This is a genomic window from Rhodoferax sp. GW821-FHT07F03 (assembly GCF_059418745.1).
Genome location: NZ_JBWKQM010000003.1, coordinates 338,917 through 393,582 on the forward strand (window position 1 = coordinate 338,917; position 54,666 = coordinate 393,582).

Annotated in this window: 55 protein-coding genes (2 of these 55 cut by a window edge); 17 read left to right on the forward strand and 38 right to left on the reverse strand. The window is 64.2% G+C overall.

All coding sequences use genetic code 11. The annotated features are described in order from the left end of the window. From AC07R0_RS06155 to AC07R0_RS06180, 6 genes are all read right to left on the reverse strand, one after another. Positions 1–59 carry the beginning of a heavy metal sensor histidine kinase gene (locus AC07R0_RS06155; protein ID WP_495104193.1) on the reverse strand. 1,324 nt of this gene lie to the left of the window's left edge, so only the first 59 of its 1,383 coding nucleotides appear in the window; its start codon is at positions 57–59; its stop codon lies off the left edge, out of view. After that, positions 56–766, reverse strand: a complete 711-nt coding sequence (locus AC07R0_RS06160) for a heavy metal response regulator transcription factor (RefSeq protein WP_495098037.1) — start codon at positions 764–766, stop codon at positions 56–58. The genes AC07R0_RS06155 and AC07R0_RS06160 overlap by 4 nt, the downstream gene beginning before the upstream one ends. A gap of 13 nt (positions 767–779) precedes the next feature. Beyond that, a complete protein-coding gene (locus tag AC07R0_RS06165; RefSeq protein ID WP_495104194.1) occupies positions 780–3,956 on the reverse strand; it encodes an efflux RND transporter permease subunit in 3,177 nt (1,058 codons plus the stop codon). Between the two features lie 2 nt (positions 3,957–3,958). Continuing rightward, entirely contained in the window at positions 3,959–5,164 is a 1,206-nt protein-coding gene (locus AC07R0_RS06170) for an efflux RND transporter periplasmic adaptor subunit (RefSeq protein ID WP_495104195.1), read from the reverse strand. Between the two features lie 4 nt (positions 5,165–5,168). Further along, complete coding sequence (locus AC07R0_RS06175; RefSeq protein WP_495104196.1) at positions 5,169–6,680, reverse strand: efflux transporter outer membrane subunit; 1,512 nt, start codon at positions 6,678–6,680, stop codon at positions 5,169–5,171. A 157-nt stretch (positions 6,681–6,837) separates the two neighbouring features. After that, the gene (locus AC07R0_RS06180) at positions 6,838–7,878 is read right to left on the reverse strand and encodes a LacI family DNA-binding transcriptional regulator (RefSeq protein WP_495104197.1); all 1,041 of its coding nucleotides are present in this window, start codon (positions 7,876–7,878) and stop codon (positions 6,838–6,840) included. Between the two features lie 162 nt (positions 7,879–8,040). Here AC07R0_RS06180 and AC07R0_RS06185 point away from each other — a divergent pair, with 162 nt between their 5' ends. Further along, on the forward strand, positions 8,041–9,129 hold the full coding sequence (locus tag AC07R0_RS06185; protein WP_495104198.1) for a fatty acid desaturase family protein: 1,089 nt from the start codon (positions 8,041–8,043) through the stop codon (positions 9,127–9,129). Between the two features lie 22 nt (positions 9,130–9,151). Beyond that, entirely contained in the window at positions 9,152–9,460 is a 309-nt protein-coding gene (locus tag AC07R0_RS06190; protein ID WP_495104199.1) for a MocE family 2Fe-2S type ferredoxin, read from the forward strand. Positions 9,461–9,480: 20 nt separating this feature from the next. Here AC07R0_RS06190 and AC07R0_RS06195 read toward each other — a convergent pair whose 3' ends face one another. Beyond that, positions 9,481–10,521, reverse strand: coding sequence for a LacI family DNA-binding transcriptional regulator (locus AC07R0_RS06195; RefSeq protein WP_495104200.1), 1,041 nt, complete (start codon positions 10,519–10,521; stop codon positions 9,481–9,483). A 146-nt stretch (positions 10,522–10,667) separates the two neighbouring features. Here AC07R0_RS06195 and AC07R0_RS06200 point away from each other — a divergent pair, with 146 nt between their 5' ends. Both AC07R0_RS06200 and AC07R0_RS06205 read left to right on the forward strand, forming a co-directional pair. Continuing rightward, positions 10,668–11,723 carry a fatty acid desaturase gene (locus AC07R0_RS06200; RefSeq protein WP_495104201.1) on the forward strand — a complete coding sequence of 352 codons (1,056 nt, stop codon included), beginning with the start codon at positions 10,668–10,670 and terminating at the stop codon, positions 11,721–11,723. Between the two features lie 36 nt (positions 11,724–11,759). Then, a complete protein-coding gene (locus tag AC07R0_RS06205) occupies positions 11,760–12,068 on the forward strand; it encodes a MocE family 2Fe-2S type ferredoxin (protein ID WP_495098046.1) in 309 nt (102 codons plus the stop codon). A 195-nt stretch (positions 12,069–12,263) separates the two neighbouring features. Here the strand turns inward: AC07R0_RS06205 and AC07R0_RS06210 are convergent, their stop codons facing one another. Beyond that, positions 12,264–12,842 carry a TetR/AcrR family transcriptional regulator gene (locus tag AC07R0_RS06210; protein WP_495104202.1) on the reverse strand — a complete coding sequence of 193 codons (579 nt, stop codon included), beginning with the start codon at positions 12,840–12,842 and terminating at the stop codon, positions 12,264–12,266. A gap of 144 nt (positions 12,843–12,986) precedes the next feature. On the opposite strand from AC07R0_RS06210, the gene AC07R0_RS06215 reads away from it, so the two are divergent. Together AC07R0_RS06215 and AC07R0_RS06220 are read left to right on the forward strand one after the other, a co-directional pair. Continuing rightward, positions 12,987–13,400 (forward strand): 4-oxalocrotonate tautomerase, encoded by a 414-nt coding sequence (locus AC07R0_RS06215; protein ID WP_495104203.1) that lies wholly within the window; start codon positions 12,987–12,989, stop codon positions 13,398–13,400. A gap of 26 nt (positions 13,401–13,426) precedes the next feature. Continuing rightward, the gene (locus tag AC07R0_RS06220; protein ID WP_495104204.1) at positions 13,427–13,822 is read left to right on the forward strand and encodes a VOC family protein; all 396 of its coding nucleotides are present in this window, start codon (positions 13,427–13,429) and stop codon (positions 13,820–13,822) included. 289 nt (positions 13,823–14,111) lie between these two features. On the opposite strand, the gene AC07R0_RS06225 is transcribed toward AC07R0_RS06220, so the two are convergent. Together AC07R0_RS06225 and AC07R0_RS06230 are read right to left on the reverse strand one after the other, a co-directional pair. Further along, on the reverse strand, positions 14,112–15,095 hold the full coding sequence (locus AC07R0_RS06225) for a xylose isomerase (protein WP_495104205.1): 984 nt from the start codon (positions 15,093–15,095) through the stop codon (positions 14,112–14,114). Further along, the gene (locus tag AC07R0_RS06230) at positions 15,095–16,333 is read right to left on the reverse strand and encodes an NAD(P)/FAD-dependent oxidoreductase (RefSeq protein WP_495104206.1); all 1,239 of its coding nucleotides are present in this window, start codon (positions 16,331–16,333) and stop codon (positions 15,095–15,097) included. The genes AC07R0_RS06225 and AC07R0_RS06230 overlap by 1 nt, the downstream gene beginning before the upstream one ends. A gap of 406 nt (positions 16,334–16,739) precedes the next feature. Between AC07R0_RS06230 and AC07R0_RS06235 the strand changes: the two genes are divergently transcribed. Continuing rightward, positions 16,740–17,615 carry a MurR/RpiR family transcriptional regulator gene (locus AC07R0_RS06235; RefSeq protein ID WP_495077187.1) on the forward strand — a complete coding sequence of 292 codons (876 nt, stop codon included), beginning with the start codon at positions 16,740–16,742 and terminating at the stop codon, positions 17,613–17,615. A gap of 41 nt (positions 17,616–17,656) precedes the next feature. Here AC07R0_RS06235 and AC07R0_RS06240 read toward each other — a convergent pair whose 3' ends face one another. Next, complete coding sequence (locus AC07R0_RS06240; protein WP_495104207.1) at positions 17,657–18,763, reverse strand: LacI family DNA-binding transcriptional regulator; 1,107 nt, start codon at positions 18,761–18,763, stop codon at positions 17,657–17,659. Positions 18,764–18,780: 17 nt separating this feature from the next. Beyond that, on the reverse strand, positions 18,781–19,632 hold the full coding sequence (locus AC07R0_RS06245; RefSeq protein WP_495104208.1) for a TIM barrel protein: 852 nt from the start codon (positions 19,630–19,632) through the stop codon (positions 18,781–18,783). A 264-nt stretch (positions 19,633–19,896) separates the two neighbouring features. Here AC07R0_RS06245 and iolG point away from each other — a divergent pair, with 264 nt between their 5' ends. From iolG to AC07R0_RS06260, 3 genes are all read left to right on the forward strand, one after another. Then, positions 19,897–20,892: an inositol 2-dehydrogenase gene (gene iolG, locus AC07R0_RS06250; RefSeq protein ID WP_495098054.1), complete on the forward strand. Its 996-nt coding sequence runs from the start codon at positions 19,897–19,899 to the stop codon at positions 20,890–20,892. 3 nt (positions 20,893–20,895) lie between these two features. Continuing rightward, complete coding sequence (locus AC07R0_RS06255) at positions 20,896–21,921, forward strand: Gfo/Idh/MocA family oxidoreductase (protein WP_495098055.1); 1,026 nt, start codon at positions 20,896–20,898, stop codon at positions 21,919–21,921. Between the two features lie 113 nt (positions 21,922–22,034). Next, positions 22,035–23,984 carry a methyl-accepting chemotaxis protein gene (locus tag AC07R0_RS06260; RefSeq protein WP_495098056.1) on the forward strand — a complete coding sequence of 650 codons (1,950 nt, stop codon included), beginning with the start codon at positions 22,035–22,037 and terminating at the stop codon, positions 23,982–23,984. Here the strand turns inward: AC07R0_RS06260 and AC07R0_RS06265 are convergent. Continuing rightward, positions 23,981–24,901, reverse strand: a complete 921-nt coding sequence (locus tag AC07R0_RS06265) for an inositol monophosphatase family protein (RefSeq protein ID WP_495104209.1) — start codon at positions 24,899–24,901, stop codon at positions 23,981–23,983. The two genes, AC07R0_RS06260 and AC07R0_RS06265, sit on opposite strands and share 4 nt — an antisense overlap. A gap of 95 nt (positions 24,902–24,996) precedes the next feature. On the opposite strand from AC07R0_RS06265, the gene AC07R0_RS06270 reads away from it, so the two are divergent. Together AC07R0_RS06270 and cysE are read left to right on the forward strand one after the other, a co-directional pair. Then, positions 24,997–25,788, forward strand: coding sequence for an RNA methyltransferase (locus tag AC07R0_RS06270; RefSeq protein ID WP_495104210.1), 792 nt, complete (start codon positions 24,997–24,999; stop codon positions 25,786–25,788). A gap of 9 nt (positions 25,789–25,797) precedes the next feature. Continuing rightward, positions 25,798–26,571, forward strand: a complete 774-nt coding sequence (gene cysE, locus AC07R0_RS06275; RefSeq protein ID WP_495104211.1) for a serine O-acetyltransferase — start codon at positions 25,798–25,800, stop codon at positions 26,569–26,571. Here the strand turns inward: cysE and creD are convergent. The 6 genes from creD to yjgA form a co-directional block, all read right to left on the reverse strand. After that, complete coding sequence (gene creD, locus AC07R0_RS06280; protein WP_495104212.1) at positions 26,549–27,955, reverse strand: cell envelope integrity protein CreD; 1,407 nt, start codon at positions 27,953–27,955, stop codon at positions 26,549–26,551. The two genes, cysE and creD, sit on opposite strands and share 23 nt — an antisense overlap. 100 nt (positions 27,956–28,055) lie before the next feature. Next, the gene (creC, locus tag AC07R0_RS06285; RefSeq protein ID WP_495104213.1) at positions 28,056–29,459 is read right to left on the reverse strand and encodes a two-component system sensor histidine kinase CreC; all 1,404 of its coding nucleotides are present in this window, start codon (positions 29,457–29,459) and stop codon (positions 28,056–28,058) included. 1 nt (position 29,460) lies between these two features. Continuing rightward, complete coding sequence (creB, locus tag AC07R0_RS06290; protein WP_495104214.1) at positions 29,461–30,156, reverse strand: two-component system response regulator CreB; 696 nt, start codon at positions 30,154–30,156, stop codon at positions 29,461–29,463. A 112-nt stretch (positions 30,157–30,268) separates the two neighbouring features. Continuing rightward, the gene (locus tag AC07R0_RS06295; RefSeq protein WP_495104215.1) at positions 30,269–31,099 is read right to left on the reverse strand and encodes a PhzF family phenazine biosynthesis protein; all 831 of its coding nucleotides are present in this window, start codon (positions 31,097–31,099) and stop codon (positions 30,269–30,271) included. A gap of 74 nt (positions 31,100–31,173) precedes the next feature. After that, the gene (gene mog, locus AC07R0_RS06300; protein WP_495104216.1) at positions 31,174–31,761 is read right to left on the reverse strand and encodes a molybdopterin adenylyltransferase; all 588 of its coding nucleotides are present in this window, start codon (positions 31,759–31,761) and stop codon (positions 31,174–31,176) included. Further along, positions 31,758–32,393, reverse strand: a complete 636-nt coding sequence (gene yjgA / locus AC07R0_RS06305) for a ribosome biogenesis factor YjgA (RefSeq protein WP_495104217.1) — start codon at positions 32,391–32,393, stop codon at positions 31,758–31,760. Before yjgA ends, mog begins: the two co-directional genes overlap by 4 nt. A gap of 87 nt (positions 32,394–32,480) precedes the next feature. Between yjgA and pmbA the strand changes: the two genes are divergently transcribed. Continuing rightward, on the forward strand, positions 32,481–33,860 hold the full coding sequence (gene pmbA / locus AC07R0_RS06310) for a metalloprotease PmbA (protein WP_495098066.1): 1,380 nt from the start codon (positions 32,481–32,483) through the stop codon (positions 33,858–33,860). Between the two features lie 83 nt (positions 33,861–33,943). On the opposite strand, the gene AC07R0_RS06315 is transcribed toward pmbA, so the two are convergent. From AC07R0_RS06315 to AC07R0_RS06330, 4 genes are read right to left on the reverse strand one after another with little or no spacing between them, the layout of a single operon-like run. Then, positions 33,944–34,963, reverse strand: coding sequence for a TRAP transporter substrate-binding protein (locus tag AC07R0_RS06315; protein ID WP_495098067.1), 1,020 nt, complete (start codon positions 34,961–34,963; stop codon positions 33,944–33,946). A 48-nt stretch (positions 34,964–35,011) separates the two neighbouring features. Continuing rightward, complete coding sequence (locus AC07R0_RS06320) at positions 35,012–36,304, reverse strand: TRAP transporter large permease (RefSeq protein ID WP_495104218.1); 1,293 nt, start codon at positions 36,302–36,304, stop codon at positions 35,012–35,014. 5 nt (positions 36,305–36,309) lie between these two features. Further along, the gene (locus AC07R0_RS06325; protein WP_495104219.1) at positions 36,310–36,819 is read right to left on the reverse strand and encodes a TRAP transporter small permease subunit; all 510 of its coding nucleotides are present in this window, start codon (positions 36,817–36,819) and stop codon (positions 36,310–36,312) included. Further along, on the reverse strand, positions 36,806–37,297 hold the full coding sequence (locus AC07R0_RS06330; protein WP_495098070.1) for a gluconokinase: 492 nt from the start codon (positions 37,295–37,297) through the stop codon (positions 36,806–36,808). The genes AC07R0_RS06325 and AC07R0_RS06330 overlap by 14 nt, the downstream gene beginning before the upstream one ends. Positions 37,298–37,525: 228 nt before the next feature. On the opposite strand from AC07R0_RS06330, the gene gntR reads away from it, so the two are divergent. Then, positions 37,526–38,572 carry an HTH-type transcriptional regulator GntR gene (gntR, locus tag AC07R0_RS06335; RefSeq protein WP_495104220.1) on the forward strand — a complete coding sequence of 349 codons (1,047 nt, stop codon included), beginning with the start codon at positions 37,526–37,528 and terminating at the stop codon, positions 38,570–38,572. A gap of 84 nt (positions 38,573–38,656) precedes the next feature. On the opposite strand, the gene AC07R0_RS06340 is transcribed toward gntR, so the two are convergent. The 9 genes from AC07R0_RS06340 to AC07R0_RS06380 all read right to left on the reverse strand — a co-directional run bounded on the left by AC07R0_RS06340 (position 38,657) and on the right by AC07R0_RS06380 (position 46,769). Next, on the reverse strand, positions 38,657–40,225 hold the full coding sequence (locus AC07R0_RS06340; RefSeq protein ID WP_495104221.1) for a DUF6600 domain-containing protein: 1,569 nt from the start codon (positions 40,223–40,225) through the stop codon (positions 38,657–38,659). Between the two features lie 80 nt (positions 40,226–40,305). Beyond that, complete coding sequence (locus AC07R0_RS06345) at positions 40,306–40,767, reverse strand: GatB/YqeY domain-containing protein (protein WP_495104222.1); 462 nt, start codon at positions 40,765–40,767, stop codon at positions 40,306–40,308. A gap of 89 nt (positions 40,768–40,856) precedes the next feature. Next, on the reverse strand, positions 40,857–41,069 hold the full coding sequence (gene rpsU / locus AC07R0_RS06350; RefSeq protein ID WP_092756237.1) for a 30S ribosomal protein S21: 213 nt from the start codon (positions 41,067–41,069) through the stop codon (positions 40,857–40,859). Positions 41,070–41,245: 176 nt separating this feature from the next. Continuing rightward, a complete protein-coding gene (locus AC07R0_RS06355) occupies positions 41,246–42,040 on the reverse strand; it encodes a phosphate/phosphite/phosphonate ABC transporter substrate-binding protein (RefSeq protein WP_495104223.1) in 795 nt (264 codons plus the stop codon). A 5-nt stretch (positions 42,041–42,045) separates the two neighbouring features. Continuing rightward, a complete protein-coding gene (locus tag AC07R0_RS06360) occupies positions 42,046–42,795 on the reverse strand; it encodes an ABC transporter permease (RefSeq protein ID WP_495104224.1) in 750 nt (249 codons plus the stop codon). Next, the gene (locus tag AC07R0_RS06365; RefSeq protein ID WP_495104225.1) at positions 42,792–43,724 is read right to left on the reverse strand and encodes an ABC transporter ATP-binding protein; all 933 of its coding nucleotides are present in this window, start codon (positions 43,722–43,724) and stop codon (positions 42,792–42,794) included. Before AC07R0_RS06365 ends, AC07R0_RS06360 begins: the two co-directional genes overlap by 4 nt. Continuing rightward, the gene (locus AC07R0_RS06370) at positions 43,721–44,863 is read right to left on the reverse strand and encodes an ABC transporter permease (RefSeq protein ID WP_495104226.1); all 1,143 of its coding nucleotides are present in this window, start codon (positions 44,861–44,863) and stop codon (positions 43,721–43,723) included. Before AC07R0_RS06370 ends, AC07R0_RS06365 begins: the two co-directional genes overlap by 4 nt. 4 nt (positions 44,864–44,867) lie before the next feature. Beyond that, positions 44,868–45,791 (reverse strand): glycine betaine ABC transporter substrate-binding protein OsmF, encoded by a 924-nt coding sequence (gene osmF / locus AC07R0_RS06375; protein ID WP_495104227.1) that lies wholly within the window; start codon positions 45,789–45,791, stop codon positions 44,868–44,870. Between the two features lie 39 nt (positions 45,792–45,830). Then, a complete protein-coding gene (locus AC07R0_RS06380) occupies positions 45,831–46,769 on the reverse strand; it encodes a fatty acid desaturase (protein WP_495104228.1) in 939 nt (312 codons plus the stop codon). Between the two features lie 215 nt (positions 46,770–46,984). On the opposite strand from AC07R0_RS06380, the gene AC07R0_RS06385 reads away from it, so the two are divergent. After that, positions 46,985–48,202: a serine hydrolase domain-containing protein gene (locus AC07R0_RS06385; RefSeq protein WP_495104229.1), complete on the forward strand. Its 1,218-nt coding sequence runs from the start codon at positions 46,985–46,987 to the stop codon at positions 48,200–48,202. Between the two features lie 18 nt (positions 48,203–48,220). Beyond that, positions 48,221–48,691 carry a GNAT family N-acetyltransferase gene (locus AC07R0_RS06390; RefSeq protein WP_495104230.1) on the forward strand — a complete coding sequence of 157 codons (471 nt, stop codon included), beginning with the start codon at positions 48,221–48,223 and terminating at the stop codon, positions 48,689–48,691. Between the two features lie 32 nt (positions 48,692–48,723). On the opposite strand, the gene cfa is transcribed toward AC07R0_RS06390, so the two are convergent. The 6 genes from cfa to hemH form a co-directional block, all read right to left on the reverse strand. Continuing rightward, positions 48,724–49,863, reverse strand: a complete 1,140-nt coding sequence (gene cfa / locus AC07R0_RS06395) for a cyclopropane fatty acyl phospholipid synthase (protein WP_495099983.1) — start codon at positions 49,861–49,863, stop codon at positions 48,724–48,726. Positions 49,864–50,074: 211 nt separating this feature from the next. Next, entirely contained in the window at positions 50,075–50,701 is a 627-nt protein-coding gene (locus tag AC07R0_RS06400) for a pyridoxamine 5'-phosphate oxidase family protein (protein ID WP_495104231.1), read from the reverse strand. Between the two features lie 49 nt (positions 50,702–50,750). After that, the gene (locus AC07R0_RS06405; RefSeq protein WP_495104232.1) at positions 50,751–51,368 is read right to left on the reverse strand and encodes a hypothetical protein; all 618 of its coding nucleotides are present in this window, start codon (positions 51,366–51,368) and stop codon (positions 50,751–50,753) included. A 251-nt stretch (positions 51,369–51,619) separates the two neighbouring features. Then, the gene (locus tag AC07R0_RS06410) at positions 51,620–52,165 is read right to left on the reverse strand and encodes a tetratricopeptide repeat protein (RefSeq protein WP_495104233.1); all 546 of its coding nucleotides are present in this window, start codon (positions 52,163–52,165) and stop codon (positions 51,620–51,622) included. Continuing rightward, entirely contained in the window at positions 52,162–53,385 is a 1,224-nt protein-coding gene (locus tag AC07R0_RS06415) for a BaiN/RdsA family NAD(P)/FAD-dependent oxidoreductase (RefSeq protein WP_495104234.1), read from the reverse strand. The genes AC07R0_RS06410 and AC07R0_RS06415 overlap by 4 nt, the downstream gene beginning before the upstream one ends. Positions 53,386–53,433: 48 nt before the next feature. Then, positions 53,434–54,549 (reverse strand): ferrochelatase, encoded by a 1,116-nt coding sequence (gene hemH / locus AC07R0_RS06420; RefSeq protein ID WP_495104235.1) that lies wholly within the window; start codon positions 54,547–54,549, stop codon positions 53,434–53,436. Positions 54,550–54,569: 20 nt separating this feature from the next. Here hemH and AC07R0_RS06425 point away from each other — a divergent pair, with 20 nt between their 5' ends. After that, a protein-coding gene (locus tag AC07R0_RS06425; protein ID WP_495104236.1) for an HAD family hydrolase crosses the window boundary here: on the forward strand, positions 54,570–54,666 show its beginning. 617 nt of this gene lie beyond the right edge of the window; 97 of the gene's 714 nt are visible here — the first part of the coding sequence; it begins with the start codon at positions 54,570–54,572; its stop codon lies off the right edge, out of view.

Sequence of the window (54,666 nt, forward strand, 5' to 3'; positions counted from 1 at the left end):
GTCAGCAGCGCTGCTGCGGCGAACATGGTGACCAGTCGCGCCGTGATGGAGCGCTTCACGGCGCGGCGCCCCGGTCGGCTTCCGCCTCGGCGCGTACTTCCATCACATAGCCCATGCCGCGTATGGTGTGCAGCAGCTTGGGCGCGGCAGCCGCAAAGGGCACATCGATCTTGTCGCGCAGCCGCTTGATGGCGACTTCGACCACATTCGTGTTGCTGTCAAAGTTCATGTCCCATACCAGCTCGGCAATAGCGGTCTTCGACAAAATCTCACCCTGGCGCCGCGCCAGTACCGCCAGCAGGGCGAACTCCTTGGCGGTCAGGTCGATGCGCACGCCGCCGCGGAAGGCTTTGCGCTTGAGCAGGTCGATCTGCAGATTGGCAATATTCAGCTGCATGGGCTCCTGGCTGCGGCCGCGCCGGTTCAGCGCCTGCAGCCGGGCCAGCAGTTCGATAAAGGAAAAGGGCTTGACGAGGTAGTCATCCGCGCCGTCGTGCAGCCCTTTGACGCGGTCCTCGATCCGGTCACGGGCGGTGAGCATGATTACCGGCGTCTGCTTCACTGTGCGCAGCGAACGCAGCACCGAGAAGCCGTCCAGGCCGGGCAGCATGGCGTCGAGCACGATCACGTCGTAGTCGTGCTGCATCGCCAGGTGCTGGCCGTCGAGTCCGTTGTCGGCGACATCCACCGCGCAGCCTTGCTCGGTCAAGCCCTTGTGCAGGTACTCGGCTGTCTTGGCTTCGTCTTCGACAATCAGGATTTTCATCTCACTCCAAAATCTAAGCCTGGGCCTGCGGCTGTGGCAATGCTTCTGCGCCAGCTTTAGCGGCCTTTTTCGCGGCCCGGGCGTCCTTGCGTGCCTGGTACCAATAGTGTGCCCGATCGAGGTAGAGGTAGACCACCGGGGTGGTGAACAGCGTCAGCATCTGCGACAGGATCAGGCCGCCCACCATGGCGTAGCCCAGGGGCCGGCGCAGCTCTGAGCCCGAGCCATGGCCCAGCATCAGCGGCAGGCCGGAGAGCAGGGCGCACATGGTGGTCATCATGATGGGCCTAAAGCGCAGCAGGCAGGCTTGGTAGATGGCCTCTTGCGGCTCCATGCCGTGCTCGCGCTCGGCTTTCAGCGCGAAGTCGATCATCATGATGCCGTTCTTCTTCACGATGCCGATCAGCAGGATGATGCCGATCAGCGCGATCACGCTCAGGTCGTAGCCACCGGCCATCAGGATCAGCAGCGCACCCACGCCGGCCGAGGGCAGGGTGGACAGAATCGTCAGCGGATGGATGTAGCTCTCATACAGCAGGCCCAGCACGATGTACACCGCCACCAGCGCCGCGGCGATCAGGTAGGGCTGCGAGGCCAGCGAGTCCTGGAAGGCCTGCGCCGTACCCTGGAACGCGCCCGACAGCGACTGCGGCAAGCCCATCTCGGCCTGCGCCTGGTTGATGGCATTCACTGCCTCGCCCAGGGCATGGCCCGGCGCCAGGTTGAAGGAGATCGTCACCGCCGGGAACTGGCCCTGGTGGTTGATCGCCAGGTAGGCGGTCTTGCTGGTGTCTACCTTCACAAAGGTCGACAGCGGCACCTGTTGGCCGGTCAGCGGCGAGTTCAGGTACAGCTTGCTGAACAGCGCCGGGTCTTGCTGCATGGCCGGCGTGACTTCCAGCACCACGTGGTAGCTGTTGAGCTGGGTGAAGTACTGGGCCACCTGGCGTTGGCCGATGGCGTCGTACAGCGTGGCGTCGATGGTTGTCGGCGTGATGCCGAAGCTGGCAGCGCGGTCGCGGTCAATGGTCAGCACGGCGGACGCTGCGGCGTTCTGCTGGTCAGAGGCCAGGTCGGTCAGCTCGGGCAGCTGGCGCAGGCGCTGCAGCAGCTTGGGCGCCCAGGTGTTGAGCTCGTCCAGGTTCGCATCGGTCACGGTGTACTGGTACTGCGTGCGCGACGAGCGGCCGCCCACGCGGATGTCCTGCCCTGCCTGCAGGAACAGGTTTACGCCCTGTATCTTGGCCAGCTGCGGACGCAACCGGGCGATGATCTGGTCGGCACTGGTCTCCCGACCGGCTTCCTTGGATTTGAGCCCGATGTAGAAGTTGCCGGTGTTGTAGGTGGACGAGCTGCCGTTCATGCCGAAGCCGGCGACATCCGGGTCGCGTCGCACCACGTCGGCCAGCTCGACCATGCGGGCGTTCATGGACTGAAACGATGCGTCTTGTGCGGATTCCGCAAAGCCCGAGATAAAGCCGGTGTCCTGCTGCGGGAAGAAGCCCTTGGGAATGATGAAGAACAGAAAGCCGGTGGCCACCACGGTGGCGATGAAGCCGCACAGGGTGAGGAACTGGTGCCTGAGCACCAGGTGCAGGCCGCGCTTGTAGCCGTTCAGCAGCGCGTCAAAGCCGCGTTCAAACAACATATACAGACGGCCATGCTTGCTGGCATGTTCGTTCTTCAAAAAGCGCGAGCACAGCATGGGGGTGAGCGTGAGTGACACCACCACCGACACCAAGATGGTCAGCGTTACCGTGACAGCGAATTCGCGGAACAGCCGCCCGACGATGCCGCCCATCAGCAGCAGCGGGATGAACACAGCGATCAGCGACACCGAGATGGAGATGATGGTGAAGCCGATTTCGCCCGCGCCCTTGTAGGCGGCCTCCATCGGCGTCATGCCTTCTTCGATGTAGCGGTAGATGTTCTCCATCATCACGATGGCATCGTCCACCACAAAGCCCACCGCAATGGTCAGCGCCATCAGCGACAGGTTGTCCAGGCTATAGCCCAGCAGGTACATCACACCCACGGTGCCCATCAGCGCCAGCGGCACGGTCACGCTGGGGATCAGCGTGGCCGGCACATTGCGCAGGAACACGAAGATCACCAGCACCACCAGAGCAATCGTCAGCAGCAGGGTGAATTCCACGTCTTTCACCGAGGCCCGGATGGTCTCGGTGCGGTCGATGATGGCGTTGACCTCTACCGTGGGGGGGATGGAAGCCTTGAGTTTGGGCAGGGCCGCGTTGATGCGGTCTACTGTCTCGATCACGTTGGCGCCGGGCTGCTTGGTAATGGCCAGCACGATGGAGCGGCCGTTTTGCACGGTGTTGCCCACCGGTGCGGCAGCACCTGCATAGGCCCAGCCGGCGATCTTGGCGTTCTCGGGGCCGTCCACTGCCACGCCCAGGTCGCGCACGCGGATGGGGGCGCCGTTGCGGTAGGCCAGGATCACGTCGTTCCAGGGGCCGGACTTCAGAATCTGGTCGTTGGTATAGACGGTAAAGCTCTGGTTCGGCCCGTCTATCGTGCCCTTGGGCTGGTTGGCCGTGGCCGATGCCAGCACCGTGCGCACGTCCTCCAGGCCCAGGCCCAGCGCGGCCAGCTTGGCCGGGTCCAGCTGCACCCGCACGGCCGGCTTTTGTACGCCACCGATGTTGACCAGGCCCACGCCGGAGATCTGCGAGATTTGCTGCGCCAGGATGTTGTCGGCATAGTCATTCACCTCGGTCAGCGGCAAGGTTTTGGACTGCACAGCCAGGATCAGGATCGGCGAGTCCGCCGGGTTCACCTTGCGGAATGTCGGCGGGCTTGGCAGCGTCGCCGGCAATTGCCCGCTGGACGCATTGATGGCCGCCTGCACGTCCAGCGCCGCGGCGTCGATGCTGCGGTCCAGGTCAAACTGCAGCGTGATCTGGGTCGAGCCCAGGCCGCTGGTGGAGGTCATTTGCGACAGGCCGGCGATCAGCGAGAACTGCCGCTCCAGCGGCTGCGCCACGTTGGACGCCATGGTCTCCGGGCTGGCGCCCGGCAAGCTGGCGGATACCTGGATGGTGGGAAAGTCCACCTGCGGCAGGGGAGCCACCGGCAGCAATGGGAACACCGCCGCACCGATGAGCAGCAGGGCAATCGCCAGCAGCGTGGTGCCGATGGGGCGTTTGATGAAGGCAGCAGAAATGCTCAATTTCAGCTCCCTGCCACCGTGGTGGATGGCTTGGCCGCAGCCTTGGTCGGCTCGATGATGCCCACGCCCACTTTCAGCTTGTACTGGCCATCGACCACCACGCGCTGGCCGGCACTTAGGCCCTTGTCGACCACGGCCACGCCGTCGGCAATCTGCGCCACGTGCACGGGGGTGTTGGCCACGGTGCTGTCATCGCCCACAGTCCACACATAGGTGCCGTCCTGGCTGCGCTGCACAGCGGCGGCGGGCACGGTCAGCGCATTCTGGCGTTGCCCCAGCTGCAGCCGTACGTTGACGAACTGGCCCGGCCACAGGCTGTATGTGGGGTTGGCGAAGCTGCCCTTGAGCTGCACCGTGCCGGTGGTGGTGTCGATCTGGTTGTTCATCAGGATCAGCTTGCCGCTGCCCAGCATATTGCTGCCGCTGCGGTCATAGGCCACCACACCCAGCGGCTGCTTGCTGGCGTTCTGCGCGCGGTTGATGTCCTGCACGGCTTCTTCCGGCAGGGTGAACTGCACCGCGATCGGGTCGATCTGGTTGATGACGACCAGGCCGGTGGCGTCCGCCGCGTGCACGATGTTGCCCGGGTCCACCAGGCGCGCACCCACGCGCCCGCTGATAGGCGAGGTGATGCGGGTGAAGCTCAGCTGCACCTCGGCGTACTGCACGGCGGCGTTGTCGGTCTGCACCGCGGCCTCAAGTTGCGCGACCAGCGCCTTCTGCGTGTCCAGCTGCTGCTGGGTGGCGGCGTCTTGTGCGATCAAGGTGGCGTAGCGTGCCAGGTCGGTGCGGGCATTCGCCAGCTGGGCCTGGTCCTTGGCGCGGGTGGCCTGGGCCTGGGCCAACTGGGCTTGCAAGGTGCGCGGGTCCAGCTGCGCCAGCAACTGGCCGGCCTTCACGTCCTGGCCTTCGCTGAAGCCCACCTTGTCGAGCTGGCCGTCGATGCGGGCTTTGACGGTAACCGTCGCCATCGAGCTGACGGAGCCTATGCCGGCACGGTAGACCTGCACGTCCTGCTGCTGCACGCGGGCGGTGGTTACCTGCACCGGCGGCGTCTTCACGGCGGTATCCAGCTTGGCGGCAAACGCCGTGTGGTGCAGGGACCAGGCGGTGCCCGCGCCCAGGATCAGAACGGCAGTGGCCGCAATCCAGATCGGACGGCGTTGGAAGCGTTGAGCGTGTTGAGAGGGGGGAGTGGTAGTCGTCATGGCGTCAGCTTCCTGAACCAGCTGTGGGGTTCGATGCGGTGGTGGATGGGGTGGACAGGTCGGCGGTGCTCCAGCCGCCGCCGGTGGCGGCGATCAGCGCCACGCTGGCGACCAACTGGCGGCCGAGCAGCTGGGCGGCAGTGCGCTGGTTGCTCAGCGACAGGGTTTGCGCTGTCACCACGCTGAGGTAGGTGGCCGTGCCGGCACGGTACTGGTCCAGGGCCAGGCGCTCGGACAGCTGTGCGGCCTCGACGGCTTTGGCCTGGAGTGCGGCCTCCTGCTCCAGCAGGCGCAGGGTGGCAAGGTTGTCCTCGACCTGCTGAAAGCCGCTGAGCACGGTCTGTTTGTACTGCGCCACGCTGGCGTCAAAGCTGGCAATCGCCTGGTCGCTGTGCGCGCGGCGCAAACCGCCGTCGAACACCGTCTGGGCCAGGGCCGCCCCCAGAGAGAAGACCCGGCTGGGCGTGTCGAACAGCGCGCCGATGGTGGCGCTGCTGAAGCCGCCGCTGGCGCTGAGCGTGATCTGCGGATAGAAGGCGGCCTGGGCCACACCGATGTTGGCATTGGCCTGGCGCATGCGGCGCTCGGCACCGGCAATGTCGGGGCGGCGCTCCAGCAATGTGGACGGCAGGCCGGGCGGTACCACCGGTATGGCCAGGTGCACGCCCTCGCGGGTGTCGATGGGCGCCAGGGTAAAGCTGGAGGGCGTCTGCCCGGTCAGCACCGCAATCGCATGTTCCAGCTGCGTGCGCTGGGCGTCCAGGTCCACACCCTGGGCCTGCGCCTGGGCCAGCTGGCTTTGCGCCAGCGCCACGTCGGAGCGCAGCACCACGCCGGCCGCATACTGGTGTTGGGTCAGCTCCAGCGATTTGGCATAGGCCTCGGTGGTGGCGGCGTAGAGCTTGCGTTGCAGGTCGATGGCGCGCACCTGCATGTAGTCCTGTGCCAGGGTGGACTGGATGCTCAGGCGCGCGCCGGCCAGGTCGGCGGCGCTGGCCTGGGTGCCGGCATCGCCGGCCTCGACGCTGCGCCGCACCGAACCCCATACATCCGGCTCCCAGCTGGCGGCCAGCCCCAGGCTGTAGTCATCGCCCAGCTTGACGCTGCCGCTGCTATTGGTCTGCGCGCGGGTGGCGCCGGCGTTGGCGCCCAGGGTAGGGAAGAAGCTGGAGCGGGCTGCGGCCGCAACGGCCCGCGCTTCGCGGTACACAGCCTCCGACTGCAGGATGTTCTGGTTGGCGCGGTTCGCCTGGGCCATCAGCGCGCTTAGCGTGCTGTCGTGGTACAGCTCCCACCAGGGCTGGTTGGCATCGATCACCTGGGGGCTCGCCGGCTTCCAGCCGCTGTCTTCCTTGTATTCTTTGCTGTTGCTGCCCAGGTCCAGCGGGGGCCGTACATAGTCGGGGCCGACGGCGCAGCCGGCGAGTAGCGCGGCCACGGCGGCGGCGCTGAGCCAAGGCGTGGGGCGGAAAGTGCGCGACCGGTAGGGGCGCGGATGTGCGTTGGGTAGGTTCATGGCACATCCCACTATAGGCAGCGCCTCCGACCGTACGCTGTCGGCTATATGACGGTTTTGTCAGTTTCGCGCAGCGCCTGCCTTCGCCCGAACTTATGAATGAAATAGGCCGATAGCGCAATGGATACCTGCGCAAGCAGCTACTTTTTATATAGCACTAGCCCATGTTCTCCGGCGTGAACAGGTCCATGGCCAGCAGCTTCTGCTGTGGCCCGGTGTAGCTGGCGCCGGGCAGGGTGGCGGCCAGCATCTGGGCCACGGCGGTCTGGGCCAGGCGCTCTTGCGGGGTGTGGATCACCAGGTCCACCACACCGTCGATCAGCGCGGCGCGGGTGGTGGCATTCAGCTCGTTGCAGACCACCACCAGTTTGCGGCCAGCGGCTTCTTCGCGCAGCGCCCGGATCACGCCGAAGCCGCCGCCACCGGCCAGGTGCAGGCCCACCAGATCCGGGTGCTTGGCCAGCAGTTCCAGCGTGGCTTCATAGGCCAACTGCGGGTCTTCCAGGTTCACCAGCGTGTCCAGCACCTTGAAGCCGGGTGCGTTCTCGCGCAGGTACGAGCGAAAGCTGATTTCCGATAGCTCGTGCCCCAGGTAGCGGTGGCTGCCAACAAACACCGCGACCTCGCCCGTGGCCTGGCGGTTCAGCCGGCTGATGGCCCAGGCCGCGGTACGGCCACGCTGGCGGTTGTCCAGGCCGATGTAGCCAGCGCGGTGCGGCGCGCTGATGTCGCTGAGCAGCGCGAAGCAGGGCTTGCCTTGCCCATACAGCGTCTCCACCGCGGCGGTGACATGCGGGTGGTCCACTGCGACCATGGCCAGCGCGTCCACCTTGCTGCCCAACGCCAGCAGTTGTTCGGCAATCGCTGCGGGTTCCAGCGCGTCCATGAACGTGATGTGCGCCACACAGGGTTCCGGCTGGTTCTGGGCCACGGCCTGTTGCAGCGCAGCGGCCAGGGTTTGGTAGAAATGGTCGTTGCGCTTTTGCAGGCAAAAGCCCAGGTGCCGCACCGGCACGCGCTCTTTCAGCCTCTCACGCATCAGGCCGACGGCGTGGTAGCCCAGCTTTTCGGCGGCGCCTATGACTTTCAGCGCCGTGCCTTCGCGTACCGGCAGGCGGCTGTTCAGCACGCGGTCCACGGTGGCGGTGCTGACGCCGGCCGCAGCGGCCACATCGGTCAAGGTGATTTTGGTCTTCATGGGCCTGCATCATCCCATTCCTTGCCATAAATGCAAGTTTTCTACATATGTGGCTGATGGATTTTGATATGAAATGATGTTTTTTGAGGTTTTACATCACACGGCCAGGGGCCTTTGGTTTTAGCATCCGCCATCGCTTCCGCATAACGAGAGACAATCCCCATGCCCACTGCCGAAACCCCCAGCTACGCAGGCCCGAACTGGGCCCGTACGCAAGACGACTACCACCTGATTTCCGGCGCCGGCGAGCGTGCCCAGGCCGCCGGCCTGGTCAACGCCAACTGGTACAAATGTCCGGTGCCGCGTCCGCGCATGAAGCAGTTGATGGTGCGTGAAGACGCGCGGGCCATCCGCGACACGGTGCTGTGGTACGCGTTGATCATTGCCGCCGGTGCGGCGCTGGTCGCCACCTGGGGTACCGCCTGGGCCTGGCTGGCGTTCTTTGTCTACGCCACGCTCTACACCGGCCCGGCCGATTCGCGCTGGCACGAGGCTGGCCACGGCACGGCCTTCAAGACCCGCTGGATGAACGAGGTGCTGTACCAGGCGGCCTGCTTTCAGGTGCTGCGCCGCCCCAGCGTGTGGAAGTGGAGCCATGCGCGCCACCATACCGACACCCTGGTGACAGGCCGCGACCCCGAGGTCGCCGTGCCGCTGCCCACCGATTTTGTTGGCTTGTTGCTCAACCTGTTTTCCATCAAGTCCGGCCCACGCGAACTGTGGCGCGTGCTGCGCAATGCCTGCGGCATTCTGGGCGAGGAAGAAAAGACTTTTGTACCCGAAATGGAATGGCCCAAGATGGTCAAGGAAGCCCGCGCTTGGGTGGCCATTTACGCCGTGTTGATCGCCAGCGCCGTGTACTTCGCCAGCTGGTTGCCCTTGGCCTTGTTCGGCCTGCTGCCGGTGATGGGCGGCACCTGGCTCTACACCTTTTTCGGCCTGACCCAGCATGCGGGCTTGCCCGAAAACGTGCTGGACCACCGCAAGAACTGCCGCACCGTTTACATGAACCCGGTGTTCCGCTTTCTGTACTGGAACATGAACTACCACGTGGAGCACCACATGTTCCCCATGGTGCCGTTCCATGCGCTGCCGCAGCTGCACGAAACCATCAAGGACGACTGCCCGCCGACCTACCAGAGTACGGTAGAGGCCTACCGCGAGATCATCCCCGCGCTGTTCAAGCAGGCCAAGGACCCGCACTACTACGTGGTGCGCCCGCTGCCCGCCGCTCCTCTATCTGCACCCTGAAAAACCATAAGGAGACAAACCCATGACTACCTGGACCGAAGTTTGCGCGCTGGAAGATATTGATGACGAAGACGTCATCCGCTTTGACCATAACGGCCACAGCTATGCCGTGTACCGCTATGAGGACAAGGTCTACGCCACCGATGGCCTGTGCACGCACGAGAAGGTGCACCTGTGTGACGGCCTGGTGATGGAACACGTGATCGAGTGCCCCAAGCACAACGGCCGCTTCGACATCCGCGACGGCCGCGCCCTGGGTGCGCCGGTGTGCGTGAACCTGAAGACCTACCCGGCCAAGGTCGACGGCGGCACGGTTTTCATCCAGGCCTGAGTTTGCAGGCTGTCGCCGGGCTACACGCTTTGCTGCACCTGGATGTCCATGGGCACCATCAGCTGTCGCAGCCCGGTACTAGGCTGGCTCAGCGCCTCGGCCATCTGCGCCACCAGTTGCGTGCACAGCAGCGGCAGCGGGTGCGACAGCACGGCATGCAGATGCCCGCTCAGCAAGGCGCTGCGCGTGACGGCCGTCAGGTCGTTGGCCACACCGATCAGGCGCTGCGCGCCAGCGTGGCTGCGTAGCGCCCGCAGCACGCCTTCAATGCCGCCGCCCCCCACGTAAAAGCCGCACAGGTCGGGCCGGCGCTGCAGCAAGTCCAGCGTGCGTTCTTCGCTGTAGTCGTCGCTCTCCAGCGTGGGGATGGTTTCCAGTAGCTCAAATTCCGGCGCGTGTTCACGGACGTACGAGCGGAAGCTGATCTCGCTCAGCTCCTGGCATTGGAAGCGGTGGCTACCCACAAAAATCGCCACCGGCCCCGGGGCTTTGGCCAGCTGGGTCACCATCCAGGCTGCCGTGCGCCCCAGGCGCCGGTTGTCCAGGCCGGCGTAGCCAGCGCGTTGGGCTGCACTCAGGTCGGAGATCAGCGCAAACACCGGCACACCGCTGGCGTGCAACTGCTCAATGGCTTCGCTGACCAACGGGTGGTCGGCCGTCACGACGGCGACGGCATCCACCTGTTTGCCTAGGGCCAGCAGGTGCGCGGCTACATCTTCGGGAGATTGCTTCTTCAGGTACTCGACCACCGCCGTGCCCTGGATTAGCGGGCAAGCCGACGTGGCCTGGGTCAGGCTTTGTGCCAGGTCTTTGTAGAAGGCGGTGGCCGGTTGCTGCAGCAGAAAGCCCAGCCGGCGCCGGGGCTTGACCTCGCGCACCCGCTCTCGGATCACCTCGACCGCGTAATAGCCCAGCGCCTCTGCCGCCTGCTGGATGTGCTGTGCCGTGTCGGCGCGCACGGTGGTGCGGCCATTCAAAACCCTGTCCACGGTGGACAGGCTGTGGCCAGAGGCCTTGGCCACGTCTTGCATGGTCGGGCGGGTGGATTTTTGTCTTGACATATATATGTCAAACCTGCTTTTGTGGTGACGTGTTTTGAAACATTGTGATTTCATCATATGTCAAAAAACAGGGCCGCGCACTACCATCGCTGCACCTGCGGACGGACCTTGGATCCGCCCCATTTCCACAAGATCAGGAGACAACCATGTCCAGCCCACATCCTCACGCCCGCTACGCCTTGCGCGGCGAAGCCACTGCCCAGAGCGATCTGCAGAACCAGCAATTCGACACCCAGGTCAGCGACCTGTGGTTCACCCCCAAGGTGGACCGCAAGCTGCTCAAGTCGCTAATGAAACGCAGCGACGGCCCCGCGCTGTGGAACTACGGCCTGTGGCTGGGCCTGATGCTGGTCAGTGGCATCGGTGGCTACCTCACCTGGGGGACTGTGTGGGCCATACCGTTTTTTGCGGTGTACGGCACGCTGTACGCCACCAGCGACCACCGCGCGCATGAGCTATCGCACGGCACGCCGTTCAAGACCCGCTGGATCAACGAAATCTTCTATCACCTGGCTGGCTTCATGACCCTGCATGAGGGGCACTACTGGCGCTGGAGCCATACCCGCCACCACACCCACACCGTAGTGGTCGGCAAGGACCCGGAGATCGCCGTGCCGCGCCCGGCGAACCGCCTGCACATCCTGCTGGACTTCTTCTTTCTGCGCTCCGGCTTGGTCCAGATCCGCAACATCTGCTGCCATGCCGCGGGCCATATCACCGAAGCCGGCTCGCACTTCATCCCGGATGCGGAACGCCGCAAGGTCATCAACTCTTCGCGCGTCTTCGTGCTGATCTTTGCGCTGGTGATTGCCGCCTGTGTCTGGACGCAGAGCATTCTGCCGGCCATGTTCATCGTGCTGCCGCGCTTCTACGGTGGTGTGCTGCCCCAGATTTTCAACGTGACCCAGCATGCCGGTCTGGCCGAAGACGTGCACGACCACCGCCTGAATACCCGCAGCTTCGCCACCAACCCGGTGTTCCAGTGGCTGTACGCGAATATGAACTTCCACGTAGAGCACCACATGTTCCCCATGGTGCCCTACCACCGCCTGCCCGAGCTGCATGAGGCCGTGAAAGACCAGTTCCCCACGCCATGCCCTAGCGTGTGGGCGGCCTGGGCCGAGTTCTGGCCCGTGCTGTCGCGCCAGTCGCAAGACCCCAGCCACCATTTGGTGCGGCCCCTACCGGTTGCCAGCAACTAAAACCCAAGCCTATTCCCAACATCAGGAGACAAAAGCATGAGCACCTGGACCGAAGTTTGCGCACTCGACGACATCGACGACGAAGACGTCATCCGCTTTGACCACAAGGGCCACAGCTACGCCGTGTACCGCGTTGACGCCAAGGTTTACGCCACCGACGGCCTGTGCACGCACGAGAAGGTGCACCTGTGTGATGGCCTGGTGATGGAACATGTGATCGAGTGCCCCAAGCACAACGGCCGCTTCGACATCCGCGACGGCCGCGCCCTGGGTGCGCCGGTGTGCGTGAACCTGAAGACCTACCCAGCCAAGATCGAAGGCGGCACTATCTTTCTGCAGGTTTGAGCCACATCCGGTGCTGCCGCCTCAGGTGGGCTGCGCCGTTGCCGGAGACCTTCTTTCAATTGGATGATGTGGCTTGGATGCTATGTAAAACATAGCTCTCAGCGCAGGTTCTATATGCGCTAGCGGCTTGTTTTGCATAAATTCTGCAGGGGCGGATGCGGGCTGTGCATCATGGCGACGGGCCCCAGGTAGGGGTCACTTTCCGTCTGGCGTGCCGAGCAAGGCCTGTTCCGTTCCTGTCGCAATCTGGTCCGCGAAGGCGCCATTCCCAACGGCACGCGCGAGTGTGACGGCACCTGCCAGCGACGAGAGGGCGGCGCAAGCGGCGCCAATGTCCCGCGGTACACCGGGTGAGGCAGGACCATCGACGATCGCCTGGGCAACATCGCGCAAAGCCCCCTCAAAGGTTGTACGCGAGGCTTCGTCCGATCGTGACACTTCCGACGGCATCGTTTGCAGCGTGCAACTCTCTGACAAGTCACAGGTGCGCTTGGCGCTGAGGTAGAAGCGCACAAACTCCGGCCACCAAGCGTGGCCGTGTTTTTCTTGGAAGTACAGCAGGCCTCCTTTCAGTTCGGCCATGCCCTGGGCGACCGATTCTCGGAATGCGTGGGCCTTGGAGTCGAAATGGACGTAGAAGGCGCCCGATGTCAGGCCCGCTTCCTTCGCCAGGCCGTCCACCCCGATACCGCCGAATCCAGCCTTGCGAAACCCGCGACCTGCACCCTCCAGGATGCGCTGCCGCGTCTGTAGCTTTTGTTCGGACCTTGACACGAGGGGCTCCTTCGCCATGTGAAGCTAACGATTGTAGTTGTTCAAAACACGATCGTTATGTATTATTGGATAACGATCGTTACTTGAAATGCGCTGCAGATCGCAGCGCATGGGTCGACGCCGTTCTTTCTATTTGGAGTACCTATGCCACTTACGCTCACCCTTACCGAGGGCGTTCTCCCCAAAGGCCAGGAAAAAGTCGCCTTCAGCCGCCTGTCCGATGCCATGCTCAAGTGGCACGGCCTGGCTGGAAACAAGGCGATGACGCCCAACATCGTTGGCTCGATCCACGTCTTGCCGAAGGAGCACACGTATTCCGGGTCCAAGGAGGCCTCTGTGGCCTTCGTTGAATGGAAGGTCCCATCCTTTGTGTTCGCCAGCCGGGAGGTGCAAGTCGGCTACATCGAAGAGGCCACAAACATCATCCATGAGCTGTCTGGCGCTCAGCACCCAAAGGAGCGCATATGGGTCAACGTGGTACATGCGGTGGACGGGGCCTGGGGCATTGCCGGGTTGGCCCTCACCAATGCGCAACTCGGTCAAGGGGCGGCGTCGTAACCACGCTCACATCCAGGTAAACGATCATGCAACTTTCGAACTATTTGTTCTTCACCACCTGCTGTGACCAGGCTTTGGCGTTCTATACGCAGTGCGGTCTTGGCCGTGTCGTCGAGGTGCTGCGCTACGGAGTCGATGGCATGCCTGTGAAGAACGAGGCCATGCGCGGCAAGGTCATGCACGCCAAGTTCGAAGGGCCCGGTCTGCTCTTCTACGCCTCGGATAACGATGACGCCGAGCCGATGCGGGGCTCCGCACACTTGCTGGCGATGGACGACCGAGACTCCACGAACCGGCTATTCCAGGCCCTGGGTGCGGGCGGGACCATCACAACCCCCTTAGGCATCCAGGCCTGGGGTGGCTACTACGGCAAATTGACCGATCGTTTCGGTGTCCAGTGGATGCTGAACTGCGCTGAGTGATTCCATTTCCAGATCAATACGAGATTAGGCGCGAAGCTGCAGACGGTGGTTTGCCGCGGCAAGGCGAAGCAACGACATATTCGGATTGATCTGGAAGTGGAATGAGATTGCTGGCAGCGCGCCTGTGGAGCAGGGTTTTCTTCGCAACAAGCCAAAGGCCGGCAGCAGGCACCAAGCGGCTATCCAGCACCTTTCAGAAGATCGATGGCCAATTACTCCTCTGGCTGGTGAGCTTTATTGTGCTATGGTAAATATAGCTGCCAGCGCTGGTAGTACCGGCGCTGGCGGCCTATTTAGCTTGAAGTTTCGCCCATTCCTCGCGCAGCCAGTTGGCGCAGGCGATGTTGTTGTCCCAGATCGAATAGCGTCCACCACCGCCGTAGTCGGGGAAGGGGATGAACTCGCAGCTGATGCGTTGCGGCGCACGGTCTGGGTGGGCGTGCATCCAGGCCAGCAGCTCGCGCACGGCTTGTTTCCACGGCTCCAGTTCTTCGGCGCGCCAGGCGCTGTGGAAAGTACCGGGCGGCGGCTGGATGAACGGGTACTGCACGGCGCGGCCAGGCAGGCCGGGCGCGCGTTCCATTGCTTTGTTATGCGGCACGCAGGTGGCGACGCTGCGGGTGTGGGCATGCACCACCCAGCCGGATTCCAGCCACAGCTTGTACAGGGCCAGCACCTCTTTGTGGCCACCGTCGGCTGCGTTGCTCAGGCCGCTGAGGGCCAGCTCCTGCGGGTTGTTGATCTTGAAGATCTGGTGCGAATGGTCCAGCGTGATGCGCAGCGGCACGTGGCGGCGCGCCAGCAGCTCGGCCACACGTTCCACGCGGTGGAACTGTTCGTTCCACATGTCGATGTGCACTTCCAGGCTGGGCAGGCAATGGGCCGGCGCGCCATGTTCCATGGCGTCCAGAAAGAAGTCGGCCACCTGTTGGTCGCTCAAGGTGCTGCCGTCGGCATGGCGCGAGAACAGCTGCATATTGCACAGCTTGGCGCCCAGCTTGCCGCCGGTGGCCAGGCACCAGCGCATGCGTTCCTCGTCGCGCCCGGCGCAGAAGATGCCGCCGAACACGCCAATCGGCACACCGTATTCGGCCACCAGGTCGAAGTAGGGTGCGAAGTCTTCGGCGGGGTTGTGGTTCTTCTCGATGTAATCAAAAGCGCCGCTGTCGCGTATCCAGGCAAAGCGTGTCGCGGCGTCGGGCGTGGGCAGGCCGTCGTGGACCAGCACACCATCGATATTGATGCCGATGGGCAAGAGGGTGTTAGCTGGCATTATTTGAGCAAGGCTTTTAATTTGGTGGCGGGGTCGGCAAGTGCTTCGGCGGAGGCGCTGACGCCTTTCTCCACCAGGGTGCGGGCCAGCTTCAATTCCTTGGCGACGCGGCTGGTTTCGCCCCAGCCGCAGGCACCGACGATGCGCTGCGTGGCGTCCAGGTAGAAGATCACCAGGCCATCGTCTTCCAGTGCGCGCGTAGCCGACGTGGCGGCCAGGGCCGGCTCGCCCACCACCTGCAGCTGGTAGTGGTACTGGTCGGACCAGAACCAGGGCAGGCTGGTGTAGCTGGTATTGCCGCCCAGCATGTTCTGCGCGGCAATGCCAGCCTGTGTTTCGGCGTTGTGCCAGGTCTCCTGGCGTATCAGCTGGTTGGACAGCGCGCTGGGGAATTCGGCCACGTCACCGGCCGCAAAGATGCCGGGCGCGCTGGTGTGCAGCTGCGCATCCACCTGGATGCCGCGCCCCACCGCCAGGCCGGCCGCTTTGGCCAGACCCAGGTGCGGCTCGATGCCGATGCCGGCCAATACCGTGTCGGCATCCAGCTGCGTGCCGTCGGCCAGCAGCATGCGTACGCCATCGGCCGTGCGTTCAATACTTTGCGGGCTGGCGCCCAGCAGCACACGCACGCCCTGGGTGCGGTGCAGGGCCAGGGCGCGTTCGGCCACGGGCTCGGGCACGGCGCGGCCCATCAGGCGCGGCGCGCCTTCGACCACGGTGACTTCGCAGCCCAGCTTGCGTGCCGAGGCCGCCACTTCCAGTCCGATGAAGCCACCGCCCACCACCAGCAGGCGCTTGCCCGGCTGCAAGCGTTGCGCCAGTGCGGCGGCATCGCCCAGATTGCGCAGGGTCAGCACCTCGGGCAGATCGCCCCCAGGGATGGTCAGTGTGCGCACCTTGCCGCCGTGGGCCAGCAGCAGCGACTGGTAGCCCAGCACTTCGCCGTTGCTCAGCGTGATGCAATGGTCTGCGGGGTGGATGGCCGTCACCTGCGCGACATGGCGCGTTATTTGTAAATTCGCCCAGTCTTCGTCGGAATGCAGGGCGCAAGCAGTCGCCGTTTTGTCGCCGGTCAGCAGGTCTTTGGAGAGGGGCGGGCGTTCATAGGGTGCGTGCGGTTCATCGCCCACCAGATGGATGGTGCCGGCCCAGCCAGCGCTGCGCAGCGCCTGGGCGGTGCGGCCACCGCAATGGCCTGCGCCGACGATGACCATGGACGTACGATCAAGGGTTTGCATGGAGAGCTGTCTCGTTATATTCAGAACGTGTCTGCGATTTATTTGGGGCCGCGCAACTGCCTTTTCGGGAGGGGCTGGTAGGCGCGGCTCGCCGCCAATAGCCCGGCTATTGGCAAGAGTCGCAACGCCCCAGACTGCCCGAAAAGGCAGCTGCCCTGCGGGTTGGGGAGAAATCGGGCGATTTGTCCGCCATCACCCTTGCATGGGCAGGGAGCCCATGCTGCAGGCGCTGACAGCCAACTCATCCCGATTGCTCCCCAACGCGGCCCCAAATAAATCGCAGACACGTTCTCAGGCTGAATTATAGGAAGCATGCGTGTGAAAAAGGTAAAAATTTTCTATTTCTAATTTTTTATGAAAATTAATTCTTTGGTTAAGATGGACTCTTTCACAAGCGCACACCACCATGGCCGTTGACACCGTTCCCAAGCTCAGCGTTGACCAGCTGATCAAGCGCATCACCGGCGAGTACGACGCCCTGAGCAAGCAGCTCAAGGTGATCGCGCGCCACGTCGAACAGAACCGCCACCACATCGGGCTGGACGGCATCCAGCAGGTGGCGCAGCAGTGCAGCGTGCAGCCCTCGGCGGTGGTGCGCTTTGCCAAGCACTTTGGCTTCTCGGGCTTTTCGGAAATGCAGGCCATCTTCCGTGAAGGCCTGTCGCGCCAGTTGGCGCCAGCACGCAACTACAAGACGCGCATCCGCGACGCCATCGAGTCGGGCGCGGGCAGCCTGTCCAGCATTGAGATTGCCAATGAATTTTTAGCCGGCAGCATCGCCGGCATGCAGGAGCTGCAGGCCAGCCTGCACGGCCCCACTTTCAAGAAGGCGGTGGACCTGCTGGTGGAGAGCGACTGCATCTGGATCGCAGCGTCGCGCCGCTCGTTTCCGGTGGCGGTGTACCTGGACTACGCCTTGCAGCACACCGACAAGCGGGTAGGCCTGGTGTCGGGCCTGGGCAGCATGCACCTGGGCCAGATGCGCTCGGTGCGCAAGGGCGATGTGATGCTGGCGATCTCGTTCTCTCCCTATGCCGAAGAAACCATAGGCGTGGCCAAAATGGCGGTGGAGCGCGGTGCGCGCCTGATCGCCATCACCGACAGCCGCATGAGCCCGCTGGCCAAACTGGCACAGGCCTCGCTGGTGGTGCAGGACAACTCCACCTTCGGCTTCCGCTCGCTCAACAGCACCATGGGCCTGGCGCAAAGCCTGTTCATTGCCCTGGCCTACACGCTGGAGCTTCCCTACCAGGCCACCACACCCAACGGCCAGGTGGCTTAAAGAAAAACCGCCTCTAGCGCAGGTACTACCTGCGCGGGTAGCTATTTATTTGGTAGCAATCCGCTGCTGGGCAGGTAGGGCTGGCTGGGCAGGTTTTCGGCGCAGAACAGGCGGAACTCGTTGGGGCCAACGGGCGGTTTCTGGTCCAGCCATTTGTTTTCAAACAGCAGGTGCTGCATGCCCGACATCACCTGGCCGTCGGGGTCCTGGTCGATCACCAGGTCCATCACGCCGAGCTTGAGCCAGCGGCGGTGCTCGTCCGACAGCTCATGCCCAATCCACACGACCTGGCCCGTGCAGCCGTGGCGCTGCAGCGCCTGGTAGATGCCGGCCGAGCCGGCGCCGCTATGGTAAATGCCGGCCAGGCCGCCTTGCTTCAGCGCCGCGTCTACCGCCTGGAACACCTGGTCGGTGTCATCAAAACAAGGGGTGACGGGCAGGCAGGTGAGGGCGGGGAATTTCTCTTGCAGCGCATCCAGAAAGCCGGCCGTGCGGTCGCGGTGGGCGCGGAAGTGCAGGTCGTTGGTCAGTACCAGCAGGCGCCCGCCGGTGCCTTCTTTTGTGGCGGCGAGCCGGCCCATGAAGTGCCCGGCAGTGCGGCCGGCGTGCAGATTGTCTATGCCCGCATAGTGCAGGCGCAGGGCGTTGTGGCTGCCGCTGGGGTCGCTGATGTCGCTCATCAGGGTGACCACCGGCACACCCTTCTGGCTCACCTGCTGCACCGCGGCGCGCAGCACTGGCGTGTCGTGCACGGCCAGCAGCAGACCGTGGCGCGGGTGGGGCGGGCGGCGGATGAAATCGGCGGTGCGCTCGTCGTCACCGGGTGCGAAGCTGTGTCGGTGCACCACGATGCGCCGGTCCAGCAGCTGCACGAAGCGGGTCAGCGCCAGCTCCATGCGCTGGAAGAACGGCGTCTGGCTGCGCGCCAGCACCACGTCGATGCGGGTCAGGCCGCGGTGTACCTCGGGCATCAGGCGCGGCACGGCCAGTTGCTGGGCCGCGCGTACCACTTTTTCGCGCGTGGCCAACGACACGCTGCCGCGGTCGTTCAGCACCCGGTTGACGGTGGCGATGCTGACCTGGGCCTGCGCCGCGATGTCGATGAAGCGGGCGCTGCTTTTCTTGCGCGGAGGTACGGTGTCTGCCATGCCCCCACTGTAGATGATCAAGCTGCTACGGCGGCCTTTTGCTTCTCAGCGGCCACGGCCTGGGTCAGGTAGGCCATGCTGCTGGCCAGTTGCTGCTCGATGTCTGTGGCGGCGGCGATTTCTTCGGCAAAGGGCTCGAACGACACATAGCCCTGGTAGCCCGCGTCCAGCAGGGTGTTGAGCTGGGTGGCATTGCCCAGGCGGTCAGCGGCACCGACCAGTACACGGTGGCTGTCGCGCATTTGCGCAGGCGTGAGGGCCGTGTCTTCTACGCCGGAGATATGCACCAAACCTGTCAGCTCGGGGAAGAACAGGCCTTCGCCGGCCAGGTGGTGGTGGAAGGTGTCGTGCACCAGCTTGAAGGTGTCCTCGCCACCGATTTCGCGGATGGCGCGCACGGCCTGCGACTTGCGGCGCACAGCGCATTCTTCAAAGCCCAGCGGCTCGACCAGGCCGATCAGGCCAGCGGCCTCGAGCAGGGGTTTGAGCTGCTTCAGGGCGTGGACCAGGTCCAGGTGGCGCTGGTCTGCCGAGCGTTTGTCGCGCAGGTCGTTGGTGGGGCAGAGCACCAGGGCTTCGGCGCCGCAGGCCACGGCGTAGGCAATCATGTCCGTGGCTTCGTGCAGGCGCTTGGCGTCGAACTGTTCGAAGCGCTGCAGCGCGTTGATGGAGCGGATCACCAGGCCCTGCGCCCGGGCGGCGGCGCCTATGTCTTTGGCCGCTGCGCCGTCGACCATTTCGGCGTCGGGCAGGTCATTGCGGATCTCGATGGCGCCCACGCCCAGGCGCTTGGCCAAGGCGGCGAAAGCGGTGAAGGGAATGCGTGGAGCGCTGATGCGGTTGATCGAGAAGGGGATGGTCTTGGACATGGGGCAGGTCTCCGTATGGGGTTGGTTGGCGTCGCGAATCAAGCCGCCACTCTAGAGAAACTGGGTCGCCCTGGCATCCGGTTTTTTGATCATTTTTGATCATTTACTAGGGTTTACCTTGAAACAAAATTCGACTTTTAAATTTTTTAGAAAAATATTTTCGAAAGTGAAAATTCCCCGTATAGTTCGGCCTGTCGTCACCCGGTTTGCGGGTTTTCTCGTCGATTTGCCGCCCCTTATCTCGACTATTTATCTGGACTATTTATGAAGAACGTTGCTGTTTTCGGTGCCGGCCGCATTGGCCGTATCCACTCCTCCAACCTGGCTGCGTTGCCCGGCGTCAAGCTGAAGTACGTGTGCGATCCCGTGCCTGCGGCCGCCAGTGATCTGGCGCAGAAGTACGGCGCCGAGGTGTCGTCCATCGAAGCCGTGTTGGCCGACAAGAGCGTGGATGCCATCGCCATCTGTTCGTCCACCGACACCCACAGCGACTTGATCATGCGCGGCGCCGCCGCAGGCAAGCACATCTTCTGCGAAAAACCGGTGGACCTGTCCGTGCCCCGCGCCCAGGCCTGCGCCGATGCGGTCAAGGCCGCTGGTGTGGCCTGCATGATCGGCTTCCAACGCCGCTTTGACCCTACCTTCAACGATGCCAGCCGCCGTCTGCTGGCCGGCGAAATCGGCAAGCCCGAGATGCTGATCATCACCAGCCGCGATCCAGGTGCGCCTCCGGCCGAATACATCAAGGCTTCCGGCGGCATCTTCCGCGACATGCTGATCCATGACCTGGACGTGTTCCGCTGGATTCTGTGCGCCGACGGCGACGAAGCCGTGTGGCTGAGCGCCACCGGTTCGGTGCTGACCGACCCCGCCATTGCCGCCACCGGCGACGTGGACAGCACCGCTGTCAGCATCCGTACCAAGTCCGGCCGCCTGTGCCAGATCAACACCAGCCGTCGCGCCGCCTATGGCTACGACCAGCGCTTTGAAGTGCTGGGCTCCACCGGCCTGCTGCAATGCGGCAACCACACGCCCACAGAGGTGGTGCAGTGGGATGCCAACGGCATCCGCGCAGACAAGCCCGAGGCCTTCTTCCTGCAGCGCTATGCCGCCGCCTATCGCCTGGAAATTGCACACTTCTTCGAGTGCCTGCAGTCCGGTGCGGCCTTCAAGACCACGGTGGCCGATGGCGTTGCAGCACAAAAGCTGGCCGACGCTGCCACCGAAAGCTACAAGTCCGGCCTGCCCGTTACGTTCTAAGCCATGGCTACCAAACCTAATTTGCGGATCGGTATTGCCGGTCTGGGCCGTCTCGGCCAACGCCATGCCGAAGCCCTGGCTTTCAGCACCCGCCATTGCACCCTGGTGGCGGCCTGCAGCCCGGTGGCCAGCGAGCGCGCCTATGCGGGCGAGCAGCTGGGCATCGCGCGGCTGTACGAAGATTTCGACGCCATGCTGGCCGACTCCGAGATCGATGCGGTGGTGCTGGTGACACCCACTTCATTGCACGCAAACCAGACCATTGCGGCACTGGAGGCGGGCAAGCATGTGTTCGTGGAAAAACCGCTGGCGTTGAACGTGGAAGATTGCGAACGCGTGCTGGCCGTGGCCGAGCGCCGCCCCGACCAGGTGGCCATGGTGGGCTTTGTGCGCCGCTTTGACCCCAGCTATGTCAGCGCCCAGGCGGCGGTGGCATCGGGCGAGATTGGCCAGCCTTTCCTGGTGCGTTCGCAAACCTGCGACCAGAATGACCCCGAAGGCTTCTTCGTGCGCTTTGCACCCACCTCCGGCGGCATCTTCATGGACTGCAGCGTGCACGACATCGATCTGGCGCGTTGGATGCTGGGTCGTCCCAAGGCGTTGCGCGCCTTCGCTACCGGCACGAATGCGCTGCACCCGGCGCTGGCCGAATTTGGCGATGTGGACAACGGCCTGGCGGTGGTCGAGTTCGAAGGCGGCGCCCGTGCCGTGCTGTACGCATCGCGCACCATGGCCCATGGACACGAGACCAGCACCGAAGTGATCGGCACGGCCGGCAAGCTGACCGTGGGCGAGCACGCCGCGCGCGACCGCGTGGTGCGCAGCGACGGCCATGGCGTGCGCCATGCGGTGGTGAAGGATTTCTACGAGCGTTTCGAAGCCGCGTTCGCGGCCGAGATGGCAGCCTTTGTCGCGGCTTGCCGTGGTGAAAAGCCTTTGACGCTGACCTTGGCCGACGCGCTGGAAGCGACCCGTATTGGCCTGGCCATTACCCGCTCGCTGCGTAGCGGGCAAGCCGAATCGGTGTAGCGCCTGCTACCCGTCTTACCGCATCGGCCTGTCTGCGGTGCGGTAAGCCAGCCCTGAGGGGCTAACGACAAACGTCCTGCCCAGGCGGGTCGATAAAAAAAGAGGCGGAGACAATGTTCAAATTCAAGCTTCCCAAAAAGACAGTCGCGCGCCAGTTGGCGCTTTTGTCGTTTGCCGGGCTGGTGCTGGTCTTGCTTGGGGCCAGTGTGGCGATAGGCGTGCTGGAGCACCGCAGCACGCATGCGCTGATGGTTTCATCGGTGGCCGAGCGGGTACAGGGCATCGTGGCCTCTACCGACGCGTCCGACCAGGTCAACCGGGGCTTGGTGGTGAATGCGTTTGGCGCCTTGCGGCGCAACTTCGACCGGACTGTGGTGCTCGACCCCGCGTCCGGCGAACTCATGAGCGGCGGCAATGCCATCAACGATGACTTCCAGGTGGTGGACAAGTACGCGCGCGACACCGGTGGCGTGGTGTCGGTGTATGCCAAGCAGGGTGATGACTTTGTGTCCATCACCTCGTCGCTGCGCAAGGGGGATGGCGCACGTGATATCGGCACGGTGCTGAACAAGCAGTCGCCAGCCTACAAGCTGGTCATGGCGGGCGAGGGCTATTCCGGCGTCGCCAACCTGTACGGCAAGCCGTATATGACGCATTACGAGGCCATGAAAGATGCTTCGGGTGCGATCGTGGGGGTGCTGTTTTCAGGGACCGACGTGTCCTTTCAGCAGTTCGTGATGGGCAAGCAGATTGCCGACACGCATTTTTTTGAAACCGGCGGTGTGTACTACATCGACGCCAGCGGCGCTGTATCGGACGCCCGATTCCTGGTGCACCCCGAGGCCAAGGGCAAGAAGGTGCTGGATGCCTACCCGAACGCCGGCAAGTTCCTGGACGCTCTGGCCGCTGCGCCAGACGGCTATGTGCGCAATGCCTTTCCGTTTCTGGGCGAGCCCGACGAGGACCGCTGGGCCGTGATGCGCAAGACCAAGGAGGGCAATGGTTGGATCGTCGCCGAAGTGTCGGAGCGGGAGTCGATGGCGCCGTACTGGGCGAATATGCGCATGGTCTGGGGCATGCTGGGCGTGACCGCGTTGCTGCTGGCGGCAGGGCTGTTCTTGCTGGTGCGCCGCATGGTCAGCCAACCGTTGGGAGAACTGACTACCGCCATCAACCAGGTGACGCAGGGTGATCTGACCCAGGCCCTGCTTTCCCAGCGCAACGATGAAATCGGCGACCTGGTAAACCAGGTGGACGCTATGCGGCAACGCTATAGCCAGACCTTGTTGAAAGTGCGCGGCTCGGTGGACAGCATAGGCACGGCCAGCTCCGAGATTGCCAGCGGCAGCCAGGATTTGAGTGTGCGCACAGAGCGCGCCGCCACCAATTTGCAGACTGCTGCCACGAATATGGAGCAGCTGACCAGCGCTGTGAAAAGCTCGGCCGATGCCGCGCGCCAGGCCAATCTGCTGGCGGCAACCGCTGCCGAGGTGGCGGCCCGAGGCGGCGCGGCGGTGGGTGATGTGGTGTCCACCATGGACGAGATCAACCGCAGCTCGAAGAAGATATCCGACATCATCGGCGTGATCGACGGCATTGCGTTCCAGACGAATATTCTGGCCTTGAACGCTGCAGTGGAGGCTGCCCGGGCCGGAGAGCAAGGGCGGGGCTTTGCCGTGGTCGCCAGCGAGGTGCGTAGCCTGGCCGGGCGCAGTGCCGATGCGGCGAAGGAAATCAAGCTGCTGATTGGTGCCTCGGTGCAGACCGTGGTAAACGGCTCCCGGCTGGTGCGCAATGCCGGTGACACCATGAATGAGATTGTGGGTTCGGTGCAGCGCGTCAGCGCCATCATCGGCGAGATTACCGCCGCTGCGGGCGAGCAATCAGACGGTATTGCCCAGGTGAACCACTCGGTGGGCGAGCTGGACCAGATGACGCAGCAAAACGCGGCCCTGGTCGAACAATCCGCGGCGGCGGCCGAGAGCCTGCGCGATCAGGCCCAGCTGCTGGCCCAGGCGGTGGAGGTGTTCAAGCTCGCGCCCGGACACCTCGCCTTGCCTTAAAACGGCGCGTCTTCGCTCTTGCTGTTTTCGGCCGCGTCTTCTACGGGCGCGGCTTCAGCGGTTTCGCTTGCTGCAGCCTGGCGCAGCGTGGCTTTTTCGCCGGCGCTGGCGAACTTGCTGTACTTGCCCAGGATGGACACCAGCTGGCCGTAGACGCGCGGGTTGCCGGCCATGCATTCCTTCTGGTCCAGGAAGTCGGCTTCGCCGGTGAAGTTGCCCACCAGGCCACCGGCTTCGGTGATCAGCAGCGAGCCGGCCGCCATGTCCCATGGGTTCAGGCCGGTTTCAAAGAATCCGTCGGTGAAGCCCGCGGCCACATAGGCCATGTCCAGCGCTGCAGCACCCGGGCGGCGCATGCCGGCCAGCTTGGGCATCAGGTCGGACATCATGCCCAGGTAGTTCTTGAAGTTGTCGCCTGGGCGGAACGGGAAGCCGGTGGAGATCAGGCATTCGTTCAAGCGCACGCGCTTGGACACGCGGATGCGGCGCTCGTTCATGTACGCGCCGCGGCCCTTGGTGGCGGTGAACAGGTCGTTGCGGGTGGGGTCGTACACCACGGCTTGTTCGATCTTGCCCTGCACGGCCAGCGCGATGCTGACGCAGTAGAACGGAAAGCCGTGGATGAAATTGGTGGTGCCGTCGAGTGGATCGATGATCCACACGTACTCAGAATCTTTGGCGCCGTGTTCCGAACCCGATTCCTCTGCCAGGATGCCGTGGCCAGGATAGGCCGCCAGCAGCGTCTCGATGATCACGGCCTCGGCGGCTTGATCGACTTCGGTGACGAAGTCATTGATCTGCTTCTGCGAGATACGCACCGCTTCGACATCGAGTGCCGCGCGGTTGATGAGGTTGCCTGCGGCACGGGCGGCCTTGACGGCCACGTTAAGCATCGGGTGTAGGTTGGGGAGCGCCATAAATTGTAGGTAAGAGCAAAAGAAGAGCGGCCAGGCGATGCGGGCAGCGACAATCGGGGGATTTTACCTCTTCATAAGTTTTTGCCGATTTCGCCATGCAAAGCCGTTTTATTCTGATCCAACCCAGCCATGCTGGCAATGTGGGTGCCACCGCCCGCGCGATGAAAGTCATGGGCTTTGACGACCTGGTGCTGGTCAACCCGCGCTGGCCGAATGTGCTGCGCCGCCAGGAGACCATACAGCGCGCCAGCGGCGCCCTGGACGTGTTGGACAAGGCCCGCATCGTCGCCTCCCTGGACGAAGCGCTGGACGGCATGGACCACCTGTGCGCCACAGCCATGACGCCACGCGACTTCGGCCCGCCCACCCGCGCGCCGCGCGAGCATTTCGAGATGCTATTGAAACAGGAGCTGCCCGCGCAGGTGGAATCTGCGCCAGAGGTCAATTTACCTTCAAGCCTGCCGGAGGGCGTGGCGTTTCTGTTTGGTTGCGAACGCTTCGGCATGGCAAACGAAGACGTGTACCGCAGCCATGTCGCTTTGAGCATTCCCACCAACCCGAAATTCGGCTCGCTGAACCTGGCCGCAGCCGTGCAGCTGATCGCCTACGAATGGCGCATGGCCCTGGGCGGTTTTGCGGTGGAAAGCAGCACGCCGCCGCCGGTGCGGGCCGATGCGCGCCAGGTGGCCGGCATGCTGGCGCACTGGGAGCAAGCGCTGACCGAGCTGGGCTTCCTGGACCCGGCCGCACCCAAGAAGCTGATGCCGCGGCTGAACCAGTTGTTCAACCGTGCCCAGCCGCTGCAGGAAGAAATCCACATCCTGCGCGGCATCGCCAAAGCCATCTCGCAGATGGCGGATAAAGCGCAATCCCTAGCAAACGACTAGACTATTCCGATGTTTTCCCGCATCCGCTCCGACATCCGCTGCATTCTCGACCGTGACCCCGCTGCCCGCAGCACCTGGGAGGTGCTCACGTGCTATCCCGGCCTGCACGCCGTGGTGCTGCACCGTCCGGCCCACTGGTGCTGGAACCATGGTTTCAAATGGTTGGGGCGCTTCATTTCGCATTGCACGCGTTGGCTGACCGGCATCGAGATCCACCCCGGCGCCAAGCTGGGTGAACGGGTGTTTTTCGACCACGCCATGGGCGTGGTGGTCGGCGAGACCGCTGAAATTGGCGACGGCTGCACCATCTACCAGGGCGTGACCCTGGGCGGCACCTCGCTGTACAAGGGCGCCAAGCGCCATCCGACCCTGGGCCGCGACGTGGTGGTCAGCGCGGGCGCCAAGGTGCTGGGCGGCTTTACCGTGGGCGACGGCGCCAAGATCGGCTCCAACGCCGTGGTCATCAAGCCGGTGCCGGCCGGTGCTACGGCCGTGGGCATTCCGGCCCGCATCATCCTGCCGAAAGACGGCCAGGTGGGCGACGCCGCCATGGCCACACCACGCTTCAGCGCCTACGGCATTACCCCCGATGGCGACCCCATCGGCGAAGCCATGCGCGGCCTGATCGACAACGCCTCCAACCAGGACCACCAGATCGCCATGCTGTGGCAAGCCATCGAAAAGCTGTCTGCCAGCCAGACCACACCCGATTGCGTGCCCTGCGACGCGGCACGTACCGAGTGCTTTGAGGCAGAGAAGCTCACGCAGTTGGTGGGGAAATAGCGCCGCTGGACGCGACTTTGAGCCGCGCATACCAGTCCACCTTGCGGGTTAACAGCATCACGCTGGCCAGCACGGCGAAGAGCGCAATCGCTCCGACGACCATCGCCGTCTGCTCCAGCTGCAGCAGTACAAACAGCAGCCCGTAGAGCGCGGCAATGCCGGCGGCAAATGGCAAGCCACGCTTCCAGCTGTGCAGCATATGGCTGGCGTAGTAGCCCAGCAACAATACACAGGCACTGGCACCGATGCCGTAGGCAATATCGAACGGCAGGTGCTCGGACAGGCTGACCAGCAGTAGAAAGAAGATGCTGATCGCCGCTCCCACCAGAAAGTACTGGATGGGGTGCACCCGCAGCCCGCGCATGAATTCAAACAGGCCCACGGCCACAAACGTCAGCGCGATGAACAGCAGGCCGTATTTGGTGGCCCGGTCAGACAGCGAATAGGTGTTGATCGGGTCGATAAAGCTGACGCCGAGGGTTTCGACGCAGGCAGTGTTGGCGGCCACAGCTTCGTCTGATGTTGCGCGTGGCGAGGCGTAGCTTGGACTGCCGGCACTGCTGCTGCAAAGCCGGCCGCCGTTCAGCACGGCCTGCTGGGCCGAGCTGGCCAGGGCGGAGACACGCCAGCTGGCTTCGAAGCCTTTGTCGCCGACCTTGCGCTCCGAGGGCAAAAACTGTCCGTAAAAGCTGGGGTGTGGCCAGTTGGAGCTGAGGCTGATTTGGTTGGCACTGCCCAGTGGCACGATGTTCAGGCCTTCTGTGCCCAGCAATTCCAGCGCGATTTCGGCGCTCAGTGGCACGTTGAAATTGGTGCCGGCGGGCAAACTGGCCTGCACGCCGCGCGGGTAGGCGGTGTGCCCGGTGCCGGCACGCACCACCAGCGCTGCGCCGTTGGCCTGCACATCGGCCTGGCGAATACCCCGGGCATCGGATACCGCCAGCATCAATACAGGTGGACCGCATTGCAGTTTGGAATCCGCATGCTGGCGTCCGCCTTCCAAGGTTTTGAGGTCTGCCCACTGCGCAGTAATGCGCGACTTGAAGCTAAATACCTGGGTGGCATGCAGGCCGCGCGCCCGCGCCTCCACCTGGCTGGTGCCCGCTGCGTTCAGGCTTGTGGGGGCTGCAACGCGGATGAACTCGCGGCGTTGGGCGACCGGGCCGTTTTCCCCGGGTGTGTTCCATTCCTCGGTGCAGTTCACCTGCACCAAGGGCCCCAACAGCGTCTGGCTGCCCGCCAGGCTTTGCGCCACGCTGTTTACGGCGTTCTGGTGTTGCAACTGCCGTTCGTGGACCAGATCCGTGATCTGTGCCAGGCCGATCAACAGCAAGATTGCCACCAGCAACAGACCGCCGAGTTTTCCAAAAATAATAGACTTCATTTCCCCTCCTTGTTGAACAAGCCACGAGCTTGATCAGCCCGGGTGAGGGCAGAGTGAAGTGTGTGAAGTGAAAGTGAAGTCCGGCGTTTTAAGGACGTGTTCAAGGCGGAAAATGCAGCTCCACCCGCAGCCCCGGCTGGGTGTTTTTCACCTGCATATGCCCGCCATGCAGCGCCATGATCTGCTGCACGATGGCCAGGCCCAGGCCCGAGCCTTTGGTGACACCGTCGGGCCGCACGGTGGAGAAGAACTTCTGCCCCAGCTTGGGCAGCGCATAGCCAGGCACGCCGGGGCCGCTGTCCTGCACCACGATGGCCTGGCCTTCGACGCCCAGGCGGATGCGGCTGCCCGGCGGGGCAAAGGCGGCGGCGTTGTCCAGCAGATTGCCCAGGGCCAGGGCCAGCAAGTCGGCTTCGATGTGGGCCGTGGCCGGGCTGTCGCTTGCTATCAAGTCGATAGCTATATGCGCACGGTCTACCTGCGCCAGGGCCATAAATGATGCTAAATATTCGCTCAGACGCAGGCGCTGGGGCTGCAGCAGTTCCTGGCGCTGTTCCAGCTTGCTGAGCTCCAGCAGGCGGTCCACCAGGCTCTGCAGCCGCCGGGTCTGGGCCAGCACGTCGGCGGCGAATTCCTGCCGGTCGGGCTCGGGCAATGGCTCCTGCAGCAGCTCGCCAGCGCCGCGGATGGCGGCCAGCGGGCTCTTCAGCTCGTGGGTCAGGGCGCGCACATAGCCTTCGATGTAGTCGCGGCCCTCGACCCGCTGGCGCATCGCCTGCATGGCCCGCGCCAGCTCGCCCAGCTCGCCGGGAATGCGCGGCAGCGGCAGCTTCTTGCCGGCCTCCATGGCGTTGGCGTAGCGGCGCAGCTGGCGGATGCTGTAGACCACCCACAGCGTCACCGCCACCCCCACCGCTGCCGACAGGGCCAGCAGCCAGAAGCCGCTGACCAGAATCTTGCGCTCGGCCCGGTCGATGAAGGCCTGCACCGTGGCCACCGGCTTGGCCACCGTCAGCACGCCGATGACCTGGCCGCCGTAGTTGACGGGCGCGGCCACGTACAGCACCGAGCTGCGGTCGTCCTCGTAGACCTGGCGCGTGGCCCGGGCGCCGTACTCGCCGCGCAGCGTGCGGGCCACGTCGCGCCATTGCGAATAGTCTTGCCCCACCGCCACCCGGGCCGAGTCGAACATGACCGTGCCCTTGGCATCGGTCACGTAGACGCGGAAGTCCAGCGACTGTTTGTCCAGGCCCCAGATGCGCGCGTCTATGGGCCGGCGCGCGTAGGCGCCGACCTGGGTGGCGAACCGGCCCTGCGCCATGTTGCCGGCGCGCAGATCGTCGACGGCCAGCTCGGCCAGGATGTTGGCGGTGTCGACCATCATGTCTTCCATCACCTCGCGCACGCTGGGCTTGACCTCGGCCACAAAGATGCGCAGCACGAACAGGCCAGCCAGCCCGGTGATCAGGAAAAAGCCGAACAGGATGCGGATGCCCAGATGCATCTCAGGTTTGCGGCGCGATGGAATAGCCCAGGCCGCGGTGCGTGGCGATCGGGTCGAGCGTGGGCGTGATCTGCTGCAGCTTGGCGCGCAGGGTCTTGATGTGCGTGTCCACCGTGCGGTCGGTGCTTTCCGAGTCGTTGCCCCATACCGCGCTCAGCAGGGCGTCGCGGCTGCGGATGCGCCCGGGCTGGCGCAGCAGCTCGGCCAACAGGCCCAGCTCGCGCCGGGTCAGCGGCAAGGCCTGGCCCTGCCAGGTGGCGCGCTGGCCGTCCAGGTCCAGCGTGAAGCCGGTGGGGGCGGGCGGCGCCGGGTTGGCCGGGGCCGAGGCGCGTCGCAGCAGGCCGCGTACCCGCGCCACCAGCTCGCGCGGGCTGAAGGGCTTGGTCACATAGTCGTCGGCGCCCAGCTCCAGGCCGACGACGCGGTCGATCTCTTCGCCCTGCGCGCTGAGTACCAGCAGCGGCAGGTGGCGCTGGGTGGCGTTGGCGCGTACCTGGCGGCATACGTCCAGGCCTGAGCCATCGGGCAGGCCGATGTCGAGCACCAGCAGATCGGGCGGTGCGATCTCCAACTGGCGCAGCGCATCCGCCACCAGCAGGCAGTGCGTCACCCGCAGTCCCACGCGCTCGAAGGTGTAGACCACGGTTTTGGCGATGGCCGGGTCGTCTTCCAGCAGCAGGATGTGGGGGAGGTGCATGGTTCGGCTGGACAGATGGCCTGGGTGGGCGCTGTTATTCGTGTGAAGTTCAAGTCTTTTAGGTCGCCAGCGCATATTCCACCTGCGCTGGATGCTCCTATTTGGATAGCAATCAGGCCATCAACCGGGCTGTGCCAGATACGCGTACCGAGCTGCCTGGCTGGCTGCTGAACTCGGCGCGCAGCAGGGAGCGCATGCCCATGTCTTCGCCTTGCACCACGTCGATGGCACCACCGTGCGGCCAGTCCAGGTCGCGCAGGTAGCCGGCCAGGGCGGCGGTGGCGGCGCCGGTGGCGGGGTCTTCCAGCACACCGCCAGATGCGAAGGCGTTACGGGTGTGGAAGCGCTGCGCTGACTCGGCAAAAGCCAGCAGGATGGTCACCAGGCCGGCGCGCAGCATCAGGCTGCGGCCTGTGGCCAGGTCGTAGTGCATGGTGGCCAGGGCGCTGCGGGTCTTCAGTGCCAGCACCAGGTGGTCGGCACCGCCGTGTATCAGGGCCGGCGGGATGCGCGGGTCCAGGTCGTGGGCGGTGTAGCCCAGCAGGGCCAGAGCCTCGGCCACCAGTTCGGCAGGCGCGGGCTGGCTGCGTGTGGGCGGCGACTGCAGTGCTGCAGTGAACAGTGTGCCGGCGCTGCGGCCTTCCACGGTGATCTGGGCGTGGTTCAGCGTCAGCGGGTAGACGCCGTCGCCGTGCTGCTGCGCCAGGACCGCACCCAGCGCGATGGTGGCGTGTCCGCAGAACGCTACCTCGGTCTCGGGTGAGAAATAGCGCACCCGCCAGGCGCTGCCCATGGGCGCGGCGAAAGCGGTTTCAGAAAAACCGACGGCTGCAGCGGTGCGCTGCATTTCGGCGTCGCTGGGCAGAACATCGGCGATGACGACGCCTGCGGGGTTGCCGCCGCTGGAGCCGTCGGAGAAGGCGGCGAGTTTCAGGACTTGCATGGTGTCTCCTTGCAGAAATGAGAAGGGCTGAAAGTCATTTTCAGCCGGGGCGTGAAGCCCTGCCGCCGTCGTGCTTACTGGGCAGCCGGTGGACGGATGGCCGATTTGGGCCGGAAGGCCTTGCACACCGTCTCGACGGTTTCCAGATAAGGGCCGCCGATCAGGTCGATGCAGTAGGGCACGGCGGCAAAGATGCCGGGCGTGCCCAGGGCGGGCAGGCCTTCCAGCGTCTCGGCTATCGCCTTGGGCTGGCCGGGCAGGTTGATGACCAGGCTTTTGTCGCGGACCACGGCGGTCTGGCGCGACAGGATGGCGGTGGGCACGAACTTCAGGCTGATTTGGCGCATCTGCTCGCCAAAGCCGGGCATTTCCTTGTGGGCAATGGCCAGCGTGGCCTCGGGCGTGACGTCGCGCAGTGCAGGGCCGGTGCCACCGGTGGTCAACACCAGGCTGCAGCCGGCGTCGACCAACTCGACCAGGGTGGCGCTGATGACGGCTTGTTCGTCGGGGATCAGGCGGGGCACGAATTCGATGGGGTTTTTCAGCGCCCGCGTCAGCCAGTCCTGCAGCGCGGGCAGGCCTTTGTCTTCGTAGACGCCGGTGCTGGCGCGGTCGCTGACCGAGACGATGCCGATCTTCACGGGGTCGAAGGAGGCGCTCATTCTTCTACCGTGCCGTCGTTCAGCGGGCCGTCGGTTTCCGCCAGGTGCTCGCGCACCAGCTGGAAGATGTCGCGGTAGGCGCGGCCGTGGCGGGGCAGGGCGCCGGGCGTTGCAGGCACCAGGTCTTTGCGGGCCTGGCGCACCAGGGCACGCAGCTGCTGGGAGTCGGTTTGCGGGAAGGCGGCGATCCATTCGCCCACGGCGGCATCGTCGGCGATCAGGCGGTCGCGCCAGGTTTCGGCCTTGTGCAGGGCCAGGTTTTCCTGGGCCGAGCCAAACTGTTGCACCTTCAATGCGGCGCGTATGGCTTCCAGCATCTCGGGTTCTTGCTTGCGCATGAGCTTGCCGATGTACTGCATTTGCCGGCGCTTGCCTTCGAAGTTGGTGATGCGCTTGGCTTCGACCACCGCGTCGTGCAGCTTTTCGCCCAGTTGAAGCTTGGTGAACAGGTCGGTGCGCAGGGTCAGCAGGTCTTCACCCAGCTTTTGCAATTCGTCGCTTTCGCGTTTCATGTCGGTGCGGCTGGCGGAGTCGGTGCCCTTGAGTTCGGCTTTGAGCTGGATGTCCAGTTCGCTGCCTTCGGCGACGAAGGTGCCTTGGACGTAATAGCCTTTGGTGGGTTTGCGTGACATGGTATTTCTGGGTGGGGTGGCGCTGTGCGCGGGTATCCGATGGGGCGCGGCCTAGGTGCCGGCGTGGCAAGTATCATAGCCGCCAACATGAAAAACCCAGATTCCACAGTTTCCCGCCCCGACAGTGGCTTTGCCTACAGCCGGCCTTTCTTTGAAGAACTGGTAGACAGCGCCCTGGCGCACGCCAAAAAACTTGGTGCGACTGACGCCGGTGCCGAGGCCTCCGAGGGCTGCGGCCTGAGCGTATCGGTGCGCAAGGGCGCGCTGGAAACCGTGGAGCGCAACCGCGACAAGTCGCTGGGCATCACGGTTTACATCGGCAAACGCCGTGGCAACGCCAGCACCTCCGATTTCTCCAAGGCAGCCATCCAGCAGACCGTGCAAGCGGCCTACGATATTGCCCGCTTCACCGCCGAAGATCCGGCCGCCGGCCTGCCCAGTTCCAAGGACATTGCCAAGCGCCAGGTGGACCTGGACCTGTTCCACCCCTGGGCCATCACCAGCGAAGACGCGGCCCAGATCGCCATGGAATGCGAGGCCGCGGCCCTGCAGACCAGCAAGCACATCACCAACAGCGAAGGCGCGGGCGTGTCGGCCCAGCAGTCGCATTTCTTCAGCGCACACACCAATGGTTTCCGGGGCGGCTACGCCAGCTCGCGGCATTCTTTGTCGGTAGCGCCGATTGCTGGCAAGGGTAGCGGCATGCAGCGCGACTCCTGGTACAGCTCCATGCGCGACGCGGCCGAGCTGGCTTCGCCGCAGGACGTGGGCCGTTACGCCGCCCAGCGCGCCCTGAGTCGCCTGAAGGCGCGCAAGATACCCACCGTGGAATGCCCGGTGTTGTTCGAGTCGCCGCTGGCCGCCGGCCTGCTGGGTGGCTTTGTGCAGGCCGTCAGCGGCGGTGCGCTGTACCGCAAGAGCACATTTCTGCTGGACTCCATGGGCAAGCAGATCTTCCCCAAGCACATCGATCTGATGGAAGACCCGTTCGTGAAGCGCGGCAAGGGCAGCTCGCCGTTCGACGAAGAGGGCGTGCGCGTCAAGGCGCGCAAGGTGGTGGACGCGGGTGTGGTCGAAGGTTACTTCCTCAGTAGCTACTCGGCGCGCAAGCTGGGCATGAAGACCACCGGCAACGCTGGCGGTTCGCACAATCTGACGCTCACCTCTCGCCGCACCCGTGCGGGCGACGACCTGGACGCGATGCTGAAAAAGTTGGGCACCGGCCTGTTCGTGATCGAGCTGATGGGCCAGGGCGTGAACTACGTGACCGGCGACTACTCGCGTGGCGCCAGCGGCTTCTGGGTGGAAAACGGCGAGATCGCCTTCCCCGTGGAAGAGATCACCATCGCCGGCAACCTGAAGGACATGTTCAAGGGCATCCAGGCGATTGGCGCAGATACCTACAACTACGGCGCGAAAACCGTGGGCTCGATCCTGGTCAACAAGATGAAGGTGGCCGGGAGCTGATCTAAGCTTTTTAGGCCTCAGGCGCTTATTCCACCTGTGCCACCAGCTATCAATATAGTAGCTGATGGCGTTTTGCTTGGCGTTTACTTACCGCGCTGCTTGGCTAGTGCGGCCTGGGTTTCCTGCCATAGGTCCATGCCCACATTGGCGGCGACCAGGGCGTTGACCTTGGTGAGTTTGTCGCGCATGCGGGCGGCTTCTGTGGGGGCTAGTTGGTTGATCTGCATGCCCTTGGTCTTCAGGTCGGCCAGGGCTTTGGCGGCTTCGTCGCGCGTGTCCTTGCGTTCGAAGTCGCGGCTCTGGATGGCCGCGTCCAGCAGCACTTTTTGCTCGTCCTTGCTTAGGCCGTCCCACCACTTCTTGCTGGCCAGCACGATCCAGGGGCTGTAGACGTGGTTGGTCACGCTCAGGTACTTTTGCACCTCGTAGAACTTGCTGGAGACGATGGTGTTGAAAGGGTTTTCCTGGCCGTCCACGGTGTTGGTTTCCAGCGCGCTGAAGAGCTCGCTGAAGGGCAGGGGGATGGCGTTGGCGCCCAGGGTCTTGAAGCTGCTCAGGAAGACTTCGTTTTGCATCACGCGCAGCTTGATGCCGTCCATGTCTTCCAGCTTGGTGACCGGGCGTTTGTTATTGGTCAGGTTGCGAAAGCCGTTCTCCCAGTAGACCAGACCCACCAGGCCTTTTTCCTGCAGCTTGGCCATGACTTTCTGGCCGATGGGGCCGTCCAGGATGGCGTCGGCTTCCTGCACGTTGTTGAACAGAAAGGGCGTGTCCCACAGTGCCATTTCCTTGGTGATGCCAACCAGGGTGGCGGTGGAGCCGACCATCATCTCCTGCGCACCGCCCACCAGGGCTTGCTGCATCTGGGTGTCGGGGCCGAGGGCGGCAGCGCCGATGGCGCGCATCTTCATCTTGCCACCAGAGGCTTTTTCGATCGCACTGACCAGCACTTTGGCGGCGCGGCCCTGGTTGCTTTGCTCGTTCAGGCCGTAGCCAAAGCGGATGATGCGCGGCTTGATGTCCTGGGCGAAGGCTGCGCTGGCGGCGCCCAGGGCGAGTGCGGCCACGGTGGCCAGGGCGGTGCGGCGAAGGAAGGTGTGCATGGTATTTGTCCTTGGTTGTAAGTTGTAGCTTGTAAGAAAGCGGGCGGTTTAGCGCATCCACGCCACGGGGGCGATGACGAGCTGCGGGAAGATCACGAACAGGATCAGGATCAGCGTGTAGGTGATGAGGAAGGGGTTCACGCCCTTGATGACGGTGTGCATGGGCAGGCGGCCCACGCCGGTAATCACGTTCAATACCGTGCCCACTGGCGGGGTGATCAGGCCGATGGCGCCGTTCAGCACGAACATCAGGCCGAAGTACACCGGGTCGATGCCGGCCTTGACGGCGATGGGCAGCATCACCGGGGCGAAGATCAGAATGGTGGGTGTCAGGTCCAGCGCGGTGCCTATCAACACCAGCACGACCATCATCACCGCCATCAGGACGCGCGGGCTTTCCACCAACGGGCCGAGCCAGTTCGACAGCGTGCTGGGCAGGTCGGCCAGGGTGATCATGTAGCTGGCCACGGCAGCGCCGGCGCATAGGAACATCACCACGGCGGTGGTTTTGGCGGCGCGTACCAGCACCGTGTACAGCTCGGGCAGCTTCATTTCACGGTGCACGAACAGGGCTACGACCAGCGCGTAGAACGCTGCCACCACGGCGGCCTCGGTGGGGGTGAACAGGCCGCTCTTCATGCCGCCGATGATGATGATGGGCATCAGCATCGCCCAGAAGGCTTTCAGCGTGGCCTGCAGGCGTTCCTTCATGGGCAGGGGCTGGCCCACCGGCAGCTCGGTCTTGCGTAGCACAAACTTCCAGGCCACGATCAAACCAGCACCCATGAACAGGCCGGGCACGATGCCCGAGACGAACAGTGCCGAGATCGAGGTGTTGGTGGTCACACCGTAAATCACAAACGGCATCGACGGCGGGATGATGGGCGCGATGATGCCGCCCGAGGCCAGCAAGCCGGCCGACACCGGCAGCGGGTAGCCGTGCTGGCGCATCATGGGCAGCAGGATGGTGGCCAGCGCCGCGGTGTCGGCCAGAGCCGAGCCGCTCATGCTGGCCATCAGCACCGCAGCGCCAATTGCCACATAGCCCAGGCCACCCCGGATGTGGCCGACCCAGGCCTGGGCCATGGCGATGATGCGCCGGCTGATGCCGCCCGAGTTCATCAGCTCGCCGGCCAGGATGAAGAAGGGCACGGCCAGCAGCGGAAAGCTGTCCACCCCGGCCACCAGGTTCTGGGCCAGCAGCTGGGTGTCCCAGAAATCCAGAACCCAGGCCATGCCTGCCCCGGTAAGTACCAATGCCAGCGCCATGTTCATGCCAATGCCCATCAGCACCAGCATGCCCAGCGAAAAAACGACGAATGCTTGACCTTCTGAGGACATATGACTTACTCCACTTCCGCGCCGTGACCGAGGTCCAGGGCTTTGTTACGTACCAGCTCCCACAACGCCATTACAGCGATCAACAGGGAGCACAAAAACGCCGGCAAGGGCAGCAGCGCGCTGGAGTAGCCCAGCACCACCGAGTGGCTGCCCAGGCCCACGACCACCTGCTGCCAAGCGCCCCAGGCCAGGAAGCTGCAGCCCAGCACCACCAGCACGCGGATCAGTGCCGCCATGGCCGCCAATGCAGCAGGCCTGTCGCGTAGCGCCAGCAGCAGGCTGGTGAAAGCCATGTGTTCGCCCATGGGGTAGGCGGCAGCGGCGCCGATGAACACCATCCAGACGAACAGCAGGCGCGACAGCTCTTCGCTGGCGGCCACGCCGCTGCCAAAGCCATAGCGCAGCACCACGTTGATGAAGACCGAGGTGGCCATGACGGCCAGGCACAAGGCCATGGCCGCATGGGCCAGGCGCACCACGCGGGGCACGGGGATAGGTGTTTCAGGGGTTTGCATATGGGGTCTCCTGCAGCCAGTGGATGACGTGTTGGGTAAGGGGTGCCAGGGCCAGGGTGGCATCGACCACCAGCACACCGGCTTCGCCCTCGGGGCTTTCCAGCGCTTCGAACTGGCTGTCCACCAGGTTGGCCTGGAAATAATGGCCGCCTGCCCGCTGGGCCACGCGCAGTCGGGCTTCCTCGCGGCTCAACGCCAGGTGCACAAAGCGCAAGCCCGGCACGGCGCTGCGCAACTGGTCCCGGTAGGCGCGCTTGAGGGCCGAGCAGGTCAGCACGGCGCCCTGGGGATGGCGCTGCAGCTCCTCACCCAGCCGCGCCAGCCAGCCCGTGCGGTCGGCATCCACCAGGGGCACGCCGGCACGCATCTTGGCGACGTTGGCGGCGGAGTGGAAGTCGTCACCTTCGACCAGTGGCCAATGTAAGGCCTCGGCCAATGCATCCCCCAGACTTGATTTACCGCATCCGGCAACGCCCATAACAACCAGTGAAACCATGTTGGACAGCGCAATCCCAATAAGTGAAAAAAACCAGGCCAGCGGCCTGTACGACGCCAAAAAATCGTTTTCAATTTTTGGACAGCGCTATCCTAAGTCCGGCCGGTATGTATTTCCATCAGGGTTTTCACCTGAACAAGTGGCCAATGGCGTAAGCGGAGCTTGTTGATTGGCAATACCGTTGCCTCGGTAGAATCGCCTCCACACCGCATGGATAGCCCCTCCTCATCCCCTTCCTCACCCCCTTTGCGCCGGCGGGCAACCGGGCGCGCCACACTCAACGATGTGGCCCTGGCCGCAGGTGTCAGTGCCATCACGGCGTCACGCGCCTTGCGCGGCGCCCGGGCGGTGGACCCGGTGCTGGTCGAGAAGGTCCAGGTGGCAGCCCAGCAGCTGGGTTATGTGCCCGACCCTGCGGCCCGCGCCCTGGCTTCGGCCCGCAGCTCGCATGTGGCGGTGTTGATTCCGCTGTTGTCGAACGCGCTGTTCGTCGAACTGCTGGAGGCAGTGCAGCGCACCTTGGCGCCTGCCGGCTACCAGACGCTGATGGGCGTGACCCACTACCAGGCCGCGGAAGAAGAGGCTTTGCTACGAAGCTATCTGGCACACCGCCCGGCCGGCTTGCTGGTCACCGGTTTCGACCGCAGCGAAGCCGCCCGCCAGATGATTGCCCGCAGCGGCGTGCCCTGCGTGCATTTAATGGAAACGGCGGTGACGCCGGGCGTCTACGGCGTGGGGCTATCGCAGCGGGACGCGGCCCGCACCATCACCGAACACCTGTTGCAGCGCGGCCGCCGGCGCATCGCCTACGTCGCCGGGCAGCTGGACCCGCGGGTCATGCAGCGGGCCGAGGGCTACCGCGCCGCTTTGCGGGACGCGGGGTGTTACGACCCTGGCTTGGAAGTCTTGGACCCGTCGCCCACATCCATGGCCCTGGGCGGGCAATTGTTGGAGAGCCTGCTGGCACGCCGGCCGGATGTGGATGCCGTCTTTTTTTGCAACGACGACCTGGCGCAGGGTGGGCTGCTGGCGGCCTTGCGTTTGCAGGTAGCCGTGCCAGGGCGGATTGCCGTGGTGGGCTTCAACGACCTGGCCGGCAGCGACCAGATGCTGCCGCCACTGACCACCATCCGCACACCGCGCGCCGAGATCGGTACACAGGCCGCCACGATGTTGCTGGCGCTGATGCGTGGCGAACCGGTGCCGCACAGCACGATCGATCTGGGCTTTGAACTGGTGGTGCGCAGCAGCAGCTGAAGGCCTTGCCGGGGCAAGCGTTTTATGCCACTGGCGCACTATTTACCTGCGCAGGGTGCTATAAATATTGAAGCAAAACAGGCTTTAACGGCTCAGCGCTTCGCCTGGGATCAAGATGCGTTTGCGGTCTGGTGTCCAGGTATTGGGCTTGGCCTCCTGGACCTGCGGGCGGGGCATGGGCTGGATCTGCTGTGCTGGCTGCGGTTGTTGTTGTTGTTGCTGCTGCTGCTGGGCGCGTTGGTTCCGTTCGCGTTGCGCCTGTTCCCGTTGGGCTTGCTCTGCCTGCTGCTGCTGGATGCGGTTTTGCTGTTCGCGCATTTGCTGCTGCGCGGCATCGCGCTGCATTTGTTCGCGTTGCTGGCCCTGGAGCTGGATGCGGTTTTGCTCTTGCTGCTGGCGTTCGCGGTCTAGCTGCTGCTGGCGCTGCAATTGGGCTCGCTGTTGCAAGTCCTGCAGGTTGTTGGGGGCTTGCATCATGGGTTCCACCATGTGCACTTGAGGCCGGGGCATGGGTATGGCCTGCTGGCTGGGAGGACTGTCTCGCCATGCGGGGTTTGCGCCCACGCCGGGAGGCAGGCCGGGCCGCGACTCAGGCGGGCGGTGGGGGTTGGCTGGGCGCCAGGTCTGGCCGGGGGCCAGCGGATACCAGTTGTTATTGGGTGGATGGTGACGGTCACGGTCGGCAAATGGGTCGCGGAAACCCACCACCGCTGGCACATACGCCGGGCGCGCCACCACTGGCCCGGGCACCCAGCACCATTGCGCACCGATTTGCGCCCAGCGGCCGTAGTGGAAGGGCGCAAAGCCCCAAGGCGCGTCGTCCACCCAGGTCCAGCCCCAGGGTTCAATCCAGCGCCACTGGCCGTTGCGGAAGGGCGCCCACTGGCTGTTGTTGACGCGGGGAATCCATACCGTGCCGAATTCGGTGTCGGTGCGCCATTCGCCATAGGCGTCGAGCTGCTGGTAGCCCACAGTGTCGCGCGACACGTAGCGGGCGCTGAGCGACTGGTCTTCGGCCCGGTCGCGGGCGCTGGCCCACATGTCAAAGGCATCGCGGGGCGGGTTGTCGAAGAACACCTCCTGGCCCAGTTGGCGGTCGGCAAAGCGGATCTGCTGCCCGGCGGTGATGCCGCGCGCCTGGCCGTTTTCTCCATAGGCCACGCCGCTGCCGCTGCGCACGGTGACGGCGGTGGTGCGGAAGCGGGTGTCCACGTCCAGCCGGTATTCGCCGGGCTGGCTGATGGTGAAGGCCAGGTTGGGGGTGTCGATTTCCAGCTGTTCGCCGGGATAGAGCTGGCGCACGCGCAGCGACAGGCTGCCCCGTTCCAGCGTCAGGCGGGCGGTGTCGTCGTCTAGTTGGGCGATTTCCAATGCGGCCGGGCCGCTGCTGCGCAGGGCGGTAGAGCCTATGTGCAGCTCGTTACGGGAGCCGGGGGCGGTTTGTAGCCGGTCGCCGGTGGTCAGTGGTCGGTTGTATTCGGCGGGGCTCCAGTCATTGCTGCCACTGGGCGCGTAGCTGGTAACGCCCTCCATCTGACTGATGCGGCCCACGCGGCTGGGCGCGTCGGTCTGCGCGGAAGCCTGCAAGCCCGCCAACGCGAGTAACAACCCGACTAGCAGGTGGGTTGTTCGGGAAAGAAGGGTGTAGGACATGGCGTGCAGCAGAGTGTTCACGCCTTTTATAACGCGGTAGCCAGGACATTGGTTGTCCTGGACCCCATGGCGGGCAGGGTTTATCCCGCCAGCGCGGCTTTTACGGCAGCCGATACCTGGCCCATTTCAGCCTTGCCAGCCAGCTGCGCCTTGGCGGCGCCCATCAGCTTGCCCATGTCGCCGCCGGTCAGGGGGCGGCCCAGTTCGGCGACCAGGGCGGCAGCCAGCGTGCCGACTTCGGCGGCGACTTGCTCGGCGTCCAGACGCTGGGGCAGGTAGGCGGACAGCACGGCCATTTCGGCTTTTTCCACATCGGCCAGGTCATTGCGGTCGGCCTTGACGAAGGCTTCCACCGAGTCCTTGCGTTGCTTGATGAGCTTGTCGACGATGGCGATGATGGCGGCGTCGTCCAGCACCACGCGTTCGTCCACTTCTTTTTGTTTCATGGCCGACAGCAGCAGGCGGACGGTACCCAGACGGGCGCTGTCCTTGGCGCGCATGGCGGTTTTCATGTCTTCGGTGATTTGTTCTTTGAGTGACATGGTTGCTCCTGAAAGTTTGGGTCTAAAAGTCAAAAAGCCCGCCCTGGCGTCCCGGGGCGGGCTTGTCAAACTGCGAACAGTTTGAAAGCTTAATACAGCTTTTTAGGCAGCTGCATCGAACGTACACGCTTGTAGTGGCGCTTCACAGCGGCCGACTTCTTGCGCTTGCGCTCGGTGGTGGGCTTTTCATAGAACTCACGCGCACGCAGGTCGGTCAGCAGACCGAGCTTTTCGATGGTGCGCTTGAAGCGGCGCAGGGCCACGTCAAAGGGTTCGTTTTCTTTTACACGGATAGTTGTCATGACAAAAAAAGATTCCGATAGTGTGCGGGTCTTGTCAAAGGAAGATCAGGCCGTTTGACGAAGGGACCGCGGTGTTCCCTCGCTATTACATTGATCAGGCAGCGAGGGTTTGCCAGCAAAGCCTTGGATTATAGCCTGTAAGCCGCCCGCTGGCTGGCTTACTTTGGCGTTTCGTGTCAAAGCTTGTAGTAACCCTGCCGAAACGCGGCTTGTTCCATTGCCAGGATGGCGTCGTAGGCGGCTAGTTTGACGGTTTCAAACCCCGCGATGCACAGTGCGGCGCGGGCATCTGCCAGGCTATCTACCTTCATGGCGGCACGCAGGGCGGACTGCAAGGCAATTAACAGTTCTGGCGCAGTCTGTAACGAGGTGATCAGCGGTAGGCCGGGCGACAGGGCGGTATAGCCGCAGATGCGTAGCCCTTCCAGCGCCTGGCGATTTTCCCGCTGGAACAGGGCCAGGCTGACACAGTCGATGGCAGCGATATCAGCCGCGCCCGAGCGTACAGCCTTCAGCGATGCCCGGTGCGCGCCGGTCTGCAGTGCCTGCCCGAAGAAGGCGCCTTCCACCGCCCAAGGCGCTACCAGCGCGCGTAGGCTGTTGTAGCCGGATTGGGAGTCGGCTGAATTGAAAGCCACGGCACGGCCCCGAAAGGCGTCCAACGGCAGGGCTGCATCCGCCGTACGACACACCAGCATGCTGCGGTAGTGGATGCCTTCGCAGCCCGGCGCCTGGTAACGGAAGGCGCCCACCAACTGGACACGACCTGCCAGCGCGTGGGTGAGCGGATAGCCGCAGGTCTGGCTCAGCAGCAGCCCGGGCTGTTGCCAGTGGGCGAGCAGGTCTGCGGGCTGCGCCAAAGTTAGAGGGATGCTGCCAAAGCCCTGGTCTAGCAGCTGCTGTGCCACAAATTGCCACAGCGCCTGGTGGGCCGGCGCGCCTGCGGCATACATGGGGAAAGCGGATTCCATGTGGCTCAATGGGCTGGGGGCTGTACGCGCCAGCGGTCCAGCCAGCGGGCCAACTGGCTAAAAGCCATGTCGATCACGATGGCCAGCGCGCCGACCAGGATCGCGCCCTGCAGCACATAGGCGGTGTTGAAGCCGCTCAGGCCCACGATGATGGGCGAGCCCAAGGTTTTGGCGCCGACGGTGGATGCGATGGCCGCAGTGCCCAGGTTGATGGTGACCGAAGTGCGTATGCCGGCCACGATGACTGGCAGTGCCAGCGGAATCTCGATCTGGCACAGCAGGCGCAGCCGGCCCATGCCGAGGCCTTGCGCCACCTCGCGCACGCCGACGGGTACCGACTCCAGGCCGCTGATGGTGGCCCGCAGTATGGGCAGCAGGCCGTACAGGGCCAGCGCGATCAAGGCCGGCGCGGCACCAAAGCCTATCAGCGGCGCGGCCACTGCTAGCACTGCCACCGGCGGAAAAGTCTGTCCCATGGCCACCAGGGTCTCGGCCAGCGGGCGAAATTCGCGGCCACCAGCCCGCGTCACCGCGATGCCCGCAGCCACACCGACGAGGATGGACGCGCTGCTGGACCAGAACACCAGGTTCAGGTGGGCGGCCACCAGTGCCGCGAAGCTGTCCTGGGTGTACATGGGCCGGTCCAGCTCGGGGAACAGGGCCGTGAACACAGGCTGCAGATAGGGCATGCCCCAGACCAGCGCCGCCAATAGCAGCAAGGCCCAGGGCAGCGGGTTGCGCAGCCAGCCTTTCATGCCGGCCGCTGCCACAGGTCGGCGAAATGGACCACGCCCAGGGCCTGGCCCTGCGCGTCCACGACCGGCAGGCGATCGCAGGCCCGCGCCACAAAGGTGGACAGGGCTTCACGCAAGCTGGTGTTGGCGGCGACCGGGGTGCCCGTGGCGGTCTCCCCGGGCCGGGTGTAGGTGGCCACGGTGGACAGGCCCAGCAGCTTGATGCCAATGTCACTGCGTCCCACGAAGTCGGTCACAAAGTCGTTCACCGGGTGCGCGAGGATCTCGGCTGGCGAGCCGGCCTGTACTACCTCGCCCTTGTCCAGCAGCACGATGCGGCTGGCCAGGCCCAGGGCCTCGTCAATGTCGTGGGTGACCAGCACAATGGTTTTGCCCGAACTTTGGTGGATGCGCAGCATCTCCTTTTGCAGGGTGGCGCGTGTCACCGGGTCCAGCGCGCCAAAGGGCTCGTCCATCAGCAGCACTTCGGGGTTGACCGCCAGTGCCCGGGCCACGCCCACGCGCTGCTGCTGGCCGCCCGACAGCTGGTGCGGGTAGCGGTCGCGGTAGATGTTCGGCTCCAGGTCCAGTAGCTCCAGTAACTCGGTCACGCGGTCACGTATGCGCTGGCGCGTCCAGCCCAGCAGGGCGGGCACGGTGGCGATATTTTTCTCTACCGTCCAGTGCGGGAACAGGCCAATCGACTGGATGGCGTAACCCATGCGCCGGCGTATGTCTTCAGGCTTGAAAGAGCGGATCTCTTCACCCTGGAACAGGATGCGCCCGGCATCGTGCTCCACCAGGCGGTTGATCATCTTCAGCGTGGTCGATTTGCCCGAGCCCGAGCCGCCGATCAGCACCGTAAATTCACCTTGGGGAATGTGCAGCGACAGGTCTTTCACGGCGGCCGTATCGCCAAACAACTTGCTGACATGCTGGAACTCGATCATCGCGCGGACCTCAGGAACATCGATAAAGACTGGAACGCCGCGTCCGCTACTACCGCCAGCGCCACCACCGGGAACACGCCCAGCAACACCAGGTCCACCGCACTGCTGAGCAGCCCTTGGAACATGATGGCGCCAAAGCCGCCCGCGCCGATCAGCGCCGCCACCACGGCCAGACCGATGGCCTGCACGGTGGTGGTACGCACGCCGGCCACCAGCAGGGGTAGGGCCAGCGGCACTTGCACCTTCCAGAAGATTTGGCGCGGGGTCAGGCCCATGCCGGTGGCCGCCTCCACCACTTCGGGCGGTACCAGGCGCAGGCCGGTCACGGTGCTGTGCACGATGGGTAGCAGTGAATACAGCGTCAGGGCCAGCACCGCTGGCGCCAGGCCAATGCCGCGTATGCCCAGCTGCGGCAGCCAGGCGCCCAGGGCGGCCAGGGGCAGCAAGAGCAGGCCGAACAAGGCGATGGAGGGAATGGTCTGCACCAGGTTCAGCACCGCGAACAGCGGCCCGGCCAGCCGGGGCCGGCGGAAAGCCGCCACACCCAAGGGCACAGCTATGCACAGCGTGGGCAACAGGGTGAACAGCACGATCTCCAAATGGCGGCGCCAGGCCGACTGGAATACATCCTGCCGGTTGGCGTACTCTTTCAACAGCGAAAGTGCATCCAGTTGGCCTTGCGCCAGCAGCAGCCACAGCGGCAGCACCACGGTCAGGCCCAGCAGGCTCTTCAGCCCGGCTTGCAAGGCGAGGCGCTGCAAGGCGTCTGCGGCAGCCAGGGCCGACAGCACCACCAGCGCCCAGAAGCCTCCACCAAACGAGGTACGAGCCAAAGTGGAGCCGGTGGCCGTAGCCTGGGTGGCGGCATCACCGGCCAGCCAGACCCAGGCAAACAGGCTGCAAGCCGCGGCACCAAATACCAGCCAATGCGTACGGCGCACGGCGGGCAGCACGGCGCATAGCGCCAAAACCAGCACTGGCAGCAGCACCCACCAGTGCGGGCCCTGTAGCAGGTCAGTCAGTGGAACGCCCACGCCCGTGACCAGCCGGTTCGGTGCCTGGGTGACGAAGCCCAGGCTGCCGCCAGCGGCCAGGCCTAACACCAGCAACAGGCACAGCACCCGGTTGTGCAGCCCCATGCGCTTACTTGGTGAAGCCCTTGGACTTCAGGTAGGCGGCGGCCACGGCTTTGGCGTCCTGGCCCTCCAGGGCAATCTTGGAATTCAGGCTTTGCAGGGTGGGGCCGTCCAGGCTTTTGAAGACCGGGGCCAGCATGTCCTTGATCTTGGGGTAGCGCGCCAGCACTTCGGCGCGCACCACCGGGGCGGGCGCGTAGATGGGCTGCGCGCCCTTGGTATCGGCCAGCACCAGCAGGCCCAGGGCGGCCACGGGGCCATCCGTGCCGTAGGCCATGGCGGCGTTGACGCCCGAGGTTTGCTCGGCTGCGGCCTTGATGGTCACCGTGGTGTCGCCGCCGGCCAGCGTCAGCAGCTGGTCTTGCGTCAGCTTGAAGCCGTAGGTGGTCTGGAAGGCGGGCAGGGCGTCGGGGCGCTCCACAAACTCGGCCGAGGCCGCCAGCTTGAACTTGCCGCCGGTGCCCAGCCATTTGCCCAGGTCGTCCAGCGACTTCAGGTTGTTCTTGCTGGCCACGTCCTTGCGGATGGCGATGGCCCAGGTATTGTTGGCTGGTGCGGGCTGCAGCCAGACCAGCTTGTTCTTTTCCAGGTCCAGCGCGGCAACCTTTTCATAACCGGCCTTGGCATCTTTCCAGGCCGGATTTTTTTCGTCCGAGAAGAAGAAGGCGCCGTTGCCGGTGTATTCAGGGTAGATGTCGATCTCGCCCGCCACCAGGGCGCCGCGCACGATCTTTGTCACACCTAGCTGCACCTTGTTTTCGGTCTTGATGCCGTTGGCCTCCAGCACCTGCACGATCACATTGCCCAGCAACGAGCCTTCGGTGTCGATCTTGGAGGCCACGCGTACGGCGGTCTGGGCATGTAGCGCACCACTGAGGCCCACCAGGGCCAGGGAGGCAACGAGCTGGCGGCGAGAGAAGAAGGGGACCATGGGAACTCCTGGAGTAAAACGAAGGGAAAGACGCATGCATCAGCCCTGGCGGGCTGGGTATACCGGCTGCAGTTCGGCAGGCAGCACCGGCGCGTCAACGGGTTGTAGCGCAAAACGCCGTAGCAGGTAACCATAGCCTGGAAGTAAAAACCCGCCGTTGCGCTGTAGATAACCCTGCCGGTCGGCCAGGTAGGTCTGGCGTAGCCGGTACCAAGGCAGGCCGGGGGATTCGTGGTGCACCATGTGGTAATTGTTGTTCAGATACAGCAAACGCCAAAATGCCGAGGCCTCGTTCACCGCGATCCGGTGTGCCGGGCGGGTCGCCGGTCGGTGCTCGTACAGCGAGCGCAGCATGGCCAGGCCCAGCGCTGCATAGGCTAGCAGCAGATACAGCAGCGGGTGTATGCCCGCGAAATGCCACAGCGCCCACAGCATCGCGGCCAGCAGTACCAGGTGCGTGGCCCAGGCCCGGTTGTGTGTGTGATCGCCACGCAGGGGCCGCCGCAGCATGCCGGCCCAGGTTGGTGGTAGCACCAGCGCCGGCCCCACCAGCAGCCGCCCGAGTACCGTGCGTTGGCAGCGCCAGCCGGCTTGCAGCAGGCGTGGCAGACGGGCGAAGTGGTCCGCCGTAAGGTAGTTGCTCTCGGGGTCTATGCCCGGGCTGGTGAGGTGTTCGTCGCGATGGTGTGCCAGGTGGCTGTCACGGTACAGGTCAAACGGGTACCACACGGCTAGTGGCGCCAGGCCCAGCAGGCGGTTGAAGCGGGCAGAGCGCGTGGGGTGGCCATGCACCAGCTCGTGCTGCAGGCTCAGGTACCAGCAGATCCACACCACCAGCAGGGCGCTGCCCAGGCCGGCACCTAGCTGCGCCCAATGGCGGATGACCAGGCCCCAGCCACCGTAGATGGCGAGCAGCAAGGCCCAGGTGGGCCATTCGGCGGATTTCAGTGCAGTGGCAAGACGGAATGGGCGGCGCATGTTTCTTGTTCTGGGCCTGGTTCACAGCCCTTGCGGGGCATGGTAGGCAGGGCGCAGGGCCGGGACAACGAACAAAAACGCGCAAGCTTATGCGCTGCCTATGTGGTCGGCGGGGCAACCAGGGCGCAAGCTATATTCGTGCTCCTCATTGCATCTGCGCCATGTCTATGTTGTTTGACCTTGTTTGTTTTCGAGCCCCTGGCTGGCGGTTGTTTGTGCCCGCCTTGCTGTGTGCGTTGTCGGCCGTGGCCGCGCCCGAGGAGGAGCTGCTGGGCAAATCCCAGGGCTACCCGGTGGGCAGCGACCTGCGGCAGGCCTACCAGCCGGCGTATCTGGTGGGATCTTTCAGTGCCATGGACAGCTTTCGGCCGTCCTGCAGCATGGCGCCCGCGGCCCAGCCGCTGGTTCTGCCCCAGGCCACCAACGAAACACGCTTCAACTACCGCTTTGCCAACCGTCAGTGGACGCTGGACGACTACATGGAGCACCAGCGTGCCACGGCCGTGCTGGTGCTGAAGGACGGCGAGATCGTGGCCGAGCGCTACAACTATGCCCGCACGCCGGAGATGCGCATGCTGTCCAATTCCATGGCCAAGACCGTGGTGGCGCTGGCCGTGGGCAAGGCGCTGGAGGAGGGCGCCATCCATTCCCTGAATGACACTGCCGCCACCTACGTGCCAGCTCTGGCCGGCAGCCTGTATGGTGAAACCCGCCTGGTCCATCTGCTGCGCATGGCATCGGGAGCGCGCTACGTGGAAGACTACACCCCGCAGGACGACCGCGCCCGCTTCAACGCCATTGTGCGGCGCAGCGGCACCCTGCAGGCCACCCAGTCCATCACCGAGCGTGCCGACCCCGAGGGTACGCACTTCAACTACTCCGGTGCCCAAACCGAGGTGTTGGGCCTGGTGCTAGCGGCAGCCACCGGCCGCAGTCTGTGTGATTACGTGGCGCAAAAGATCTGGCAACCCTTGGGTGCGCAGGCGGCCGCTACCTGGTTGCTGAATCCGGTGGACAAGCTTGAACTGGCCCAAGGCGGCCTGAATGCCACCGTGCGCGACTACGCACGCCTGGGCTGGATGATGGCCAACGACGGCCAGGTGCAAGGCCAGGCCGTGCTGCCGCGTGAATACCTGCTGGACATGACTGACGCCGCACGCCAGCCGGCAGACTTTCGCCCAGGTCAGATGGCCAACAAAGGCAGCACCTACTTCGGCTATGGCTTCCAGACCTGGCTGCTCCCGGGTAGCCACCGCCGCTTTGCCTTGCTGGGTGTCTATGGCCAGGCCATCCTGGTGGACCCGGATTTGAAGCTGGTGGTAGTGCACACCGCCGTGGGCCAGGACGCTGCGGGCGATGCCAGCGGCAAGCACCTGGGGGTCGAGCGCGACGCTTTGTTCCGCGGCATCGTGGCCCAATACGGGCGCTGGTGAATGACTATGCTGTCACCCATGCAACTGCGCCGCTTCCAGGAGGGCGATGCGCCCGCGCTGTACCAGGTCTACTTCTCAGCCGTGCACACCATTGCTGCGCGTGACTACACGTCCGAGCAGGTTTTTGCCTGGGCGCCCGTGGAGTGCGACGTGGCGCTGTGGGCCGAGCGCATGCGGTCCAACAACCCCTTCGTGGTAGAGCGGCAGGGCTGCATTCTGGGCTATGCCGATGTGCAGCCCAGCGGCTTTATCGACCACTTCTTTGTGTCAGGCACATGCCCGCGCCAGGGAGTGGGGCGTCTGTTGATGCAGCGCATCCACCAGGAGGCCAGCACCCTGGGCTTGGCAGAACTGACGGCCAATGTCAGCGCCACGGCGGAGCCGTTTTTTGCGCACCACGGCTTTGTGGTGCTGGAGCGGCGCAAGCCTGTGCGCCGTGGCGTAGAACTGCACAACGCCTTCATGCGCAAAATGCTATCAAATGAATAGCTGCGCTAGCGGCCAAAAAGGCTTGAAAGATATCAGCCAACCAGCCGGGGGTAAACACCCGGCCGCCCGGGACGCGACAGCACCCATTGCCAAAGCTGGATGTCACGCGCCCGGAAAGCGCCCGCGCAGGACAGCAGGTAGTAGCGCCACATGCGCAAAAAGCGTGGCCCCAACTGCTCGGCAAAGCGGGGCCAAGCCGCTTGCACATTCGCGTGCCAGGCCATCAGCGTGCGGTCGTAGTCGGCGCCAAAGTTGTGCAGGTCTTCCACCACGAAGCGGTGCTCGCAGGCTTGGGCGATGTCGGCCATGCTGGGCAGCTCGCCATTGGGGAAGATGTAGCGGTGTATCCAGGGGTCGGTGCCGTAGCCCCGGTCGTTGCGGCCAATGGTGTGCAGCAGAAACAGGCCGTCGCTGGCCAGGCAGCGCAGCGCCACGTCCATGTAAGTCTGGTAGTTTTTGCGGCCCACATGCTCGAACATGCCGATGCTGACAATGCGGTCAAAGCGTTCGTCCAGGCTGCGGTAGTCGGCCAGGCGGAATTCCACCGGTAGGCCCGCGCACAGTTGCCGGCCATGCGCCGCCTGCTCTTCGGAGATGGTGACGCCCACGCATTGCACGCCGTAACGCTGGGCCGCGTAGCGCATGAAGCTGCCCCAGCCGCAGCCTATGTCCAGCACGCGCATGCCGGGCTGTAGGCCCAGCTTGCGGCATACCAGGTCCAGCTTGTGCTCCTGGGCCGCGTCCAGGGTCTGGCTGTTTTGCCAGAAGGCGCAGGTGTAGGCCATGCTCTGGCCCAGCATGGCCGTGTAGAAGTCGTTGCCCAGGTCGTAGTGCTGGCGGCCCACCCGCCAGGCGCGTTGCTCGGTTTGCAGGTTCAGCCAGCGCGCCTGCAGCTGGCGTAGCCAGATTGACAGGCTGCGCACCTCCTGGTCCAGCTGGGTGCGCAGCAGGCGGTCGAACAGCTGGTCAATGGCATCGCAGTCCCACTGGCCGTCCATATAGCTCTCGCCCAGACCCAGGTTGCCATAGGCCAGCACCCGGGCGGGAACGCCGGGGTCATGCACGCGCATGTCCCAGGGCCGGTGGCCGTTGAGTCTGATGTCGGCGCGCTGCAATATGGCCTGCAGGCTGCTGTAGGCCGGCCCGTTTGCCGCGGAGCGCGGCAAATCCATACGTTGTAAGGCGCTGGTTTTGCGCTGCATTTCCCCTCCCAAACCCGCACACCTGCTGGTTGAATAAGGTGTGCTGAGGAAAAGAATACTGGCGTGCTATGGGCAGATGATTATTTATAACTATGGGTGTGATTGACCCTGTCGTTTGCTTACGCAGCGACATACGGGGTTACAACCCGAGTCCTTTGGCTACATGGGTGACGGTGGGGCATCAATACAGGGTGGCGCGCTGGCGGACAGGGCGTTCAGCGTCGTATGCTGCACCGTCGATCGCGTTCTGGGTCACCGCCGCCAGCATCGCGCCCGCACTGGGCACGGATGCCCCCAACTCAGGGTTGCGCGGCTCCCACAGCTTGGACCGCAACAACGCCCGCGCGCACTGGAAGTACACCGTTTGCACCTGGATTTCGATCACGCACTTGGGTGCTATGCCGCCTATGGACAGGCGTGTCAGCAGCTCGGGTGCCACGGAAATCCGGGCGCGCCCATTCACCCGCAGTGTCTCGCCGGTGCCGGGTACGAAGAACAGCAACGCAATATGCGGGTCGGACAGGATGTTGCGCAGGCTGTCGATACGGTTATTACCTCGCCGTTCGGGCAGCAAGAGTGTGTGTTCGTCCAGTACCGTCACCAGCGGCGCCGGGTCGCCCCGGGGTGAGGCGTCCAGCCCGTCTGGCCCACGGGTGGCCAGCACCGCAAAAGGTGATGCCTCTATCCACTGGCGGTAGATCGGGTGCAGATAGGGCACTTCCTTGCGTATCGACACTTCAGCCGTTTCGCCGAAAAGCGACTCCAGGGCTGCGAGGTCGGTGATGGTGTGCGGGGCTGGTGTGGTCATGCTGGTGTGCTGCGGATAGCGCTTGTGTATTTGGCCAAGACTGGCGTGCTTACTCTACAACCAGGCGGTAGGTTACGGCCTGGGCCATGGTGGGTAGGACGCCGCCGAAGTTGATAGTGTGCGTGCCCGGTGTGAGCGGCCCTAGCGCCACGTAGTAGCCATTGCTGGCGGCGTCGGCCGGCTGGCCTTGCACCAGGCTGAAACAGCCATCGTGCGAAAGCCTGTGCGTCTGCAGCTTGTCAAAGCGCTGGCCGTCTATGTCCAGCACCAGTGCTGAAGGCTTGTTGGTCAGCGCGGCGGCCCGTGCAACCAAGGAGGCGCAGGGTTCGTCACCACCTTCAGCCCGGAAAGTGACGAAGTTGATGAGCGGAAAGAACAGCACCTTGCCCGCTGGCACGTGGCAAGTGCGTTCGGTGCGTGCCGTGCCATATGTACCCGCCAGAAACCATACTTTGCCCGATTGCCGGCTGGCACACATCTGGCCGGTGCGATCTGCGACGGGGCTGCGCACCCGGTCAAACGACAACGCCCATTGCCACCAGCGCTGCGACCATTCCAGCTGCGACGCGCCGTCGATGGCCTGGTCGGCAGGAATGAGTGGGCTGGATTGGGCGAAAGCGTTGTTGGCAAAAAGCAGGGATAACAGGAGCGTGGGCAGCTTGGGCAAAGTACCTCCGAAAATGTGGCGGGACGGCTATGGCGATTCCATGGCCACAGCAGGTTAAACCGCGTGTGTGAGAGGCTGCGGTCAGTGGCTGCTGCATGGCAGCAAGATCTACCTTAAATGGATGAAATTGGCGTGTGCCTTGGAAGCCCGCGGATGGCCTTGCGTGCAGTCCGCGGGCGCCACCTTTGGCCGAACAGAATCAGCCAGAAATAACCCGAGGCGAATGCGCCTGCACAGACTTTGAACACGCTCTAAGGTTGTTCCACTTTCAGCCGTGTCGCATATTTGCTGATCAACTCCTTGGCCATGGCGTCGCCCGCGCTGCGGTCGGTGGCGGAAAGCCGGGGCGCCAAGTCGGCCATGGCCTTGTTGGCGTCTTTCAGTATGTCGTCTTCGACCGGATCTGCGGCGCTGTTCCGGGCGGCGGTGGCGATCGCGCATTGGTACCAGGCATAGGCCTGGGCGGCATTGGTGGCTACACCTCTGCCAGCTTCATAGGCTTGGCCTAGGTGCAGTTGCGCCTCGGAGATGGACAGCGCTGCGCCTTTGCGCCATAGCTCCACCGCCTTGGCGGGTTGGGCCGGGCCGCCCAGGCCGGCGTAGAGCAGAAAGGCCAGGTTGTTTAGCGCCTCGTCTGGCCCCGCCTCCGCGAGCGACTGCTCCCACTGTTTGCGGGCCTCGGTGTAGTCTTTGGCGCGCCAGGCGGCGACACCCAGGTTGTAGGCGGATTCCTCTGCGGCCGCGACGGATGTGGTTAGCGTAATGGCCAGCAGCAGATGTAGGGCGAACTTGTTCATGCCGCGCCTCGCAATGCCTGCCCGCACGCAAACCCGCTGGCCCAGGCCCACTGGAAGTTGTAGCCGCCCAGCCAGCCGGTCACGTCCATTACCTCGCCTATGAAGTACAGGCCGGGTTGCTTGGACTCCATGGTTTGCGACGACAAATCCCGCGTGTCCACGCCGCCAGCGGTGACTTCAGCTTTTTTGTAGCCTTCCGATCCGTTGGGCGTCAGCTCCCAGCGGGCCAGCTTTTCGGCCAGCTGGGCTAGTGCCTTGTCTGTGGCATCGCAGATGGGTTTTTGCCAGGCGGGGTCTTGGCCGGCCCAGGCGTCGGCCAGGCGTGAGGGGACCAGCTGGGCCAGCTCGTTGGCGATGAGTTTGCGCGACGTTGCTTTGGCGCGCAGCAGGGCCGGGGGCAGGTCTTTCTCAGGCGCCAGGTTCAGGCGGATCGGCGTACCCTCGGCCCAGTAGCTGGATATTTGCAGCACAGCCGGGCCGCTCAAGCCCCGGTGTGTGAACAGCAGGTCTTCATGGAAACTGGTTTTGGCCTTCTTCACGCCGGTTTCGATCAGCACCGGCAGCGCCAGGCCAGACAGGTGGGCGTAGGGCGCCCAGGCCTCGCTGTCGAAGGTCAGCGGCACCAGGGCTGGGCGGGGCGTGACCATGCGCAGGCCGAACTGCTGGGCGAGCCGGTAGCCAAAGTCGGTGGCGCCGATCTTGGGGATGGACAGGCCGCCAGTGGCGACGACGATTTGCGGCGTGTGTATCGTGCCTTCGCTACTATCGATTTCATAGCTGCCTGCGCTGGTGTTATCTGCGCCAGCGGCCGAATAGCTTATGTTTTTGACGCTGCAGGGTTGCCAGCGCGTGACATTGCCGGCGGCGCATTCGGCCAGCAGCATGTTGACCAGGTCTTCGGCGGATCGGTCGCAGAACAGCTGGCCTTTGTGCTTCTCGTGGAAGCTGATGCCGTGGCGGGTCATCAGCTCGGTGAAGTCTTTCGGCGTGTAGCGGCTGAGCGCGCTGCGGCAGAAGTGCGGGTTCTCGCCGAGGAAGTTGGCCGGGGTCACGTCCTTGTTGGTGAAGTTGGCGCGGCCGCCACCGGAGATGCGGATCTTCTCGGCCACCTTCTCGCTGTGGTCGATGACCAAGACCTTCAAACCGCGTTGCCCGGCCACGCCGGCACAGAACAAGCCGGCCGCGCCAGCGCCGATGACGACGACATCAAACTTATGCATGAAAAAGGCCTCTGGCACAGGTGCCGTCTGCGGTGGTAGCTATAAAAATCATTGCTTGGCTCCCAGCGCCTTGGCGCGCGCCGCGGTATCGGTCAGGCTCTGCGCATCCGGTGGATTCTGCGTGGGCCAGCCTTGCAAATGGGTTTGCACGATGTGGCTCAGCGCGGTGATCCAGCCGGGCTCGCTGTTCAGGCAGGGGATGTAGTGGAACTCCTGGCCGCCGGCGTTTAGGAACGCGGCCTTGCCTTCCATGGCGATTTCTTCCAGCGTCTCCAGGCAGTCGCTGGTAAAGCCGGGGCAGATGACGTCCACGCGCTTCACCTTGGCTTTGGCCATGGCGATCAGGCTGGGCTCGGTGTAGGGCTCCAGCCATTTGGCGCGCCCCAGGCGCGACTGGAAGGTGACTTTGTACTGCTCCTTGGCCAGGCCCAGCGCGGCGGCCAACAGGCGTGCGGTCTTGTGGCATTCGCAATGGTAGGGGTCGCCCAGGTGCAGCGTGCGCTCGGGCACACCGTGGAAGCTCATCACCAACTGGTAGCTTTTGTCCGGCTGGCCGTTGTGCTGCCAGTGCGTGCGCACGCGTTGCGCCAGCGCGGCGATGTAGCCGGGGTCGTCGTGGTAGCGGTTGACGAAGCGCAGCTCGGGGATGTTGCGGGTCTGGTGCGCCCAGTCGTACACCGCGTCGAACACGCTGGCGGTGCTGGTGGCCGAATACTGCGGGTAGGCCGGCACGATCAGCACCCGGGTCACGCCCTGGGCCTTGAACTTGTCCAGCTGCTCGGCGATGGACGGGCTGCCGTAGCGCATCGCGTAGTCCACCTGCAGCTGGTGGCCGCGCTCGCCCAGCCAGCCGCGCAGCATCACCGCCTGCTGCTCTGTGCCAATGCGCAAGGGCGAGCCCTGCGGCGTCCAGATGCTGGCGTATTTGGCGGCCGACTGCTTGGGCCGTGTGCGCAGGATGATGCCGTGCAGGATCACGTTCCAGAGGATTTTGGGGATCTCGATGACCCGGTGGTCACTGAGGAACTGGGCCAGATAGCGGCGCACTGCCGCCGGCGTGGCGGCATCTGGCGTGCCCAGGTTGCAGTACAAGATCCCGGTGCGTGGGGCTTGGGCGTGGGCGTGTGGGGGTTCTGGCTTGAAGGGGGAGGCGAATAGCGACATCCGGGTATTCTCCCGTACCTATGCTCGACCTCTCACGCATCAAAGCAATATCCCTGGACCTGGACGACACGCTGTGGCCTGTATGGCCCGCCATTCACCGGGCCGAAGCCGAGCTGC

What these genes read in the sequence shown, in the direction of transcription:
- AC07R0_RS06160 (WP_495098037.1), bottom strand. Translation starts at nt 766, where the DNA reads ATGAAAATCCTGATTGTCGAAGACGAAGCCAAGACAGCCGAGTACCTG.
- AC07R0_RS06170 (WP_495104195.1), bottom strand. Translation starts at nt 5,164, where the DNA reads ATGACGACTACCACTCCCCCCTCTCAACACGCTCAACGCTTCCAACGC.
- AC07R0_RS06175 (WP_495104196.1), bottom strand. Translation starts at nt 6,680, where the DNA reads ATGAACCTACCCAACGCACATCCGCGCCCCTACCGGTCGCGCACTTTC.
- AC07R0_RS06180 (WP_495104197.1), bottom strand. Translation starts at nt 7,878, where the DNA reads ATGAAGACCAAAATCACCTTGACCGATGTGGCCGCTGCGGCCGGCGTC.
- AC07R0_RS06185 (WP_495104198.1), top strand. Translation starts at nt 8,041, where the DNA reads ATGCCCACTGCCGAAACCCCCAGCTACGCAGGCCCGAACTGGGCCCGT.
- AC07R0_RS06190 (WP_495104199.1), top strand. Translation starts at nt 9,152, where the DNA reads ATGACTACCTGGACCGAAGTTTGCGCGCTGGAAGATATTGATGACGAA.
- AC07R0_RS06195 (WP_495104200.1), bottom strand. Translation starts at nt 10,521, where the DNA reads ATGTCAAGACAAAAATCCACCCGCCCGACCATGCAAGACGTGGCCAAG.
- AC07R0_RS06200 (WP_495104201.1), top strand. Translation starts at nt 10,668, where the DNA reads ATGTCCAGCCCACATCCTCACGCCCGCTACGCCTTGCGCGGCGAAGCC.
- AC07R0_RS06205 (WP_495098046.1), top strand. Translation starts at nt 11,760, where the DNA reads ATGAGCACCTGGACCGAAGTTTGCGCACTCGACGACATCGACGACGAA.
- AC07R0_RS06215 (WP_495104203.1), top strand. Translation starts at nt 12,987, where the DNA reads ATGCCACTTACGCTCACCCTTACCGAGGGCGTTCTCCCCAAAGGCCAG.
- AC07R0_RS06220 (WP_495104204.1), top strand. Translation starts at nt 13,427, where the DNA reads ATGCAACTTTCGAACTATTTGTTCTTCACCACCTGCTGTGACCAGGCT.
- AC07R0_RS06225 (WP_495104205.1), bottom strand. Translation starts at nt 15,095, where the DNA reads ATGCCAGCTAACACCCTCTTGCCCATCGGCATCAATATCGATGGTGTG.
- AC07R0_RS06230 (WP_495104206.1), bottom strand. Translation starts at nt 16,333, where the DNA reads ATGCAAACCCTTGATCGTACGTCCATGGTCATCGTCGGCGCAGGCCAT.
- AC07R0_RS06235 (WP_495077187.1), top strand. Translation starts at nt 16,740, where the DNA reads ATGGCCGTTGACACCGTTCCCAAGCTCAGCGTTGACCAGCTGATCAAG.
- AC07R0_RS06240 (WP_495104207.1), bottom strand. Translation starts at nt 18,763, where the DNA reads ATGGCAGACACCGTACCTCCGCGCAAGAAAAGCAGCGCCCGCTTCATC.
- AC07R0_RS06245 (WP_495104208.1), bottom strand. Translation starts at nt 19,632, where the DNA reads ATGTCCAAGACCATCCCCTTCTCGATCAACCGCATCAGCGCTCCACGC.
- iolG (WP_495098054.1), top strand. Translation starts at nt 19,897, where the DNA reads ATGAAGAACGTTGCTGTTTTCGGTGCCGGCCGCATTGGCCGTATCCAC.
- AC07R0_RS06255 (WP_495098055.1), top strand. Translation starts at nt 20,896, where the DNA reads ATGGCTACCAAACCTAATTTGCGGATCGGTATTGCCGGTCTGGGCCGT.
- AC07R0_RS06260 (WP_495098056.1), top strand. Translation starts at nt 22,035, where the DNA reads ATGTTCAAATTCAAGCTTCCCAAAAAGACAGTCGCGCGCCAGTTGGCG.
- AC07R0_RS06265 (WP_495104209.1), bottom strand. Translation starts at nt 24,901, where the DNA reads ATGGCGCTCCCCAACCTACACCCGATGCTTAACGTGGCCGTCAAGGCC.
- AC07R0_RS06270 (WP_495104210.1), top strand. Translation starts at nt 24,997, where the DNA reads ATGCAAAGCCGTTTTATTCTGATCCAACCCAGCCATGCTGGCAATGTG.
- cysE (WP_495104211.1), top strand. Translation starts at nt 25,798, where the DNA reads ATGTTTTCCCGCATCCGCTCCGACATCCGCTGCATTCTCGACCGTGAC.
- creD (WP_495104212.1), bottom strand. Translation starts at nt 27,955, where the DNA reads ATGAAGTCTATTATTTTTGGAAAACTCGGCGGTCTGTTGCTGGTGGCA.
- creC (WP_495104213.1), bottom strand. Translation starts at nt 29,459, where the DNA reads ATGCATCTGGGCATCCGCATCCTGTTCGGCTTTTTCCTGATCACCGGG.
- creB (WP_495104214.1), bottom strand. Translation starts at nt 30,156, where the DNA reads ATGCACCTCCCCCACATCCTGCTGCTGGAAGACGACCCGGCCATCGCC.
- AC07R0_RS06295 (WP_495104215.1), bottom strand. Translation starts at nt 31,099, where the DNA reads ATGCAAGTCCTGAAACTCGCCGCCTTCTCCGACGGCTCCAGCGGCGGC.
- mog (WP_495104216.1), bottom strand. Translation starts at nt 31,761, where the DNA reads ATGAGCGCCTCCTTCGACCCCGTGAAGATCGGCATCGTCTCGGTCAGC.
- yjgA (WP_495104217.1), bottom strand. Translation starts at nt 32,393, where the DNA reads ATGTCACGCAAACCCACCAAAGGCTATTACGTCCAAGGCACCTTCGTC.
- pmbA (WP_495098066.1), top strand. Translation starts at nt 32,481, where the DNA reads ATGAAAAACCCAGATTCCACAGTTTCCCGCCCCGACAGTGGCTTTGCC.
- AC07R0_RS06315 (WP_495098067.1), bottom strand. Translation starts at nt 34,963, where the DNA reads ATGCACACCTTCCTTCGCCGCACCGCCCTGGCCACCGTGGCCGCACTC.
- AC07R0_RS06320 (WP_495104218.1), bottom strand. Translation starts at nt 36,304, where the DNA reads ATGTCCTCAGAAGGTCAAGCATTCGTCGTTTTTTCGCTGGGCATGCTG.
- AC07R0_RS06325 (WP_495104219.1), bottom strand. Translation starts at nt 36,819, where the DNA reads ATGCAAACCCCTGAAACACCTATCCCCGTGCCCCGCGTGGTGCGCCTG.
- AC07R0_RS06330 (WP_495098070.1), bottom strand. Translation starts at nt 37,297, where the DNA reads ATGGGCGTTGCCGGATGCGGTAAATCAAGTCTGGGGGATGCATTGGCC.
- gntR (WP_495104220.1), top strand. Translation starts at nt 37,526, where the DNA reads ATGGATAGCCCCTCCTCATCCCCTTCCTCACCCCCTTTGCGCCGGCGG.
- AC07R0_RS06340 (WP_495104221.1), bottom strand. Translation starts at nt 40,225, where the DNA reads ATGTCCTACACCCTTCTTTCCCGAACAACCCACCTGCTAGTCGGGTTG.
- AC07R0_RS06345 (WP_495104222.1), bottom strand. Translation starts at nt 40,767, where the DNA reads ATGTCACTCAAAGAACAAATCACCGAAGACATGAAAACCGCCATGCGC.
- rpsU (WP_092756237.1), bottom strand. Translation starts at nt 41,069, where the DNA reads ATGACAACTATCCGTGTAAAAGAAAACGAACCCTTTGACGTGGCCCTG.
- AC07R0_RS06355 (WP_495104223.1), bottom strand. Translation starts at nt 42,040, where the DNA reads ATGGAATCCGCTTTCCCCATGTATGCCGCAGGCGCGCCGGCCCACCAG.
- AC07R0_RS06360 (WP_495104224.1), bottom strand. Translation starts at nt 42,795, where the DNA reads ATGAAAGGCTGGCTGCGCAACCCGCTGCCCTGGGCCTTGCTGCTATTG.
- AC07R0_RS06365 (WP_495104225.1), bottom strand. Translation starts at nt 43,724, where the DNA reads ATGATCGAGTTCCAGCATGTCAGCAAGTTGTTTGGCGATACGGCCGCC.
- AC07R0_RS06370 (WP_495104226.1), bottom strand. Translation starts at nt 44,863, where the DNA reads ATGGGGCTGCACAACCGGGTGCTGTGCCTGTTGCTGGTGTTAGGCCTG.
- osmF (WP_495104227.1), bottom strand. Translation starts at nt 45,791, where the DNA reads ATGGTCCCCTTCTTCTCTCGCCGCCAGCTCGTTGCCTCCCTGGCCCTG.
- AC07R0_RS06380 (WP_495104228.1), bottom strand. Translation starts at nt 46,769, where the DNA reads ATGCGCCGCCCATTCCGTCTTGCCACTGCACTGAAATCCGCCGAATGG.
- AC07R0_RS06390 (WP_495104230.1), top strand. Translation starts at nt 48,221, where the DNA reads ATGCAACTGCGCCGCTTCCAGGAGGGCGATGCGCCCGCGCTGTACCAG.
- cfa (WP_495099983.1), bottom strand. Translation starts at nt 49,863, where the DNA reads ATGGATTTGCCGCGCTCCGCGGCAAACGGGCCGGCCTACAGCAGCCTG.
- AC07R0_RS06400 (WP_495104231.1), bottom strand. Translation starts at nt 50,701, where the DNA reads ATGACCACACCAGCCCCGCACACCATCACCGACCTCGCAGCCCTGGAG.
- AC07R0_RS06410 (WP_495104233.1), bottom strand. Translation starts at nt 52,165, where the DNA reads ATGAACAAGTTCGCCCTACATCTGCTGCTGGCCATTACGCTAACCACA.
- AC07R0_RS06415 (WP_495104234.1), bottom strand. Translation starts at nt 53,385, where the DNA reads ATGCATAAGTTTGATGTCGTCGTCATCGGCGCTGGCGCGGCCGGCTTG.
- hemH (WP_495104235.1), bottom strand. Translation starts at nt 54,549, where the DNA reads ATGTCGCTATTCGCCTCCCCCTTCAAGCCAGAACCCCCACACGCCCAC.